The following is a 55220-nucleotide window of genomic DNA, read 5'->3' as shown; positions in this document are numbered from 1 at the left end:
GTGCCTCCGCCTCGACGTGCGCGAACATGCGCTGCGTGACCCGCTGCCCGCGATGAGTGGCCAACACCACGACGTCGTGGACGTTCACGAGCGGCTGACACGCAAAGGTAGAAAAGCCCTCGATGCAGTTGATGAGGCCCACAGCCTGCTCACCGTCATAGGCCAGCACGCTGAAGGCTTGCGGGCGTGCTGCCAAGGCTTCGGGCAAGCCGGCCAGCACGCTGGGGGCAAGCGGAGTTCCACCGCCAGCAGGATCCCGCGCATAGGTGTCAAGCAAGTCGACCAGTGCGCGTGCATGCGCGGGATTGCGGTAGTCCGCCGTCAAGACGTTGATCATGGCCGCCCCACTTCAACCCGCTTCGACTGCTGCGACCAACCGCCGCGCGCACGCCTCGGCTTGCGCGGCATCCTTGGCCTCGACCATCACGCGAAGAAGCGGCTCGGTGCCGCTGGCGCGAATCAGCACGCGGCCTGAGTCGCCCAGTTCAGCCTCGGCGCGCTCCGTTTCGGCCGCGAGCGCCCGGTTGGCCTTCCAATCCTGGCCCTCGCTCAACCGAATATTGATGAGTGTTTGCGGAAAGAGCGTCACGCCCGCGAGCAGTTCAGCCACGCTGCGGCCGCTTCGCACGCATGCTTGAAGCACCTGCAGCGCGCTGACGATGCCGTCGCCCGTGGTGTGGCGATCTAATGCCAGCAGGTGGCCCGAGCCTTCGCCGCCGAGCAGCCAATTGCGCTTGTCGAGTTCTTCCAGAACATAGCGGTCACCGACCCGGGCCCGCACGAATTCGATCCCGTGAGCCCTCAGGCCCATCTCGACCGCCTTGTTGGTCATCAGCGTGCCGACGACACCAGCGGGCTTTTCGCCGCGCGCGATGCGCTCCATCGCCATCAGGTACAGCAACTCATCGCCATTGAAAAGCCGCCCGCTGGCATCGACCAGTTGCAAACGATCGGCGTCGCCATCGAGCGCGATGCCGTAGTCGGCACCTTGCGTCTTCACGGCATCGATCAAGGCTTGCGGATGCGTCGCCCCGAAATCCTTGTTGATGTTGAGACCGTCCGGTGCGCATCCGATGCTCGTCACTTCCGCGCCCAACTCGTGAAAGACGGAAGGCGCCACTTGGTAGGCGGCGCCGTGCGCTGCGTCAACGACGAGCTTGTGATTTCGCAGCGTCAGGTCGGTGGCGAAGGTGCTCTTGCAGAATTCGATGTAGCGCCCGGGCGCGTCGTTCAGGCGTCGCGCCTTGCCGAGATTCTTTGAATCGACCCAGACTGGTGGCTCCTTCAACACGGCTTCGACCGCCAGCTCCCATTCGTCGCTGAGCTTGGTGCCCTGCGCGCTGAAGAACTTGATGCCGTTATCTGGGTAGGCGTTGTGACTGGCGCTAATGACGACGCCGAGACTCGCGCGTTGCGCCCGCGTCAGGTAGGCCACGCCCGGAGTGGGCAGCGGCCCGAGCAGAACGACATCGACACCCGCGGAATTGAACCCGGACTCGAGCGCCGACTCCAGCATGTACCCGGAGATGCGGGTGTCCTTGCCAATCAGCACGGTCGGCCGCGCTTCCGACTTCTTGAGCACACGGCCGACGGCGTGGGCAAGGCGCAATACAAAGTCAGGCGTGATCGGCGCTTGCCCGACCGTTCCGCGAATGCCATCGGTTCCGAAATACTGCCTTGTCATCGTTATGTTTCCTGTCCTCGTTGTTCTTGCTTCATGGCGCACCAAACGGAGAGCGCCGCCACTGTCTCACGCACATCGTGCACGCGCACGATCGATGCGCCCTGCTCCACGGCCAGCACGGCGGCCGCGACGCTGGGCACCATGCGATCCCGCGCCGATTCGATGCCTGCGACCGCGCCCAGTGAAGACTTGCGAGACCATCCTGCGAGCAACGGCCAACCCGACACGAGCAGCTCGCGTTGACGGCCCAGCAGAGCGAAATTCTGCACCACAGTCTTGCCGAAGCCGATGCCCGGATCGATCACGATCCTGTCCGGCTTGACGCCCAGAGTCGTCAGCGCCGATGCGCGCTCCACCAGGAAGGTGTGAACGGCAGGAACAACGTCGCCGATCATCGGTGCGACTTGCATGGTCTGCGGATCGCGATGCATGTGCATCAGGCAAACGCCGCAGAGCGGATGCGCCGCAATGGCTTCCAGCGCACCCGGCCGCCGTAGCGCCCACACATCATTGATGATGTCAGCGCCGAATTCCAGCACTGCACGCATGACCTCGGGTTTGTAGGTGTCGACGGAGATTGGCACTCCAAGTTTCACCGCTTCGCGAACGACAGGCACCACGCGCGCCAGTTCCGCATCGAGAAGTACGGCGGGACTTCCGGGGCGGGTCGACTCACCGCCGATGTCGAGAATGTCCGCACCCTGTATGACCAACTCGGCGCAATGACGCACAGCGGCTTCAGTGGACGCATGGGCGCCGCCGTCGGAGAACGAGTCAGGCGTGACGTTGACGATGCCCATCACCTTGGGCTGGGCCAAATCGATCGCGAAGCGCGAGGTGCGCCAGATCGCCGTCATTCCCCGGCTCCATGAAAAAACGGGGCCAGAGGCCCCGTTGATCGCCAAAGCGTCATGCTCAGGCTGCAGTCGGTGTCGGGTCGGGGTTCACCGCCGGCGTTCCGCCACTGCCGCCGCCGCTGCCCGAAGGCGGAATACGCGGCGTCCAGTCTTTTGGAGGACGCGGCGCACGGCCCGCCATGATGTCGTCGAGTTGCTCGGTGTCGATGGTTTCCCATTCGAGCAGCGCCTTGGCCATCGCATGCATCTTGTCGCTGTTTTCCTCGATCAGGCGGCGCGCCAGGGCGTACTGCTCATCGATGATGCGGCGAACTTCGGCATCCACCTTCTGCATGGTCGACTCGCTCATGTTCGTGGTCTTGGTGACCGAGCGTCCGAGGAATACTTCGCCCTCGTTTTCAGCGTACACCATTGGGCCCAGCGATTCGGTCATGCCATAGCGCATCACCATGTCGCGAGCGATCTGGGTCGCGCGTTCGAAGTCGTTGCTCGCGCCGGTCGTCATCTGGTGCATGAAGACTTCTTCAGCAATACGTCCACCAAAGAGCATGCTGATCTGGTTCAGCATGTATTCGCGGTCGTAGCTGTAGCGGTCCTGCGCAGGCAGGCTCATCGTCACGCCAAGGGCACGGCCGCGCGGAATGATGGTGACCTTGTGCACCGGGTCGCACTTGGGCAACAGTTTGCCGATGAGCGCATGGCCCGACTCGTGATAGGCAGTGTTGCGTCGCTCTTCCTCGGGCATGACCATGCTCTTGCGCTCGGGGCCCATGAAGATCTTGTCCTTGGCCTTCTCGAAGTCCTGCATTTCGACGACGCGCGCATTGCGGCGCGCGGCCATTAGCGCGGCTTCGTTGCACAGGTTGGCGAGATCCGCGCCCGACATGCCTGGAGTGCCGCGCGCAATGATGCTCGCGTTGACGTCCTGCCCCAAGGGCACCTTCCGCATGTGGACGTTGAGGATCTGTTCGCGGCCCCGAATGTCCGGCAGAGTCACATAGACCTGGCGGTCGAAGCGACCTGGACGCAGCAGCGCCGCATCGAGAATGTCCGGCCGATTGGTTGCAGCGACGACGATCACGCCAAGATTGGTCTCGAAGCCATCCATCTCGACCAGCATCTGATTGAGGGTCTGTTCCCGCTCGTCGTTGCCACCGCCGAGGCCGGCGCCGCGCTGGCGGCCGACAGCGTCGATTTCATCGATGAAGATGATGCAAGGCGCGTTCTTCTTGGCGTTCTCGAACATGTCTCGGACGCGCGCAGCACCCACACCGACGAACATTTCGACGAAATCCGAACCCGAGATCGAGAAGAACGGGACCTTGGCTTCTCCTGCGATGCTCTTGGCCAGGAGCGTCTTGCCGGTGCCTGGAGGGCCGACGAGCAACAGGCCCCGCGGGATGCGGCCACCCAATTTCTGGAACTTCGCCGGGTCCTTAAGGAAATCGACGACTTCCTTGACCTCCTCCTTCGCCTCGTCGCAACCTGCGACGTCCGCAAAAGTGACCTGGTTGTTGTTCTCGTCGAGCATCCGAGCCTTGCTCTTGCCGAAGCTGAAGGCGCCGCCTTTGCCGCCCCCCTGCATCTGTCGCATGAAGTAGACCCACACGCCGATCAGGAGCAGCATCGGCCCCCAACTTACCAGCAGCGTCATGAGGAGGGAGCCTTCTTCACGCGGCTTGACGTCGAACTTGACGTTGTTGGCGATCAGGTCGCCGACGAGGCCGCGGTCGAGATAGGTGGCCGTCGTGCGGATCTTGCGGTCGTCGTTGGTGATCGCGACGATCTCGCTGCCGCCCTGGCCTTCCTGGATCGTGGCGCTCTTGATGCGGTTACTGCGGACCTCCTCGAGGAAGTCCGAATACCCGATGTTGCCTGCGCCGGCTACGCCGCGGGTGTCGAACTGCTTGAACACAGTGAACAACACCATCGCAATGACGAGCCATACGGCAACTTTGGAAAACCACTGATTGTTCAAACGAAGCTCCAGTCGAAAGCGCGTGCCATGAAAAACTAAAAACGCGCTGTGGGGACGCAATTGGCGACCATTTTAGGCTTTTCAATCTGCGAAAAGCCCTAATTTCCCCATAGCAGCCATAGGGGGCAAACGGTTTTAAGACAGTCGTATGCCGGACGGCCGCCGTATCACTTTGTATCCGGACTCTTGATTCCGATGCCCACCATGAAGGTCTCCGAGGATTTATCGCGCGAAGCCTTCGGTTTGAAGGGCTTTACGACGCGAAAGTTGTCCTTGAAAAGCTGGGTCAGCTCGCTGTAGCCACTTCCATGAAACAGCTTGGCAACGAGGGTGCCCTCGGGCTTCATGTGATGCCGTGCGAAGTCGATTGCAAGCTCGATCAGGTGCGCAACACGGGCGGTGTCGGCAGACGCGATCCCTGAGAGGTTCGGGGCCATGTCGGAGACGACCACATCCGCCAAGCGGCCGGACATCGCCTCAGACAGGCGCCCAAGCACTTCGGCCTCACGAAAATCGCCCTGAAGGAAGGTCACCCCTTCGATCGGCTCCATGGGAAGGATGTCTAGCGCAATGATGGTTCCCGCGAGTTCTCCCGCGGCCGCTCCGCCGGGTGAGAGCCGTCGCCGCACGTACTGGCTCCAGGCACCAGGCGTGGAGCCCAGGTCGACCACCATATGCCCCGGCTTGATAAGACCGAGGCTTTCGTCGATTTCCTTCAACTTGTAGGCGGCGCGAGCCCTGTAGCCCTCTCGAGAAGCGAGTTTGACGTATGGGTCATTCACGTGGTCGTGCAGCCACGCCTTGTTGACCTTCTTGGCTTTCGGTTTGGGATTCATTGACATCGATAATACGGGGATGCCCGCCATTCAACTTACCCCTGCGCAGCGCAAGGTGCACCGCTCCGAAGCGCACCATCTGGATCCGATCGTGATGATCGGCGGTGACGGGCTGACGCCAGCCGTGAAGAAGGAAACCGACGCCGCCCTCAAGGCGCATGGCCTGATCAAGGTGCGCGTCTTCTCTGACGACCGAACCGCTCGCGAAGCCATGCTTCAGACCCTGGCCGACGAACTGGACGCAGCACCCATCCAGCACATCGGCAAGCTGCTCGTCCTCTGGCGGCCTATTCCCCCAAAGGAGAAAGCGATCGACGAAGACCGCATGCCAGGCCCGCGCGATGTCAAGGTGATCAAGTACAGCAAGCGCGCCGGCCAACGTCCTGAAATCAAGACGCTGCGCGTGCTTGGCAACCAACGCCTGACCCCCGGCGGCAACATCAAGCGAGCCAAGGCGAAGAAGCCGCTGTCGGACAAGAAGCGCCGCCAGGCGGATTGAGGATGCCGACGCAGACCGCGGGACGACCGCAGCGCCACATCCTGTGCATGAAATGGGGCACCAAGTACGGGCCCGAATACGTCAATCGCCTGTACGCCATGGTGCGGCGACATCTGACCGGCGACTTCAATTTCGTGTGCCTTACCGACAACAGCGAAGGTATCCGGAGTGAGGTCCAGTGTTTTCCGATTCCGCCGCTGAATCTCGAACTGGCGCCCGGCCAGGTCGATCGGGCCTGGAAGAAGCTCACCACCTTCGAGAAAGACCTACACGGCTTGCGCGGGACGGCGCTGTTCGTCGACCTGGACGTTGTCGTGGTTGGCAGCCTGGACGAGTTCTTTGAGTATCCGGGCGAGTTCCTGATCATTCACGACTACGAACGCCCTTGGCGCCGGCGGCGAATCACCGGCAATTCGTCCGTGTACCGCTTTGAACTGGGAGCGCATCCAGACGTCCTCGCCCACTTTCGCGAGAACATGGACGCGGTGCAGGCGGAGTTTCGCAATGAGCAGACTTACCTGTCCGACTTCATGTACCGGAAAGGCAAGCTTGCTTACTGGCCGGAAGCTTGGTGTCCGAGCTTCAAGTACCACGGGATTCCGAGCTGGCCCAGCAACTACTGGCGAGAACCTTTCGTGCCGGAGGGCGCCAAGATCATGGTGTTCCACGGCGAATGCAATCCGCCCGATGCGCTGGCGGGGAGGCGCAACCGCCGCTTTCGTTTCATCCGGCCGGCCCGCTGGATCACCCAGTTCTGGAAGGCCTGATCAACCTCGGCGCGGGCCCATTCGCCAGAGTAGCGCACCGGCGCAAGCCCACTGCCCCAGGTACATGACGCTTCCCAGTGAATGCCAAAACCTGAGGTTTTCGCGCGCCACGATGCGCGGCGCGACTGCATATTGCTGCAGTAGAGCCAGCAACAGCGCTGTGATCACGAGAAAGACGGCGGTTCGCGCAGCAGCAGTGACGCGTTCATCGGCCTGGGCGCGAAAGTAGATCAGCAGGATCAGCCCGCAAGAAAGCGCCAGCCATGTCTGGGCGGCGAACAGTTGCGCCGCGAAGTTACCCGCAACAGATGGGCTGCCCAGCCGTGCGAACAACATCGGCACGACAATAAATCCGACCGCCGACAGGCTGCCCCACCAGAGGGCGGCGAGCATGAGGGCGATGCGGTCTTTCATCCTGCGTTCAGAGGTAGCTGACGGCGACGATTTCGTACCGCTTCAGGCCGCCCGGCGCTTGCACCTCCGCGGTGTCGCCCTCTTCCTTGCCGATCAACGCGCGCGCGATTGGACTGGAGACGTTGATGAGACCGAGCTTCAGGTCGGCTTCGTCTTCGCCCACGATCTGGTACTTGACGGCTTCGCCGGTCTTTTCTTCTTCGAGTTCCACCGTTGAGCCGAAGACGACCTTGCCCCCCGCGTCGAGTTCGGACGGGTCGATGATTTGTGCTGCGGACAGCTTGCCTTCGATGTCCTGGATGCGGCCTTCGATGAAGCCCTGACGGTCTTTGGCGGCTTCGTATTCAGCGTTTTCGCTGATGTCTCCTTGCGCGCGCGCCTCCGCGATCGAGTTGATCACACCGGGGCGATCGACGGTCTTGAGCCTTTGCAGCTCTTCGCGCAGCTTCTCGGCGCCGCGCTTGGTGATGGGGATGGTTGCCATTGGGTTGCTCCAGAAAGCGAAACCGCCGAACGCTGCCGTTCGGCGGTTGAAGGGAGAGAAAAATTCAGACGAGCTTGCGTCCAGTCAGCCGGCTCAGAATGGCGAGCGGGCTCGATTCAGGATTGTATTGCCTTGCTGCGGGCAGATGCAGCGTCTGTTCAAGCATGTACTGCCCCGACATGACCGCGTGAGAAGTCTGGTCCGAGAAGCACACCCAGACCGATCCTGCCGGAAACGGCACCGTTTCCTGCTCGGCATTCTTTTGATATTGAAGGTCAGACTTCATGCCGTCGTGCAGTTGGAGCATGAGGTGGTCGTATTCGCTGCGCAGCGACTTCGTCACGCGAAGAGCCCGGAGCATCTTCGCCTCCCAACGTGAATACGGCTTTGCGCGCGGAAGGAAGCGTTCGGCAACCTTCTCGAACGGCTCGCCAACGCGCCATACACGCGGCGCGCCGTCCGGGTTGGCGTTTGTGAACACACGCAAGATTCTCTCGCCGTAGTTGGGGCGCGAAGGAAAGGCGTCGACGTGCAGCCGACGGTCATCTGCCCGCCATGACTGCACCCGCGTCTCAACCTGCGCCGGACGATAGCTGGTCGGCGCCAGCCGCAAGGCCGGCGTGTAGTGCGGCAAGAGGCCGTGAATCAATTGCTGGGCCTGTGCGCGAAAGCGTCCAATCATGGTCGACACGGCGCGCTGGCGCTCCTCGTCTCCTGCCACGCCTTTCAGGCGCCCGTTAGCATCCAGGCTGATGTTGCGCACGTCGGGCGACAAGACTGCCGGTGTCAGCAAGGCGCGCTCGTCAGGCAGTATGTCGAATCCGAGCCGAGGGAAGTACAGAACCTTTCCCGCCTCTAGCTCGGCAATCCACGCCTCGTTCGCCGTCGCTGCGTTCCAGTCGGACAGGTCAAGTTCTACGAGTTGGGTGTCCATTGGAAAAGGGCTCCTTCCACTCAGCGACGGATCAGGCAAGCTGAGCGTGCATCTCCTGGACCGAAATGACGCCGAGGTCGTCCATGTGCTGCATGCCTTCGACGGCCGCTTCGGCGCCGAAGATGGTCGTGAACGTCGTCACGCGCGCCAGGAGCGCGGACGTACGAATCTGACGCGAATCAGCGATAGCGTTGCGCCGCTCTTCCACCGTGTTGATGACCAAGGCGATCTCATTGTTCTTGATCATGTCCACGATATGCGGACGCCCTTCGGTGACCTTGTTGACTACCGCGCAACCCACACCCGCCGCATTGATTGCCGCAGCGGTTCCTTTGGTGGCGATGAGGTCGAATCCCAGCGCAGCCAGCCCGCGAGCGACTTCCACGGCGCGCGGCTTGTCGTTGTTCTTCACCGAGATGAAGACTCGGCCGGACTTCGGCAGGTGCGTGCCGGCGCCCAATTGCGATTTGACGAAGGCTTCGCCGAAGGTCTTGCCCACGCCCATCACTTCGCCGGTCGACTTCATCTCCGGGCCGAGAATGGTGTCCACGCCAGGGAACTTGACGAACGGGAACACGGCCTCCTTGACGCTGAAGTACGGCGGCGTGACCTCGCGCGTGACGCCCTGCGACGTCAGCGACTGGCCGGCCATGCAACGAGCGGCCACCTTGGCCAACTGAATCCCCGTCGCCTTGCTCACGTAAGGCACCGTGCGGGACGCGCGCGGATTCACCTCCAGCACGTAGATCACATCTTCGCCGTCCTTTTCCTGGATCGCGAACTGCACGTTCATCAGGCCCACCACGTTCAGCGCCTTCGCCATGGCGGCGCTTTGGCGCTTGAGCTCGGCAATGGTTTCCGCTTTCAGGCTGTAGGGAGGCAAAGAACAAGCGGAATCGCCGGAATGCACGCCCGCCTGCTCGATGTGTTCCATCACACCGCCGATAAGCGTGTTGCCCTCCGCATCGCGAAGGCAATCGACATCGCACTCGACCGCATCATTCAGGAAGCGATCAAGCAGCACCGGCGAATCGTTGCTTACCTTGACCGCCTCGCGCATGTAGCGCTCGAGGTCGCGCTGCTCGTGCACGATTTCCATGGCGCGACCACCGAGCACGTAGCTCGGACGCACGACAAGCGGATAACCAAGCGCAGCAGCCTTCTCGAGCGCTTCGGGTTCGGTGCGGGCGGTGGCGTTCGGCGGCTGACGTAGCTTGAGCTCATGCAGCAGCTTCTGAAAGCGCTCACGGTCTTCGGCGGCGTCGATCATGTCCGGCGAAGTGCCGATGATCGGCACACCATTGGCTTCGAGGTCGAGCGCGAGCTTGAGGGGGGTCTGACCGCCGTACTGCACGATGACACCCGTCGGCTTTTCCTTGTCGACGATTTCCAGCACGTCTTCAAGCGTGAGTGGCTCGAAATACAGTCGGTCGCTCGTGTCGTAGTCCGTCGACACCGTCTCAGGATTGCAGTTGACCATGATGGTCTCGTAGCCGTCCTCGCGCATTGCCAGTGCGGCATGCACGCAGCAGTAGTCGAATTCGATGCCCTGCCCGATGCGGTTGGGGCCTCCGCCCAGGACCATGATCTTCTCCTTGCTGGTGGGTTCGGCCTCGCACTCGTCGTCGTAGGTCGAATACATGTAGGCGGTGTTGGTGGCGAATTCGGCCGCGCAAGTGTCGACACGCTTATAGACGGGACGCACGCCCAGCGCACGACGCTTTTCGCGGATTGCGGTATCGGTGGTCTTCAGCTGGCGCGCGAGGCGGCGGTCGGAGAAGCCCTTTTTCTTGAGCGCGAGCAGAGTGTCCCGATCGATCTCGTCGAGGGACTTGGTTTCCAGTTCGAGTTCGATCTTGACGATTTCCTCGATCTGTACAAGGAACCAGGGGTCGATCTTGGTCAAGGCGAAGACTTCATCCACGCTCAAGCCCATTGCAAAGGCATCGCCGACGTACCAGATCCGGTCGGGCCCCGGCTCACCGAGTTCCTTTTCAAGCACTTCGCGGTCTTGCGTCTTCTCGTTCAGCCCATCGACGCCGACTTCGAGGCCACGCAGGGCTTTCTGGAACGATTCCTGGAAGGTGCGGCCCATCGCCATCACCTCGCCGACGGACTTCATCTGTGTCGTCAGGCGCGAATCGGCCTGCGGGAATTTCTCGAAAGCGAAACGCGGAATCTTGGTGACCACGTAGTCGATGCTCGGCTCAAAGCTCGCAGGCGTGGCGCCGCCCGTGATCTCGTTGCGCAATTCGTCGAGCGTGTAGCCTACCGCCAGCTTGGCGGCCACTTTCGCAATCGGGAAACCCGTCGCCTTGGAGGCCAGAGCGGACGAACGCGACACACGCGGATTCATCTCGATGACGACCATGCGGCCGTCCTTCGGGTTGATCGAAAACTGGACGTTGGAGCCGCCCGTGTCGACACCGATCTCGCGCAGCACGGCCAGCGAGGCGTTGCGAAGGATCTGGTATTCCTTGTCCGATAGCGTCTGTGCGGGTGCAACGGTGATCGAATCGCCGGTATGCACGCCCATGGGATCCAGGTTCTCGATTGAGCACACGATGATGCAGTTGTCGGCCTTGTCGCGGACGACTTCCATCTCGTACTCTTTCCAGCCGAGCAGCGATTCTTCGATCAGCAACTCGTTTGTCGGCGAGGCTTCGAGGCCGCGCTTGCAGATGGTTTCGAACTCTTCGGGGTTGTAGGCAATGCCGCCACCCGTGCCGCCGAGCGTAAAGCTCGGACGAATTACGACCGGGAACCCGACCGTCTTCTGCACAGCCCAGGCTTCGTCGAGCGAATGCGCGATGCCCGAGCGTGCAGAGCCCAGGCCGATCTTCGTCATTGCGTCCTTGAACTTCAGGCGGTCCTCGGCCTTGTCGATGGCTTCGGGCGTGGCGCCGATCAGCTCGACCTTGTACTTCTCGAGCACGCCGTTGCGCCAAAGGTCCAGCGCGCAATTGAGCGCAGTTTGTCCGCCCATCGTCGGGAGGATTGCGTCCGGGCGCTCCTTGGCGATGATCTTCTCGACCGTCTGCCAGGTGATCGGCTCGATGTAGGTCACGTCGGCGGTGGCCGGGTCCGTCATGATCGTCGCCGGATTGCTGTTGATGAGGATGACCTTGTAGCCCTCTTCGCGCAGCGCCTTGCAGGCTTGCACGCCGGAGTAGTCGAACTCGCAGGCTTGGCCGATGATGATCGGGCCAGCGCCGATGATGAGGATGCTCTTGAGATCTGTGCGCTTAGGCATTCTTCTGTCCTTCTTTGTGACTTTGCATGAGTGCCGTGAAGCGGTCGAACAGGTAGCCGATGTCATGTGGTCCCGGCGAAGCTTCAGGATGGCCCTGGAAGCAGAAGGCGGGCTTGTCGGTTCGTGCCAAACCTTGCAGCGTGTTGTCGAACAGGCTGACGTGCGTGGGGCGCAAGTTGGCGGGCAGCGTCTTCTCGTCGACCGCAAAGCCATGGTTCTGGCTGGTGATGCTCACCCGACCGTTGTCGAGGTCCTTCACCGGATGATTGGCGCCGTGGTGGCCGAACTTCATCTTGAAGGTCTTCGCGCCGGAAGCCAACGCCATGATCTGGTGGCCGAGGCAGATTCCGAAAACCGGGATGCCGGTTTCGATGAGTTCACGCGTCGAATCGATGGCGTAGTCGCAGGGCTCCGGGTCGCCGGGGCCGTTGGCCAGGAAAATGCCGTCCGGGCGCAGTTTGAGCACGTCGGCAGCAGGGGTCTCCGCCGGCACGACGGTGATACGCGCGCCGCGCTGGGCGATCATGCGCAGGATGTTCTTCTTGACCCCGTAGTCGAACGCGACGACGTGAAACTTGGGCGTGATCTGCACGCCATAGCCGGAACCGAGCTTCCACTCGGTCTGCGTCCATTCGTACGTTTCCTTGACCGAAACCACCTTGGCAAGATCGAGGCCTGCCATGCTCGGCGCAGCCTTGGCTGCGGCAACAGCCTTGTCGATCAATTTCTGGGAGACCGTTTCGCCCTCTGGCAACCCGAGAATGCAGCCGTTCTGGGCGCCTTGCGTGCGCAAATGGCGTGTCAGCTTTCGGGTGTCGATGTTTGCAATGGCGACTGTGTTGCCTCGCATGAGGTATTCGTTCAGCGTCGCCGATTTGCGGAAGTTCGACGCGACGAGCGGCAGGTCCTTGATGATCAGGCCCGATGCATGAATCTTGTCGGCCTCGACATCTTCCTCGTTGGTGCCATAGTTGCCGATGTGCGGGTACGTGAGCGTCACGATCTGCTGGCAGTAACTCGGATCGGTCAGGATTTCCTGGTAACCGGTCATGGCGGTGTTGAACACCACTTCGCCAGTCGTGACGCCCGTGGCGCCGATCGAATTGCCGAGAAAAATCGTGCCGTCTGCAAGCGCCAGGATGGCGGGCGGGAATTTTCCCTTGAGAGACAAAAGCACTGGGATCTCCGGATGGATGACGCCCAAAGCGAACCCAAGAACTGAATTTGGGCTGCGACTTTCGTCGAGGAGTTGGCTTGCGTGCGCTGAGGGCGGGGTGTGAGCGGGAAAGCCCTTGATTATAGCCGTGGGCGGCTCAGGAAATGGCTCCCGCCGCGCTCGCATGCAGGCAGATCGCGGCGGCCGCGGCTACGTTGAGCGACTCCTCGCCGCCCGGCTGCGCTATCCGGATATGTTGGGCAGCCCGCGCCTCCAGTGCGGCCGAAACGCCCTGCCCTTCGTGTCCCATCAGCCATGCACAGGGATGAGGCAATCGGGCCCGATGAAGCCAATCGCCACGGTGCGAACTGGTGGCAACGCACGGCACGGCCAAGGCGTCCAGCGCGTCGATTTCCGCAGACTCGATCAGTCTCAGTCCGAAGTGCGCGCCCATGCCGGCGCGGAGCACCTTTGGCGCCCAGAGCGCAGCAGTCCCCTTGAGCGCGATGATCTGGGTGAATCCGAATGCGGCGGCGCTTCGCAAGATTGAGCCGACATTGCCCGCGTCCTGCAGGCGATCGAGCACCACAGTGGGAGCGGATGCCTCGAGATCCGGCGTGAGAGGCAAATCGAGCACAAACCCCATCGGAGCGGGCGATTCAAGGCCGCTGACTCCCGCCAGCAGGGCATCGGCGACCACCACCGTTTTTTCGGCGGCGTTCGTCCATTCGCGCGCTGACGTCGGCCAAAGCGACTCCGCAATAACCGCAATCGACGCACGAACGCCACGTTCTCGAGCTGCCCGGCACAGATGATCCCCCTCCAGCCATACGCGCCCCGTCTTCCGGTAGGCGCCGGGCTCGTGCGCAAGCTTGCGGAGTTCTTTGAGCAGCGGGTTGTCTCGCGAAGTGATGTGCCCGACGTCGGATGTCATGGCGAGATCTGTATTTCGATGCTGGTGACCCGCGTCACCGTCGCGTCGCCAGCGGCGCCAACAGCCTCGAGAGACCCGGAAGTGCGCACGAGTGCGGCGGCAACCGGGCTGAACGACCTGCGGTGATGCACGCAAGCACCGTGGCGCATCAACGCCTCCAGGTGTTCGGGCGTGCCGTAGCCTTTGTGACCGGCAAAGCCATATTGGGGATATTCGGCATGCAGTTGCTCACAAAGTCGATCGCGATACACCTTCGCCAGGATCGACGCCGCCGAAATGGCTTTGACGCGGGCATCGCCCTTGATCACCGCTTCGGCAAGCACACCGAGCGTGGGGAGCCGATTGCCGTCAACCAACACCTTGCCCGGCTTCAGTCGCAAGCCCTCCACGGCGCGGCGCATAGCAAGCATAGTGGCTTGGAGGATGTTGTGCGTATCGATTTCCTCGACGCTCGCCTGCGCGACCGAGCAGCACAGAGCTTTCGCAAGGATCTGTTCGTTGAGGCGCTCGCGCTGCAGCGCCGTCAACGTCTTGGAGTCGGCGAGGCCACGGATCGGACGTTTTTCGTCCAATATGACGGCAGCGGCGACAACCGGCCCGGCCAGCGGGCCCCTGCCTGCCTCGTCGACACCGGCGAGCAAGCCCGGCGCATCCCACACCAGGGTGGCCTGTTCAGCCTTCAAGAACTTTCTGGATTGCATTGGCGCACAGTGTCGGCGTATCGCGGAGCAATTCAGTATGCAGCGCGCTAAAACGTTGTTGCAAAGCGTGAACCTTCTCGGGCGCAGCGAGCCACCCAAGAGTCGCTTCGGCGAGAGCCTGCGGGGTCGCGTTGTCCTGCAGCAGTTCAGGGACGACGAACTCGCCGGAAAGAATGTTCGGCAGTCCGACCCATGGTTGAAGCTGCTTGTGCTTCATGACCAGGTTCCACGTCAACGTATTGACCCGGTACGAGATCACCATCGGCCGCTTGAACAGGGCGGCTTCGAGCGTTGCGGTCCCGCTGGCGATCAAGGTCACATCGCAGGCAGCCAGCGCCGCGTGTGACTGACCGTCCAGGAGCTTCACACGGCCGTCCATAACGCTGTCTCGCAGCAGTTGCTCCATTTCGGCTCGCAGGTTCGGCAGTACGGGCAGGATGAACTGGAGCGCCGGACGCGACTCGCGCATGACCGCGGCAGCGGCGAAGAATAGCGGTGCAAGGCGCCGGATCTCCGAGCCTCGACTTCCGGGCAGCAGGGCGACAACGGTCGCCTCTGCATCCAGTCCAAGAGACAGGCGGGCGGCCGCTTGGTCAGGCGTCATCGGAATGACGTTTGCCAACGGGTGGCCTACATAACTCGCGGCAATTCCATGCTTTGCGAGCAGTTTCGGCTCGAAAGGGAAAATACAAAGAACGTGGTCGGCAGCGGCCCGCAGCTTTTCCACCCGCTCCGGTCGCCACGCCCAGATCGAGGGACAGACAAAATGCGCCGTCTTCATGCCCCTGTTTCGCAGCGCCACTTCCAGATCCAGATTGAAGTCAGGCGCGTCGACACCGATGAAGATGTCCGGCCGTTCGCGAAGCAGGCGAGCTCGCAATTGCCGCCGGATGCCGGCTATTTCCGGATAGTGGCGCAGGACCTCGACGTACCCGCTGACAGCGAGCTTCTCCTGAGGCCACCAGGTCTCGAATCCGCGGGCAAGCATCCGCGGGCCGCCAATGCCCACAGCCTTCACGTCCGGCCAACGCGCCTGAAGCCCATCAATGAGAAGGCTGGCCAGCAGGTCGCCAGAGGCCTCGCCCGCGACCAGCGAAAACCGCCGCCCTGCAACTTCCGCCGTCATTGCCTTCAGCGCGCGATGCCGCTTGCTGCGCTGCCGAGGAACGCGCGCATTTGCGCCACGTCCGCCGCTGCGCCGGGCATCTCAGTGGCCAACTCGGCGATGCCTTCCCGGGCTTGGTCGAGCGTCTTGCCCTGGCGATACAGCAACTTGTGCATCTCTCGGATGGCGGCGATCCGTTCAGCGGAAAAATCGCGCCGACGCAAGCCGACAAGATTGACGCCGCGGACAGCGAGCGGATTGCCGTCGACCACCATGAAAGGCGGAACGTCCTTGCCCACGTGGCTTGCAAAGCCGATCATCGAATGGGCGCCGATGCGCATCCGCTGGAGGATGCCGACGAGGCCGCCGACTGTGGCCCAGTCGCCGATTCGCACGTGCCCGGCCAACGTCACGTTATTGGCCATGGTGATCTGGCTGCCGAGTTGGCAATCGTGCGCAATGTGCACGTAAGCCATGATCCAGTTGTCGTCGCCAACTCGCGTGGTGCCGACGTCCTGTACCGTACCCAGGTTGAATGTGCAGAATTCGCGAATGGTGTTGCGATTGCCGATCACCAGTTCTGTCGGCTCTCCAGCATATTTCTTGTCTTGCGGTACCGCGCCGAGCGATGCGAACTGGAAGATGCGGTTGTCGTCGCCTATAGTGGTCCGGCCTTCGATCACGCAGTGCGCGCCGATGGTCGTGCGAGCCCCCACACGAACGTGCGGCCCGATCACGGCATAAGGCCCCACGCTCACAGTCGGATCCAGTTCAGCACCGGGATCGACGATGGCCGTCGAGTGAATCAGCGTCATGCCCACCGCAGTTTCAATTGATCTGCCGCATTGCGCACATCAGCGAGGCCTCGCATGCCAGCTCCGGCCCCACCAATGCTCGACCCTTGAACTTGGAGATGCCAGCCTTCATCCGTTCGATTTCCACTTCGAGCGTCAGTTGATCCCCAGGTTCGACGGGCCGCTTGAAACGGGCGCCATCGATGGCCGCAAAGTAGTAGACGGTGTTGTCGTCCGGAATGATGTCCAGCGAATGAAAGGAGAGCAGCGCGGCTGCCTGCGCCATGGCTTCGAGCATCAACACACCCGGCATTACCGGGCGATGCGGAAAGTGTCCGTTGAAAAAAGGCTCGTTCATGGTCACGTTCTTCAAAGCCTTGATTCGCTTGCCCTTTTCCATTTCGAGCACGCGATCCACAAGCAAAAACGGATAGCGGTGAGGTAGCAGCTTGAGGATTTGATGGATATCGAGCGTCATGATTTCTTGTCCTGCATCGTCAGTTTTTCCAGCGCCTTGAGGCGCTCGCGCAGACTGTGCAGTTGCTTGAGCGTGGCTGCATTCTTTTCCCAGGCGGCATTGTCGTCGATGGGAAACACGCCAGTGTATTGGCCCGGCTTGAGAATGGATCGCGTCACGAGCGAGTTGGACGAGATATGCACGTGATCGGCGATCGTGAGATGGCCCAGGACGCCAGCGCGGCCGCCGAACGTGCAGTACGCGCCGATGGTCGCGCTGCCGGCCACCGCCGTGCAGCCGGCCATTGCCGTGTGCTTGCCCACTCGCACGTTGTGGCCGATCTGGATCAGGTTGTCGAGCTTGACGCCGTCTTCAATCACGGTGTCTTCCAGTGCACCTCGATCGATACAGGTGTTGGCACCGATCTCGACGTCGTCGCCGATTCGCACGGCGCCAAGTTGCTCGATCTTGACCCATGCGCCTTCGTGCGGGGCAAGCCCGAATCCATCCGCGCCGATGACGACGCCCGGATGCAGAAGACACCTGTCTCCAATGACGCAATCCTCGCTCACCGTGACTCGGGACTTCAGCACGGTATCGGCACCGATGCGCACGCCCCGCTCCACGACGCACAGCGCGCCAATCCTGGCCGTGGGATGGACCGCAGCATCTGGATCGATGACGGCGCTCGGATGAATGCGCACGGTCTCCGGTCGTGCGTGTGCCTTCTTCCAGAGCTGAGTCAACCGGGCGAAGTACAGGTATGGGTCCGGTGTAGAAATGAATGCGCCGCGCTCTGCGGCGGCTTCTCGCATGGCAGGTGCGACGATGACACAGCCCGCCTTCGAGGCGGCCAGCTCTTTGCGATATTTGGGATGGCTCAGAAAGCTGATGGCATCGGGTCTTGCCACCGAAAGCGGTGCCAGCCGCTCGATGGACAATGCCGGATCGCCCTTAAGCTCGCCCCCGAGAGCATCGACGATCGCGCCTAACCGCAGTGCCACGCCGTTCTTCGGCGCTACTTGCCGCCGTTCGAGGACGACGCGTTCAGCGCCTTGATCACCTTCTCGGTGATGTCGTGCTTGGGATTGATATAGATCGCTTCCTGCAGGATCGCATCGTACTTTTCAGCTTCGGCCACCTGCTTGACCACGCGATTGGCCCGCTCGTAGACCTGCTGCAGTTCTTCGTTCTTGCGGGCGTTCAGATCTTCCTGGAACTCACGGCGGCGACGCTGGAAATCCCGGTCCTGATCGATCAAGGCACGTTGCCGTGTGATGCGCTGTGCCTCTGGAAGCGTCGGAGCCTCCTTTTCGAACTTCTCGGACGCCGCCTTGAGCGCCTCGCCCTGTGCGGTCAAATCCTTCTCGCGCTTGAGGAATTCGGCCTCCAGTTTTGCCTGAGCTGCCTTGGCGGGCAGCGCTTCGCGCAGAACGCGGTCAGGATTCACAAAACCGATGCGGAATGTTTCCTGCGCGTGGGCGGGTGTCCCCACCGCCAGAAAGGCGGGGATCAGCAGCGCACCTGCGACACGGAGCAATGGGGTCATTAGAAGGAAGTTCCGATCTGGAATTGCAGGCGTTGAATTCTATCCTCCGGGATGTTGTTCAAGACGTCCGCCTTCTGGTACACGACCGGAATGGCATACGCCAGGCGCAGCGGGCCAAGGGGGGATATCCAGCTGATTCCAAGGCCGACGGACGCGCGGATCTTGGTGATCGCATCCCACTGAGCATCGGTGGAGAACGTATTGCGCTCTGCCCAGACGTTGCCGGCATCGAAGAATCCGTAGAGACGCAGAGTCCGATCGTTGCCCGCACCCGGGAACGGAGTGCTCAACTCGGCATTGAAGATAGCCTTTTTAGTGCCACCCAGCGCCGCACCCTCGACCTGGCCATAGACTGGCACGTCCGTCGGCCCCAGGGAGTTCTGTTCGAAGCCGCGAACGGAGCCCAACCCGCCAGCATAGAAATTCTTGAAGATCGGATAAGGATTGTCACCAAAGGCCTTGGCGTACCCGAAATCGCCGTTCACTGCGAATGTGTACTGCTTGTTGAGCGGGAACCACTGCTGGTATTGGTAGCTGGTCTTGTAGTACTTCATGTCTCCGCCGGAGCCAATTTCGAGATTGGCACGCTGCAGACGACCACGCGTCGGGACTAGCGCGCTATCGCGATCGTCGCGCGCCCAGCCAACGGTCAGAGGGATGCCCCAGACCGAGTTGTTTGCACAGAATGAAACAAGGCCATCCGGTCCCGTCGTACATCCGAAGTAGTCGCGGTACGACTGCGGCGTTGCCGCGGAGATGTAAGTGCCGGGGTCGAAACGGTAACGCTCGAGGCCTGCGCCAAAATAGACCGTGTCCACCTCGCTGAACGGCACGCCGAAGCGGATGCTCCCGCCCTCGTTCACCAGTTTGTAGTCGCCATCCACGTTGTAATACGGCCGGGTCGTCGTGGTGTAGAGACTGAAAGTGCGTGAGATGCCATCCTTAGTGAAGTAAGGATCGGTGGTGGTCAACGAGATCGTGCGGTTGTACTTGCTCGTGTTGACCTGCACGCCCAGGTAGTTGCCGGAACCGAACACGTTCTCCTGCGAAATACCAAAGGTCAACGAAACTTTGTCCGCGGTGGAGAAGCCGGCGCCCAACTGCAATGAGCCAGTGGGCTTTTCAACCACGTTGATAGTCAGGTCCACCTGGTCGGGCGAGCCCGGCACTTCCTGGGTGTCGACGTTGACGTCGGTGAAGAATCCCAGACGGTCCACACGATCGCGCGACAGCTTGATCTTGTCGCCGTCATACCAGGAGGCCTCGTACTGCCGGAATTCGCGTCGGATGACTTCGTCGCGCGTGCGATTGTTACCGCCGATCGACACACGGCGCACATACACGCGCCGACCTGGATCGGCGTTCAGGGTCAATGCGACACGATTGTTGGTGCGGTCGATCTCGGGCTCGGCCTGCACTCGCGCGAACGCATAGCCGAAAGAGCCGAAATAATCGGTAAACGCCCTGATTGTCTCGTTGAGTTGTTCGCCGTTGTAGGGCTCGCCGGGTCGAATGGTCACCAGCGACTTGAATGCGTCTTCGCGTCCCAGGAAATTGCCAGACAGCTTGACGCCGGAGACGATGAATTTTTCGCCTTCGCTGATGTTGACGGTAACTGCCAGATCCTGACGATCCGGAGAAATTGCAACCTGGGTCGAGTCGATGTGAAACTCCAGGTAGCCGCGTGACAGATAGTAGGAGCGCAGCGTCTCCAGGTCGGCATTGAGCTTGGTGCGAGAGTACTGGTTGGACTTGGTGTACCAGCTCAACCAGCCACCACTGTCCTGGTCGAAGAGGCTGAGCAGCGTGGATTCGCTGAAATCCTTGTTGCCGACGATGTGGACTTCGCGAATGCGTGCGGGCTCGCCTTCGGTCACGGTAAAGGTGAGATTGACGCGATTGCGCTCGATCGGAGTCACAGTCGTGACGACCTGGGCGTTGTACAGGCTCCGGCTCACGTATTGGCGCTTCAGCTCCTGCTCCGCACGATCGGCCAGTGCCTTGTCGTAAGGGCGTCCGTCGGCCAGACCCACTTCGCGCAACGATTTCACGAGTGCGGCCTTGTCGAATTCCTTGGTGCCGACGAAGTCGACCTCGGCAATGGTCGGCCGCTCTTCGACGACGACGACGAGCACATTGCCATTGACGTCGATTCGCACGTCCTTGAACAAGCCCAGATCGAACAAAGCACGGATCGCTGCCGAGCCACGTTCGTCGTTGTACGTGTCGCCTACGCGAAAGGGCAGCGAGGCGAAAATCGTACCCGGCTCCACACGCTGGAGGCCTTCGACGCGGATGTCGCGAACCGTGAATGGTTCGACCGCCCAGGCCGCAGTGGCGGCAATTGCGCTGGCCACCATTACGGCGACGCTGCGCAGGCGAAAGCGACTGAATGTTTTGTTCATCTGTGAATTTGCGCCGGCGCGGAATGGGCCGGCAGATAGTTAACCAAAGAGCCGCGTGACGTCGTTGAAAAGTGCGATCGACATCATGACAAGCAACAACGCAACACCGCCGCGCTGAAGCCGTTCCATCCATGCGTCTGAGACACTCCTGCCGGTCAGGCCCTCCCAAAGATAATACATCAGGTGTCCTCCATCGAGGACCGGCAACGGCATGAGGTTCAGCACGCCGAGACTGACGCTGATGAGTGCGAGGAACACCAGGTATTGGGTAATGCCAAGGCTTGCGGACTTGCCCGCATAGTCGGCGATCGTCAGGGGGCCGCTCAGATTCTTGAGCGATGCTTCGCCGACGACCATCTTGGCCATCATGCGCACCGTGAGGGCGGACACTTCCCATGTCCGAACGAACCCATGCAAGAGCCCGTCAATGGCCCCTTGCCTCACGAGAACCATCTCAGGAGGAGCCCCGACGTAAGCACCGACGCGGCCGATCTTGACGCCTGCCTCATCGCGAACGTCGGGGGCCACATCGAGCTTCAGCACCTGGCCGGCACGTTCGACTCTCCATGGCTGGACCCTCGGCTGGTCGCCGTCGATCGAAGCGCGGATCACCTCACGCAGTTGTTGGCCATCGACGATCGTGGTCGCTCCCACCTCCCGAACGACGTCGCCCGCGTGCAGACCGGCCCGCTCCGCAGCACTGTTCGCCATCACCTCGCCAATCTCCGGACGCGTCAATGGAGCAACGATGCCGATCTTTCGGAACATCTGCGCATCGGCGTCCTTGGCCTCTATACGGCTCAACGGCAATATGAGTTCGCGCGATGGGCGCCCGCCCTCACCTGCAATCTCAAGCGTAAGGTCGCGCCCGTCAAGGGCGCCACGAGTCATGCGCCAGCGCAGATCTTCGAAAGACTGCACCGGCTCCAGCGCACCGTCGAAGCCCGCCCGCGTGATGTGCTCTCCGCCGCGCAGCCCCGCGCCTTCGGCCAACGACGCCGCCACGGGGCGCGCAAGCTTCGCGGAAGGCTCCTCGACGCCAACCCAACTCACGACGCTATAGAGCAGCACCGCCAAGAGCAGATTTGCAATGGGCCCCGCAGCGACTATCGCAGCGCGCGACCGCAAGGGTTGTGTGTTGAATGCGCGATGCCGCTCTTCAGGGAGCACCGGGCCTTCGCGCTCGTCCAGCATCTTCACGTATCCGCCGATCGGAAACATGCCGATCACGAACTCGGTGGTCTGCCCAGGATGCTGGCGCTTCGGCTGCCAGCGATAGAGCGCCGCCCCAAATCCGACCGAGAAGCGCAGGACCTTCACGCCACAGGCCACCGCCACTCGGTAGTGACCGTACTCGTGAACTGCGATCAGCAAGCCGAGCGCGACGATGAAGGCAACGACTGTGAGCATCGGATTTCCGATCGTGGGTGGTTAGGCAGCGAAGCGCAATGCGGCTGCGTTGGCTGCGGCACGGGCGCTGGCATCGAGTGCGAGCAAGTCGCCAAGCGACTCCGGCTTGGAGGGAAGCACCGCCTCCAAAGTTTCCATGTTGACTGCGTGAATGCGGTCGAAGCGAAGTCGCCGGTCCAGGAAGGCTTCAACGGCCACTTCGTTGGCAGCGTTCAGAATCGCCGTCGTCCCCGGAGCGGCGCGAAGTGCATGCCAGGCCAGTTCGAGGCCGGGAAAGAGCGCCGCGTCGGGTGGATCGAAGGTCAAGGCCGACATTTGACGAAAATCAAGTCTGCCCGCGCCGCTTTCGATCCGCTCAGGCCAGGCAAGCCCCACGGCGATGGGTACACGCATATCAGGCGTTCCGAGTTGGGCAATCACAGATGAATCCGCAAACTGAACCATCGAGTGCACCACGCTCTGAGGATGAATGACGACCTCGATTTGATCCGGCCGCACTCCGAACAAGTGACGTGCCTCGATCACTTCGAGCGCCTTGTTCATCATGGTCGCGGAGTCCACCGAAATCTTGCGGCCCATCACCCAGTTCGGATGAGCGCAAGCCTCTTCTGGCGTGACGTTGATCAGCGATGCGGGTTCACGCGTTCGAAACGGCCCGCCGGAAGCAGTCAAGATGATCTTGTCGATCCGCCGCGCCCACGTCGACGGGTCTTCCGGAAGCGACTGGAAAATCGCCGAGTGTTCGCTGTCTATCGGCAGCAGGGTCGCTCCGCCCTGCCGCACAGTGCTCATGAACAGTTCGCCGCCAACGACCAAGGCTTCCTTGTTTGCCAGCAATAGCCGTTTGCCTGCTTGAGCGGCGGCCAGGCAAGGCCCCAGTCCTGCGGCGCCGACGATGGCCGCCATGACGACATCCGCTTCGTCGTGGGACGCAATCGTCTCGATCGAATTCCTACCCTGCAATACGCGTGTAGGTATTCCGTTTTGCCTTAGTTTTTCAGCAAGAAGATCCGCGTGCGCCGCGCTGGCCATGGCGGCGAACTTCGGTGAGAAGCGCGCGCATTGCGCCAGCATCTCGTCGACCTTCGTTGCCGCGGACAAGGCAAAGACTTCAAACCGGTCGGGATGTCGAGCGATCACGTCCAAGGTGCTCACGCCGACGGACCCCGTCGAGCCGAGCACAGTGACGCGCTGTCTGATTGAGTTCACAGGGAGGCCAACATCATTGCGATAGGCAGCGTCGGAAGCAAAGCATCAACCCGATCAAGAACGCCGCCATGCCCCGGCAGCAGGGAACTGCTGTCCTTCGCACCCGCACTTCGCTTGATCAAGGATTCGACCAGATCACCCACCACGCTCATTGCCGCGAGGAATATTACGCCTATCAACAGGAGCCACCAGCCACGATCAGCCAGCCGCGTATAGAGGCTGACGACCGTGGCCTGCAGCGCCGCGTCGCTCCAGGTCCAGGCGATGGCCAAAATGATCACGCCAGCCATGCCTCCCCATACGCCCTCCCAGCTCTTGCCGGGGCTGATGCTGGGCGCAAGCTTGTTATGAGTAAATTTGAGCCCGAACGCCCTGCCCGCGAAATAGGCAAACACGTCGGCGACCCACACCAATACAAGGATCGACAACAGGAAGTTGATCCCGATCATCCGCGCTTGCACTGCGGCAAGCCACGCGACCCACAGTGCCAACAAGCCTCCTACCAACCGCAATCCCTTGGGGACTCGCGGCCATCCTGGCACTGCAACCCGGAGCAGTGCGGCGCCACCCAATACCCAGGCAGCACTGGCGACGATCCAGACGAGAAGCAGGGGCGCATCGAGCAGTCCCAGCCACCAGGACAGCGAGCAAAGCAAGACGATTTCGACCCCGAGGAACAGCGATACGGCTTGACCGTAGCCATTGAGGCGGCCCCATTCCCAGCCAGCGGCGCCGATCAAGGCGAGCATGACGCAGCCGAAGGGAACGTAGGACGGATAGAAAAGCGCTGGGAGAAGGATCGCCAGCAAGACGGCCGCTGTGATGATGCGTTGTTTGAGCATGCGCTCAGGCTACTTGCTGATCAGGCCGAGCCGGCAACCGGACCTGCGCCGACGTTTTTCCGTATCGACGCTCGCGAAGCTGGTACGCATCAATAGCCTCGTCCAGTGCGGCTTCATCGAAATCGGGCCAAAGCCTGTCACTGAAGAACAACTCGGAATAGGCGCTCTGCCAGAGAAGAAAATTGGAAAGCCGTTGTTCGCCACCGGTGCGGATGAATAGATCGGGGTCCGGTACGTGCGAGAGCGCCATGGCGGCATCGAGATTGGCTTCCGTCAGCGCTTCGCCTCGAGCCACCAGTTGCGCCGCGGCCCTGGCAATGTCCCAGCGGCCGCCGTAGTTAAAACAAACGTTGAGAACTAGTCGACTATTGTGAGCCGTCGCAGTTTCCGCCTGGATCAGCCCGGCCGCGATCTTCTCGGACAGCCCCCCCCGCTCACCCACGAAATGAAGGCGGACGCCATCGTGGCTCAACTTCGGAACCTCACGAGCAAGCGCACCAACCATCAAGTCCATTAGTCCGGACACTTCCTCGATGGGTCGATTCCAGTTCTCCGACGAGAAGGCGAAGACCGTCAGCACAGCGACACTACGCGCCACGCAAGCCTTGACGCATCGCCTCAAGGATTCGACGCCCTGCTTGTGCCCCGCCACCCGCGGCAGGAAACGACGCGTTGCCCAGCGCCCATTCCCGTCCATGACGATGGCAATGTGATGAGGAATCGCGCGCGGACTCTTCATGTCAGACCGCCATGATCTCGGCTTCCTTGGCTGTCACCAGCCGGTCGATCTCAGCAATGTGTCGGTCGGTGACCTTTTGGATTTCAGCCTCTGCGCGCTTCTGATCGTCTTCGGATGCCAGCTTGTCCTTGACCAGTTTCTTGATTGCGTCGTTTGCATCGCGCCGCAGATTCCGCGTGGCGACCTTCGCGCTTTCGCCTTCGTTGCGGACCAGCTTGGTCATTTCCTTGCGCCGCTCCTCGCTCATGGGAGGCATCGGAACGCGGATCAAGTCCCCCATCGAAGCGGGGTTGAGGCCGAGGTCGCTTTCGCGAATCGCCTTTTCAATCTTGGCGCCCATACCCTTTTCCCAAGGCTGAACGCTGATGGTCCGCGAATCGAGCAGTGCAACGTTGGCAACTTGGGACAGCGGCACCGACGAACCGTAGTACTCGACGTGGATGGAGTCCAGCAGAGCGGGACTTGCCCGACCTGTCCGAATCTTGGTGAGGTTGTTTTGGAACGCCGCCAGCGATTGGTTCATCTTGGCGTCTGTTGCGTTTCGAATGTCTGCAATGGTCATAGATACTTTCTCCGCTCAGGCATGCACCAGCGTGCCTTCGTCCTCGCCCATAACGACGCGCTTCAACGCGCCATTCTTGAAAATCGAGAACACCTTGATCGGCAGATTCTGGTCCCGGCACAGCGCAAAAGCCGTGGCATCCATAATGCCGAGGTTTTGAGCGATAGCTTGGTCGAAGCTCAACATCGAATAGCGGGTTGCGCTCAGGTCTTTCTTGGGATCGGCGGTATACACGCCATCGACCTTGGTCGCCTTGAGGACCAGCTCGGCCCCGATTTCGGCGCCGCGCAGCGCCGCGGCAGTGTCCGTCGTGAAGAACGGGTTGCCGGTGCCGGCAGCAAAAATCACCACTTTGCCTTCTTCCAGATACTGGAGGGCCTTGGGGCGCACATAAGGCTCGACGACCTGCTCGATGGCGATGGCGGACATCACGCGCGCAATGAGGCCTTGCTTGTTCATAGCGTCGGCCAAGGCAAGTGCGTTCATGACAGTCGCCAGCATGCCCATGTAGTCGGCCGTGGCGCGGTCCATTCCGACGGAACCGCCGGCAACGCCACGAAAGATGTTTCCGCCGCCGATCACAACTGCGACTTCGACGCCCATGTTCACCACCTCTGCCACCTCGCCAACCATACGGACGATCGTTGCGCGATTGATGCCAAAGGCGTCGTCGCCCATCAATGCCTCTCCCGACAGCTTCAACAAGATTCGCTTGTGGGCTGGGCGGGCTTCAGGCATGGAGGATTTCCTTTGAGGTTGGCGGGTGCGAGTGTAAGACGTGGTAGCGAGCAGGCAATGGAGCAATGCGCACCATTGCCTGATATCGGCTTAAGCCGCAGCCTTGGCCGCTGCGACTTGGGCGGCGACCTCGGCTGCGAAATCGTCGACCTTCTTTTCGATGCCTTCGCCCACCACATAGAGCGTGAAGGCCTTGATCGACGTGCCAGCTGCCTTGAGCATCTGCTCGACGGTCTGCTTGTCGTTCTTGACGAACGCTTGGTTGTGCAGCGAAACCTCCTTGAGGTACTTCTGCACGCCACCTTCGATGCGCTTGGCAACGATATCCGCAGGCTGAGGTTGCTTGCCGGCGGCTTCAGCTGCCTTGCGATCTTCCTCGGCCTTGCCGGCAGCGACGGCACGTTCCTTTTCGATCAGTTCGCCCGGAACGTCAGCTGCCGAAATTGCGACCGGCTTCATGGCCGCCACGTGCATTGCCACGTCCTTGGCGGCAGTGTCATCGCCTTCGAACTCGACCATGACGCCTATGCGCGTGCCATGCAGGTATGACGCCACCTTGCCATTGCCAGCAAAGCGCTTGAACCGACGGAAGCTCATGTTCTCGCCGATCTTGCCGACGAGACCCTTGCGCACGTCTTCAAGCGTGGGGCCGAAACCGTCTTGCTCGTACGGCAGAGCGCCGAGGGCCGCCAGATCAGCAGGGTTGTGCTTGGCGACCAGCATTGCGGCAGCATTGGCCATCGCGAGGAAGCTGTCGTTCTTCGTCACGAAGTCGGTTTCGCAGTTAATTTCGATCATCGCGCCAGCGTCGCCTTCGACGAATGCCGTGACCACGCCTTCGGCAGTGATTCGACCGGATGCCTTGCCGGCCTTGTTGCCCAGCTTGATGCGCAGAAGCTCTTCTGCCTTTTCCATATTGCCTTCAGCCTCGGTCAAGGCCTTCTTGCATTCCATCATGGGTGCGTCAGTCTTCGCGCGCAGTTCGCCGACCATGCTTGCGGTGATTGTTGCCATGTGTACTCTCCGTTCGGTTTGTCATTGCAGCCGCCCACACCGGGCGCCGCGAAAATCAGATTAAAAAAAAGGGGCTTCGAGGCCCCTTCTTCAGGCTCGAACGAGCTTGAATCAGGCGGAAGCGCCCTCTTCGACCTCGACGAACTCGTCGGAGTTGCCTTCGGACACAGCCTTGACAACGTCGCTGACCGCGCTCGAACGCCCTTCGATGATCGCATCCGCGATGCCGCGGGCGTACAGCGTGACAGCCTTCGACGAGTCGTCGTTGCCAGGGATCACGTAGTCGATGCCTTCAGGCGAATGGTTCGAGTCAACCACACCGATCAGCGGGATGCCGAGCTTCTTGGCTTCGGCAACTGCAATCTTGTGGAAGCCGACGTCGATCACGAAGATAGCGTCCGGCAAAGCGGTCATGTCCTGGATGCCGCCGATGTCTTTTTCGAGCTTTTCAATTTCGCGCGTGAAGGTGAGCTGCTCTTTCTTGCTCAGGCTATCGAGGCCGGCTTCGAGTTGAGCCTTCATGTCCTTCAGACGCTTGATCGAGGTCTTCACGGTCTTGAAGTTGGTCAGCATGCCGCCGAGCCAGCGGGTTTCGACGTAAGGCACGCCGGCGCGGCGCGCCTCGGCGGAGACAATTTCACGAGCTTGGCGCTTGGTGCCCACCATCAGGATGGTGCCGCGATTGGCCGTGAGCTGCTTGGCGTACTTCATCGCGTCCTGGAACATCGGAAGCGACTTTTCCAGGTTGATGATGTGAATCTTGTTGCGATGGCCGAAGATGTACGGGGCCATCTTGGGGTTCCAGAAGCGCGTTTGGTGACCGAAATGGACACCGGCTTCGAGCATTTCGCGCATGGTCGTCGACATAGCAATAACTCCAAAGGTTGGGTCTAAAATCCAGCCCGTTTTGTGCGCCTTCTTTCGATGAAATTCGAAGACTCACAACACCTTGAGTGGGCTGGTTTGCGGATGTGCTTCGCCCTGGAAAAATACCCGGGAAAGTGAGTAAAAGTACCCGGAGCGAAACCCAAAGAGTATAGCACCCACCTCTCCCCTTTTTCGGCCCCAAATCACCATGCGACCTGACTTGCACGCCACCCGCATCACCCTGATGACGGGCGCCTCCGACGCGCGCACTGAAATGGAGCATTCCGTGGCTGCCGCGGAGTCACCCGCCTGCAAGAACGCGTTCACACGCACATTCTTCGCCGAGGCACGCAGGGAAGCCACCAATGCGGCCGCGCATACGCCTTTAGCCGGCCTGGCCTTTTCCATCAAAGACCTGTTCGACGTCGCTGACCAGCCGACCCCCGCGGGGTCCGTTGTACTTTCCCACGCGCCACCAGCCAAGGCTGACGCCGTCGCTGTCGCACGCCTCCGGCACGCCGGGGGCGCATTGTTGGCGCGCACAAACATGACCGAATTCGCCTTCTCGGGTGTCGGTGTCAATCCGCATTTAGGAACCCCGGTGAACCCGAGCGACCCGACAACGCCGCGGATCCCTGGAGGATCGTCCTCCGGCGCGGCGATCTCCGTGTCCACGGGCGCGGCCTTCGTGGGGCTCGGCTCAGATACAGGCGGATCGATCCGGATTCCAGCGGCCCTGAACGGAATCGTCGGCTTCAAGAGCACGGCGCGGCTCGTCCCGGCCGATGGCGCGCTGCCGCTTTCGACCACCCTCGACACCGTCTGCGCGATGACAAGGTCGGTGCGCGATGCTGTCACCGTCCACGAAATCCTGGCGGCCCGTCGAGCCACGCCCGGAAATGCACCGCTGGCGAACTACCGCTTCGCCGTCGCCAAGGAGCTGTTTCAGGACGATCTCGAGCCAGTTGTAGCTGGCGCCTTCGAACGAACGCTCCGAATATTGCGGCAAGCCGGCGCGCACATCGAAGAAGTCAGCCTGCCAGCGCTGGCAGACCTCCCTGCGATCAACGCAACCGGCGGGTTTTCAGCGGCCGAATCCTATGCGTGGCATCGGCTGCTGCTGGAGCGCAGCGGAGCTGGCTATGACCCTCGCGTGGCGCAGCGCATCCTGAAGGGTGCGACGATGAAGGCGTACGAGTACATCGAGTTGGTCAACGCCCGCCGCTCGTGGATCTCTCGCATGGAAACCGCTCTCGCGCCCTTCGACGCGGTCCTTTCACCCACGGTCCCGATGGTGGCCCCTCCCATCGCGAGCGTCGCCCCGGGAGAGGAGCGCGATGCGGCATTTTTCAAGATCAACGCGTTGCTGCTGCGCAATCCTTCGGTCGTCAACATGCTCGACGGCTGCGCGATTTCCATTCCCTGTCATGCGGCGGGGGAACTGCCCGTGGGCCTCATGCTCTGGCACGCCGCCCTGCGCGACGACACGGTGCTGGCGGCCGCGCTGCAGGCCGAGCGTGCCTTCTCAACAAAAAATCAATGACGCAAAGTACCGAATGAAAGTAGCGATCGTGGGAGCCGGCATCATCGGCGTCACCACTGCATGGGAGTTGGCCTGCGACGGCCATGACGTCGTTGTCTTTGAGCGCCGCGGCGCCGCCGCCGAGGAGTCTAGTTTCGCAAATGCCGGTGTCGTGGCGCCAGGATACGTGACGCCATGGGCCGGTCCGGGGATGCGCGGAAAGGTCCTCCGGTCGCTTTTTTCGACGCACGGCGCCATCAAGCTGCGTTGGCCTCTTTCGGCTCGAGATGTGCGCTGGATGGGGCATTGGCAGCGAGCTTGCAAGCTCGAAACCTACTTGGCCAATCGCGCACGCATGCAGCGCCTGGCGTTCTACAGCCGCACGCGCCTGCACGCCATCACCGCCGCGTGCGAACTGGAATACGAACGCAGCGACGGCTATCTGGTGCTCTTGCGCTCAAAGCGCGAGAAGAAACTGGTTCAGGCGGGTCTTGAGGTGCTGCGCGATGCCGGAGCTGCGTTCCGCGAAATCGATGCCGACGAAGCACGCAAGATCGAACCCGCGCTCAGCCATGAGACCGCTCTCGCCGGCGCCATCCACCTGCCTGACGACGAAGTGGCCAATTGCAGGCAGTTCGCGCTGCTTCTCAAGTGGGAAGCCGAGGCCTTGGGCGTTCAGTTTCATTTCAATTGCGACCTCGCGCCCATGAAGCGCTCGGCTCCCACCGAACTCGCGCTGGCGAGCGGCTCCGAGGGCCACCGCTTCGATGCGGTGGTGGTGTGCGCCGGCGTTGCCTCGGCCAACCTGCTGAGGCCGCTGGGCTTGCGTGTTCCGCTCGCACCGGTCTACGGGCACTCCATCAGCGCCAGCATCCGCGAGTCGCTCAATGCGCCGCGTAGTGCAGTCATGGACGAGCGCTACAAAGTTGCCATTTCAAGATTGGGCCAGCGCGTGCGAGTGGCGGGGAGCGCCGAGCTGGGCGGCTCGCTCGACACCCTCAATCCTGCGTCCCTGCAGACGCTCTACAAGGTGCTGCAGGACTGGTTCCCCGGCGCGGTAACGCTCCGCTCAGGCGTCCAGCAATGGAAAGGTGCACGGCCGATGCTGCCAGACGGACCTCCCGTGATCGGCCCGAGCGGGGTACCCGGCGTTTGGCTGAATCTGGGCCACGGATCAAGCGGCTGGGCTCTCTCCTGCGGCAGCGCGCGCGTGCTTGCAGATCTCATGTCAGGCCGGGATCCTGGCATCGATCTCGAGGGGTTGGGAGTCGAGCGCCTGCTGCAACGTTGACGTTCGAGGCATCCAGACGTGCATCGCATTGCTTCCTCCACCTCAGCCGACCTCTTCAACATTGCGGCGGTGCGCCGGATCGAAGAGGCTGCTGCTGCCGCGTTGCCGCCTCATGAGTTGATGCAGCGCGCAGGACTCGCGGTCGCCCGCCTGGCGATGGCCATCGCGCCGCACGCTCGGCACATTTGGATTGCTTGCGGCCCCGGCAACAACGGCGGCGACGGCTTCGAGGCTGCCTGCCATTTGCAGACACGCGGCTTCGCCACCATCGTCACGCGCATCGGCCACGACCACCGGCTAACCGCGGACGCCAAGGCCTCCCTTGAGCGCGCGCAGAAGGCCGGCGTGCTTTTTTCAGAAGCTCCGCCGTCGAACTATGACCTGGCCATTGACGCACTGCTGGGGATCGGCGCTGCAAGACCACCCGGCGGTTTGATGCTGGACTGGCTGCGACTCATGGGCGGCAGTCATGCACCGGTGCTGAGCATCGACACACCTTCGGGCCTGGATGCGGACACCGGCACCCTCTCTTTGAACTACCTTGCTCCTCCGCGGCCCGGCAGAAGCGCCTCGCGCCGTGCATGCCTGAGCCTTCTGACACTCAAGCCGGGCCTTTTCACTGCGCAGGGTCGCGATGCAGCAGGGGATGTTTGGTTTGACGACCTCGGTGTCTCTGGAGCTTCCGAAAAGCCCGTCGCCCGCCTTCCTGGCATTCCGGTACACCTGCCCCGTGTGCAGGCATCCCATAAGGGAAGTTACGGCGACCTCGCAGTGATTGGTGGCGCCCCGGGCATGGCGGGAGCCGCACTCCTGGCGGCCTCCGCCGCGGTCAACGCCGGCGTGGGGCGCGTATTCGTCGCGCCACTTGACGCGGGCATCGTTCCACTGGACGTCCTGCGACCGGAGCTGATGTTCCGCCGCCCCGATACCCTGGACCTTGCAGGGATGACTGTCGTCTGCGGATGCGGCGGGGGGGCGCTCGTGGCCGACGTGTTGCCGCACGTTCTGGAGACTGCTGCGGGACTCGTGGTCGACGCGGATGCGCTCAACGCGATCGCTGGCGATAGCGCCCTGCAGGGTCTGCTGATTGCGCGTACACGCTCCAGACGGCCGACGATCCTCACACCGCATCCACTCGAAGCGGCTCGCTTGCTCGGAGCGGTCACCGCCGACATCCAGAACAACCGTATCGCAGCCGCCACTCGGCTTGCAGCGCAATTCGGCGCCACTGTTGTGCTCAAGGGCTCAGGTACTGTGATCGCCGCGCCCGATGAAGTGCCAGTGATCAATCCCAGCGGCAACGCGCGGCTGGCGACCGCCGGGACCGGCGACGTACTTGCAGGGATGACCGGCGCTGCGCTGGCGGCCGGCCGATCCGCGTTTGCCGCAGCCCTGGAAGCCGTCTGGCACCACGGCGATCTGGCCGATCGCTGGCCAGCCGACATTCCGCTCACAGCGGGGGCTCTCGCCTCCGGCAGCGTCCCTGCCGGCGCCCGTTGATCTGACTTTCAGCCGCGCCCGACAAAGGGCATCTTGGTCGCCATTACCGTGTGGAAAAGCACGTTTGCTTCCAGCGGCAGGTTTGCCATGTAAAGCACCGACTGACCCACGATGGACACATCCATCACGGGCTCGATCGCGACTTCGCCATTCGCCTGCGGAACACCCTTCGTCATACGGGCCGCCAGTTCAGTCAGGGCGTTGCCGACGTCGATCTGACCGACTGCGATGTCGTACTTGCGGCCATCGAGCGATGCCGTCTTGGTCAACCCTTCGACCGCGTGCTTCGTCGCCGTATAGGCGATTGAGTTCGGCCGGGGGGCTGTCGCAGAAATCGACCCGTTGTTGATGATTCGCCCGCCCTTCGGCGTCTGCGATCTCATCGTCCGAAACGCCTGCTGGATGCAATAGAACATGCCGCTCAGGTTGATGTCGACCACACCCCGCCATTGTTCAGGTGTCCAATCCTCGAATGGCCCTGGCGGATTGCCGACGCCGGCATTGTTGAAAAGCAGATCCACGCGTCCAAACTGTTTGACCGTCCCGGCGAACAGCGCCTGCACCGATTCGGGATTGCCCACATCGGTCGACACCGCGAAAGCTCGCGCCCCAGCGCCCGACTCGTTCGCCACCTGCTGCAACGGTTCAAGACGGCGACCCGCCAACGCAACGCTCCAGCCGTCCGCGAGCAATGCCAACGCGGCAGAGCGGCCGATGCCGGTTCCGGCACCGGTGACGATTGCGATGCGGCTCTTGTTCTCCATGCTCATTCATGACTCCTTGGGTCAGCGGCGCGCCTTGCGCCCCTTCATCTTGTTGGTCGCCTTCTTGACGGCTGTCTTGAAAGCCTGCATCGCCGATTGTGGCGCTCGCTCGACCGCTCGGTCGTCGCGCTCCGCAAATGCTTCGGGTTTCTTGCGCGCACTTCGCTTGGCCGATGCCTTGACAGGCACGCCGCTCGGCGCGACACCCTTGTCCTTCATGGCGCGAGTGCCCAATTCTTCGCCTTCGCGCACCAGCCTGAAGTCAATCTTGCGGCCGTCCAGGTCGACCCGACTCACCTGCACGCGGACGCGCGTTCCGATGGCATAGCGGATCCCCGTGCGTTCGCCACGCAATTCTTGTCGCTGCTCATCGAACTTGAAGTACTCGCCGCCGAGTTCCGTGATGTGCACCAGCCCTTCAACGTACATCGCATCGAGCGTGACGAAGATGCCGAACGTCGTGGCCGCCGTGACGACGCCGCCGTATTCCTCCCCGAGATGCTCGCGCATGTACTTGCATTTCAGCCAGGCCTCGACATCGCGGCTGGCTTCGTCGGCCCGGCGCTCGTTGGCACTGCAATGCAGGCCAGCGGCTTCCCAGGCTTGCACCTCCTTGCTCGGTGCCACGGTGGCCTTCTGCGGCTTCGCAGTGGGCGACTTCACGCGCGAAGCCAGCCGTTTGGCGAGCTTGGCGTGTGCCTCGCCGGGTGTCGGCAGCATCGGCAACTGGTACTTGGTTTTTCCAAGGATCGCCTTGATGACGCGATGCACCAGCAAATCCGGATAGCGGCGAATCGGGCTCGTGAAATGCGTATAGGCCTCATAGGCCAGCCCGAAGTGCCCGCTGTTGATCGGCGTGTAGATCGCCTGCTGCATCGAACGCAGCAGCATCGTGTGGATCTGCTGCGCGTCGGGGCGCTCCTTAGTTGCATTGGCAATCGCCTGGAACTCGCCCGGCTTCGGATCGTCCGTGATGGAAAGCCCCACGCCCATGGCCTTGAGATAGCCGCGCAAGATCTCCTTCTTCTCGGGCGTCGGGCCTTCGTGCACACGGTAGAGACCGGGGTGCTTGCCCTCTGCGATGAAGTCGGCGCTGCAGACGTTGGCCGCGAGCATCGCCTCCTCGATCAGGCGGTGCGCTTCGTTGCGCGTGCGCGGCACGATCTTCTCGATGCGGCCAGCGTCGTCGCAAATGATCTGCGTCTCGGTGGTTTCGAAGTCGACAGCACCGCGCTTTGAACGTTGCGAGAGCAGAGCACGGTACGCGTCGTGCAGATTCAGCAGATCCTTGACTCGGTCCTTGCGCTTCTGAGCTTCCGGTCCGCGCGTGTTGCCGAGAATCGCCGCCACTTCGGTGTACGTGAACCGCGCATGACTGAACATGACCGCGGGATAGAACTGGTATGCGTAGATTTCACCATCGGCCGCAACCAACATGTCGCAGACCATGCACAGCCGTTCGACTTCGGGGTTCAGTGAGCACAGCCCGTTCGACAGTTTCTCGGGCAGCATCGGAATGACACGGCGCGGAAAGTACACGCTCGTCGCTCGGTCGTATGCATCGATGTCGATCGCAGAGCCTGTCTGCACATAGGCGCTCACGTCCGCAATGGCAACCAGCAGACGCCAACCCTTGCCTCGGCCGACCTTCGCCGGTTCGCAATACACCGCGTCGTCGAAGTCTCTCGCGTCTTCGCCGTCGATCGTGACCAACGGAATGTCCGTCAGGTCGATGCGCCCCTTCTTGTCGGTTGGGCGGACCTTGTCGGGCAAGGCTTTCGCTTCCGCAAGACAAGCCTCCGAGAACTCGTGAGGCACGCCGTATTTGCGCACGGCAATCTCGATCTCCATGCCCGGGTCGTCAATCTCGCCGAGCACTTCCTTCACGCGCCCCACAGGCTGCCCGAACAGCGCGGGCGGCTCTGTCAACTGAACGACGACGACCTGCCCGACCTTTGCCGTGCCTGTTGCGCCCTTGGGAATCAGAACATCCTGTCCGTAGCGCTTGTCTTCCGGCGCCACGAGCCAGACTCCGCCCTCATGAAGCAAGCGGCCGATGATGGGCTGCCCGGAGCGTTCGATGATCTCGACCACGCGGCCCTCGGGGCGACCGCGCCTGTCCTGCCGCACGACGCGCGCCTTGACGCGGTCCTTGTGCAACACGGCACGCATTTCGTTCGGGGGCAGATAGATGTCGGCCTCACCGTCATCGCGTTGCACGAAGCCGTGACCATCGCGATGTCCTTGGACTGTGCCTTCAACTTCATCCAGCAAGCCGCTGGGATGGCCAATATTTTTGATATGATCTCCTTCTTTCCTGAAATTCAAAACATAACTGCTTTTGCAGGTATGTGGGCCCAGATGGCGGAATTGGTAGACGCACTAGTTTCAGGTACTAGCGAGTAACATCGTGGAGGTTCGAGTCCTCTTCTGGGCACCAAACCTAACCCGTTAAAACCCCGGTAAGTCTTTGATTTACCGGGGTTTTTTCTTGTCCGTGGGGACGAAACCTGGGGACAGCGCAAACGCAAAACCCCCAAAAACTCCCAATGACACCTGCGCGCTGTGGCACCATGCCGTCCCCAGCCCTGTCCCCACGTTTGCACTGACCACGCACCCCCACCAATGGCATCCTTTGAAGACCGAGGCACGTCGACGCGCGTCGTCGTGCGCCTGCCAGGCGGCGGCAAGAAGACCGCCACGTTCGACACGAAAACCGAGGCCGAGGCCTGGGCAGAGCGCATGGAAGCGAAGAAGCGGCTGGGCAAGTTGTCACCGGCCAGAGCGGCCGGCGTCACGGTCGGCGAGCTCTTCGAGGTGTACCTCGAGGCAGTGGCCAGCAAGACGGACTCGGGCAAATGGAACGGTTTACGCCTCATGAAGTGGTGCAAGGACCCGCTCGCGAGCAAGCGGCTGGCAGACATTCTGACGCACGACATCAATGAGTGGATAGAGCGGAGTCTAGCCCAGCCGAGCGATCGGACGAAAAAGGCGGTTGCCGGCGCCACTGTGAATAGGGAATTGAACCTGATGAGCGCCGCGTTCAACTATGCCGTCAAGGACCGCAAGTGGATCGAGGTGAACCCCTGCCACGGCGCCAGGCGCCCGGAACGCGGCAAGGCCCGGAAACGGCCCCTGCTGACGCCTTCGGAGATCAAGGCGATCCGCATCGCGACGGGCTACGACGCCGACCCCCAGCTGCTCACGCTCACGGCCCGCGTGGGCGCCTGCTTCCTGCTCACGCTTGAGACAGGGATGAGATCCGGCGAGCTGCTGCGCGTGCGTCCAGCCGACTACCGCAAGGCCGAGCACCTGGTGCACGTGGCCGCCATCGAGAAAGGTGGCCGGAAGGCCTCCCGAAGCGGCCGAGCCTCCGTCGACCCCAGCCGCAACGTCCCGCTGACGAAGCGGGCCATGGAGCTGCTCGACCAGCTGCTGGCCACCATGCCCAAAGATCAACCCTACATCGTCGGCCTGGACGACAGCCAGCGAGACTCGCTCTGGCGCAAGGCCCGCGACCAGGCCGGCGTGGTGGACCTGCACTTTCACGACACGAAGCACGAAGCGGCGACCAGGCTGTCGAAGTACATCGACGTGCTGGCCCTCTCCCACGCGATCGGCACAAAGGACGTGCGCCTGCTGCGCGACACCTACTACAACCACGACGCGACCCGCGCCGCAGCGATGCTGCCGAACCAGCTCTCGCCAACGCTCAACGCTTGAAGCGCTCGGCCAGCACCGCCCCTCTCCGCTCCACGAGCTAGGATGATCCTGCGATGCAATTCTCCGAACTTCGGGTAGGCGCCCAGTTCCGCTTCTGGCGGCGCGGCAGGCTGCTGACGAAGACGAGCAAGACCACATACACAGGAGAGACCGGCGAGAAAAAAGAATCGGCGCCGGATGCTGAGGTGCGGCCTGAAGACGATGACACTCCAGCCGAGCCAGAGGCTCCTCCCCAACGCGACGACACCGCTGTGATCTCCAACGCGCTCGACGTGTTGGAGGCGAAGGCCGGGCGATCAGAAGAGTTGACCGCGGCGCGCGATGCGCTGCGCAGGCTGTCGGCCATTGCGAAGCTGAAGATCGGCCGCTGAGCTGTTCACCCAATCGGCCGTCCGCCCAATAGACGCGGCGGATAATCGGCGAGATCCATATGGGTCGCAGGTTCACACGCCCGATGGACATTCGCTGTCAGGAAAAGTAGAAGAACCGGTCACGGCCGATCTGGAGTTTTGGGTGCAGCGTCTTCAGTCTATGGCGCGGGCAGAGCCGCGCCTTCAACACGACCTGGAGACCCGCATGAAAGACGACCCGAAGAAGACTGGATTGGACCGCAAGCTCATCGCTCTGGATGAGCCGCATGAGGTGCGCAGCTGGACCGAATCGCTGGGCGTGAGCGAGCAGCAGCTCAAGGCGGCAGTTGCGGCCGTCGGCAACAGCGCGGAGAAGGTGCGCGAGTACCTTCGCAAGAAGTGACCAAGAGAAAAGCTGCCGCCGTGGGGCCCGGCAATGAGGCGTTCGACGCCCATGCGGCGCGGCTACGCGCCTCGCTGAGCAAGGAGGAGCGCAAACCGGCCAAGCGCGCGAAGAGCGACGACGTCGAGCGCCCTCGCGCCAAGCCCACTCCGAAGGCCAAGGCCACTCTTGCCGCGAATCGCAGGCGTGCAGCGTAGACGGACGCCCCTTCAGGCGGCGAGTGGGCCGGCGTCGAAGTCCTCGACCGCGGCCAACGTGAGCAGCTGCTTGGCTTGGTCGACGGTTCCGGCAAGCCAAAGGTTTACATCGCTCTTTCCGATTGGAATCACGGAGCGCTTGTCCTGCTGATCTGGCGGCAGCTTCGGATCAGGCTTGTGCATCCGCGACATGAGCGGGTGCTGATCAGCGTTAAGCGTCAGCATCGTGTACGACTCGTGCACCTCGCCCGTTTCCTTGTCGGTCCAGGTGTTCCACAGGCCGGCCAGGCCCCACGGTTCGCGATCAGCGCGCCGGAACTGCCACCACTGGTTCTTCCCGCTTTCCCAGTTCGGCTCGTCGAAGCTGGAGGCGGGGATGATGCAGCGCTGGCCGCGCTTCCAGGGGTCCTTGAAGGTCGCCTTGGACGCCAGTTCTTCCGAGCGTGCGTTGTTCGTGCTGAAGGTTAGCTTCGCCGTTTTGGCAAACCAGGGGATGAGGCCCCACTGCCCTGTCACGAGCTCGCGCTCGTAGCCAGTCTCGTCTTTGGCCCGGCGAATGAACGGGCCCTGCGCACGCGGGAATACCGCCTTCACCCATGTCGCTGGCGTGTTCGCCCGGACCTGCCAATGGGATTCGATTTCGTAGTCGTCAGGGCTGATGTAGCGATTGCAGATAAGGCCTCCTGCGGGTCTTCAAGATCAGCGCATTGTGCTAGAGCTCGGCACCTGGGCGATCGGCGCCAGCCACTCGGCCGCGGCGACCGCAGGCGGCATGGATCTCAGGTGCTCGTCTTTCCAAAGATCCGCTGCCAGTTCGTCCAGCTGGTCCGGGTCCACGGTGCGCCACTGCCGGTGCAACTGGTGGGCGCAAACGGCAATCCAGTCGTCTCTTTCCATGGGATCAGCATAGCAAAAAGCTGTATGCTTATCCAGTGTTTTAAGAAGTGCCCCTCTACCCTCCCTCGCAGCGCGCTCGATTCGATGAATGTCAAAGTAACCCTGATGCGCAACGCCGGCCGCTGGCTGACCTGGAACCAGAAGCCCAGAGAGTTCTCGGGGCAACTCTTGTCCTTCAGGGTAGCAAGGGACGAAGCGGTAGTGGAGGCGATCGGAGTCGCCGACGGGCCCGAGCTCTACGATCCAAAGATCAAGTCCATCACCGGGAATGAACTGACGATCGTGGGCCTGGAGAAGGTCGAGCGTGCCTGGGTCCTGCAGGAATGGAAGTGCGAGATCCGCCGGGTGACGGCGTGAGTGGACCGCATTCTGACGAGCTGAGCCCGTTTTACTGAACGGTCAGCGTCGGAGGCTGCTGGATGACGACAGACCGCGCAACAAAGGCCGTTCTCATCTTTAGCGCCGGCTTCTCGATCAGCAACCAAGAAGCACCGGCCATCGCAACAGTGGCTGCGGCTGCTAGCGTGAAGATTGACCACGACCCGCTCCAGCCTAGAGCAAGGAAGGTGTGGATCACCAGCATGTGATACAGGTAGATCCCGTATGACAGGTCCTGACCCTTCAGCAGTTGCGGGCGAGGAAAAGTAAAGGCCATCGACAGAACAAGCCCAGCCAAGACAGGCATCAGCAGCGCGTCCATAGGTCCAGCCTGGTAGATGGATGGGACGGTTGCCGTCTGCCATACCAGCCAAAGGTACGCCACAAGCCACAACACCCCTTTGCCCGCGAAGATGACGCTCACCCGTTCCCAGCACAGACGGCCGAGCACCCCGAACGAGAAAATCCAGAAGTGGGAGCCAATCGTCAATGAGAGATATGGGTGGTACTTGTCGGTCAGGTTGACGTGCTGTGCCATGAACCATGAAGCGATGCCACAGACAGCCACCAGAAGGATGCCGAGACGCTTTGTGCGCCGATACGCCTCCAGCACTACCGGCAGCGCCAGATAGAAAGTCAGTTCCACCGTGATGGTCCACAAGACCCCGCTGGTCGCTGCCTTGAAGAAGCCGAGCGAGTAGTAGGGGTCCAGAGAGGACAAGCGGACTCCCCAATCGCGCGCCCCGGTCAGCGCGTACACGGAAAAGTAGACCAGGTACTGAGCCGCATGCCCGATTACCGACAACCCGCCGGTTGCGAACAACGCCAACTCCATTACAGCGATGTTGACGAACAAGGCAGGGAATATCCGCAGCGAACGCTTGACGAAATAGCTCCCTGTCGATGCCGAGCGAAGGTAGGAATCGGTGACGAGAAACCCGCTGATGACGAAGAAGATAGCCACGCCAGGAAACGAAAACAGCAGCCCAAAGGCATAAGAGCTGGTGCTGGGCCCCTTGAGATTCAGCCACAGACACGCATGCGAAAACATTACCTGGCACGCCGCGAAGAGTCTCAGTAGGTCGAAGTTGTTCCGATGGTTCATGCGTCTCGCAGCGTATTGGCCCATGTGGCTCGGCCGCGGCGTACTTTAACTGCTAGTGCCCCAACGCAAAAAAGGCCCCCAGCGCTGAAGCGCTGGGGGCCTTTGTCATGGCGGTGCAGACGACTGCACCAGGTCGGCATAGCTCACTCCGGTGCCGAGGTCGATGGCGTCTCGTTGAGCTTCTCCCGCCACAGCCTGATATTCCGCTGTGCACGCAAGGAATAGTCCTCTTGCGACTTCAGCCGCTCGGCGGCTTGCCGCAAGCTCGCCGGGATAGGCGGCGGAGCTGGGCAGCCCACCACTTCGGGCGGCGGCGTCGAGCCTTGCGACATCGCGCCGCAGCCCGTCAACATCGCCACGATTGCTGCTATCAACAGCACCTGCAGCGCGCTTGCGCGTTTGATTTGCATTTTCAAGCTCCGCGGCCGAGGCTGCCTGTTGATGTTCGAACTTCCGAAAATTCGCATTCGCCGTCAGCGCTACTTGAGCGCGCGCGGCCTCCTGCTTCGCAACCTGCGCCTGCAGGCCGTGCAGCCCGTTGGTGGCGCTGTCGCGCTGGTGGCCGACCCAGCACCCATGCAGCACGCTGGCGGCCACGAGCGAGGCCCACAGCCAGCCAGGCAACAGGCCGAACAGCGCGGCGACTGCCCGCGTTGTCCTCATTGGAACCTTCCCTCTGCCGACTCGATCGCCGATCGCGCATCCATGCCAAGAAACACCAAGCGCTCGGCCTCGCGCCGCCGCTGCAGGCCCTTGAGCACCTGGCCGCCCGACCGATTCCAAGCGGGAAACTGCTCTGCAGCGCCGGCATAGTCGCCGGCATTCAACTTGCGCAGCAACGTCGACGGCGCCCCGCTGGCCAGGCGAGCGATCCCGTCCCGACCAGGCGCGCCTGGCCCGACGTTGTAGAAGATGGAAATCAGCGCGTCGAACTGGCGCTGTGTGAGTGGCACACCGACTGCGCGTCGCACCGCCGGCTCGAAGTCGTGCGCCAGGCGCTTCGCATAGCGCGCTTGGGCCTCGGCCTCGGTGATCTCCAGACCCTCGCGCACGTCGGGACCCGTGTCCCCGTAGCCGATCGTCCAGGGCGCGCCACTCAGGCCGGCGGTCGGCCGTCCCTTGCGAATTGCCAGCGCGAGTGGCGACCCCGGATCGGGATACGCTTTCAGCCGCAGCTTCTCGTAGTGATGATTGAGCTCGTGGCCATCGGCGCCGGTGTTCACAGCAGCTCCCCCTTGACCGTCTCAGGCGGCGCGCCGTTCACCCACAGGCGGCGCGTGAGCACCATGTAGAGCAGCATCCCTCCGAGGCCGGCCGCGTCATCCCAGCTGAAGGCTCGATGGCGCCAGATCCCGCAGAGCGTCCCGAGCGCATAGACCGCGAACAACAGGTAGAGCAGGAACCAACCCCACCTGTGGCGCGAGCTGCGCATCTGGTCGATGCGGCACACGCAAGCAGCCAGCACGACCAGGCTGGCCAGGCTGGCCACGACCAGGCCGGCGTACAGAAGAAAGTCATGCGTCACGGCTGCCGCCCATCTTTCCGATGCGAGCTAGGCCCGCGTTGAGAAGTCCGGCGACGATCTTCTGAGCGCCGAAGCCGCCGACAAGGCTGCACACGATCAGCAGCGCGCGCGACTCACTCGAGAAGAATGACATGGTCCCGGTGCCCACCGCCGCGCCGACCAGGGTCGACAGCGCGATGTAGATGACGGAGCGCACACGCCCCATGCGCTCCTGGTTCTGGAACAGCGCGACTTGTGCGCCGACCATGCCCCAGATCAGCGAGTAGTAGTCAACGCCGAGCAGCGCAAGCGACAGGGCTGACAAGGCCGTCGCAAAGGCATGCGCGCCGGTGATTGTGGGATCGTTCAAGCTGGCTCCGCAAAAAGAAAAGGCCCGCGAATGCGGGCCGGGATCTGATCGAGCGTCGTGCGGTCGGTGCTACAGCGACGAAGCCTCGATGAACAGCGCATCGAGAGCCGCTTCATCGAGGCCCAGGATGGGACCGAGCATGGCGACGATGTCTGAGTTGCGCTCGACGATGGAGGAATAGTTCCATTCGATCGAGGCCGCTTCCTTCTGCGGGCTGGGCAGAGCGGAAATGGCTGGGTCGACCGCTGAGAGTTTGTTGGCACCCAACAGTGCGAGGCGGGCCTGCCGCATCGTCACCGCGGTCGGCACAGTACGTGCCGGCTCGTGCGGAACCCACTGATCGTCGACCCGCCGCCACTTGCCGGACTCGAGCGCGAAATCGTCCTCGACCTCGATGCGCGTGTTGTCCCCTTCGCTCGCCATGAACCCCCAGGCGGTCAGGATGCCGTTCGCGTCAATGAATGCGTGTTTCATGTTCTCACTCTCCCCCGTTCGGATTGCTGTAACCGTCGATGGCAATGTTCACGCTGGGAGCCGTGCCGGCAGTCAGCGTGATGAAGTAGTTGATGTTCTGGCCGACGTTGGGAAGGATGGTGACCCCGCCGTAACTGAACATGTTGAGGTTGAACCCTGCCGTCCCGCCCATCCCGAACTCGTATGCTGTGAAAGCCGTTAGGACCTCAAGTGTCACTACGGATAGATACGTGCCGCTGCCGTTCGCCGTGACAGAGAAAAGCGGAATGCGACTTTTGAATTGCAGCGCGTTCGGCGGGATCGAGCTGGCCAAGGACACCGCGGTGCGGAGTACTTGCGTTCCGCCGCTCACCACCACGGACGAGGTCTTGTACGTGAACCAAGCACCACGGAAGTAACCGCCCGCCAAGACCGATCCACTGCTGAAGTAGACCGCCCCGATGTAGGCCCATGATGTGTAGCCGGCCGGCAATGTCGGCGCCGACGCACTGGCGCTCGACAGCGTGGCTGTCGTACCCGTCGTCGGGTTGTAGATGAAGTAGAAGTGCACCCACGAGCTGGCCGCGAAAGCACCTGCCTGATCACGCCCGTTGGCCGCAGAGCCAGCAGTCAGGACGTTGTTGGTGAACGTCGCAACGCTGACGATCGTCTTGGTCTCGCCGGTCGTCGGGTTTCTCACCGTCACAGCATCAGCCTTGAAGTCGAACTGAGTGTTCGGCGCTCCGGCGTTGTTGGTGCCAACCAGGCCCTGCACGCCGGGCCTGCTGGCGCTCCTGCGCTTGATCGCCTGCGCGAGCTGAGTGAGTACGGCACCATCGAGCACGATGCCTTCGCCCTCGATGAACTGCGCGACCTCCTCCTGCAGCTGGTTGAACCAGTCGGCATTCAGATCGGTTGGAGCTACTCCAAGTGACAGATTCCCGTCCTTGAATCCGTCCTTGCCGGCTCCGTATAGATTGGCTGCCTTCGTGGACGTTGTGATGCGACGCATGGTCTTCCTCTCTCAGGTTTGATACGAAAAAATCACGTTGGTGTGCGCAGGCTTGCGCTCGTTGATCGGGCACTCGATCAGGTTCGGCGTGAACATCTGCAGCGCGTCATTGCAGTCGTCGTTGCAATTCATCAGCCGGAAGTCCGCCACCCCGTGGGGTACGTTCACGCGCCAGGTGAACTCGTCAGCCTGGCTGTACAAGGCATCGTTGCAATCGTCGTTGCAGTTCATCTGCCGGAACTCGTCGATCGTCACGCCAGGCTCGCCATAGCGCTCGGCCAGAGCAATGAAGTAGGCGCGCGACTGCCCCCCTTGTTCTGCCAGCTTGGCCCATGCCAGGCGCTGGCGATCGGCGATCGACAAGCCGAGATTGCTGGTGCACTTATCAGGCAGACCGAGGACGCGCTCCCAATCAGCAAGCATCTCGTTGGCGGTGCGCGGGTCGGCCTCTTCGATCAGCACGTCGATGCGCGCATCCAGGCGCGCCAACTCATCCGCCCATGCGGCGAGCAGGTGGTGTGTCACCTGGTCATTCCAAGCCGGACCGCCGGGCATCAGCCCGCTGAGCATCGCGACATAGTCGTCGGCACTCAGAGCCATGTGATCACTCCCATGGTGGCCATCTGCGCCGTCGTGTGTGGAACGTTTGCAGCGGGCACAGTGACAATGCTGTCGGTCTCGCCGGCAGCGATGCTGATAGCTTCTCGGATGTGGCTCAGCAGAATCGTCACGCCAGGCGCCGATTCCCGATCAAGCATGTCCTGCAGTGAGGCAGTCACAGCAGCACGCGTATCGGCGGTGTCCGGCGTTAGATCGATAGTGAAGTTCAGCGGCACTGCGACGGGCGCGAACACATAGACCTGGGCTGTCACCGGCCGGACCTCCTGGATGTGGTCGTACACGACCGTCACCTCGCCGGCATCCGGGATGATCGAGACGTCGTCATCGCGCACGAAGCGCACAGTCACCGTGCCGGGTCCGGCTTCTTGCGGATAGACCCAGGCGCGGGTGACGCCGGGCACCTGGAGCGCCCATTGCACATAGTCGTTGGCCGAGCCGCCGTTCGGCGGCTCGCGAAGTCGGTCGAGGAAGCGACCGCGCAGGCCGGCGTCGTCCTCCGCATCCGAGCCATTGGTGATCGCGACCACCGGCGCCGCGGTCACCACGCCAGCGATCGGCGTCAGCAGCGAGAGCGTGCCGCTGTCCATGTTCCCCGCAGCGCCGGCGATCGAGGCCAGCACCGGCACTGCGCCTGGCACAACGCTGTCGGCGGTCACGTTGAACTCCGCCCCGTCCGAGGCACGGCGATAGATCGTTCCGGTGGGGATCAGGCCCGTGCCATCGGCCGCCACTGTGCCGCTGGCGAACTCCGCCGGCTTGCGCTCGATGCTGAACATGCCGGCCCAACGCTCGAGGAACTCGGCGTCCGCCGTGTCGTAGATCACCTGGCGCGAGATCCAGTCCAGATAGCCGTGCATCTCGTGCGAGGCGCCGGCGAGTACGCGCGCGAAGACGGTAGAGTCGGCGCGCCGCAGCTGCTCGTCGCTGGTGAGGCGCGACGCCATGTCGGCCAGCGTGCGCGAGATCAGCTGACGAAGGGTCGGTCGGTCAAACATTGAAGTAGCTCCAGGCGTTGTCGAATCGCAAGTCGAGCGGCGCCGCGTTGTCGCGCTCGATAAAGGCACGCAGAGCAACACCGTCCAGGCCTCTGCGCTCGGCGGTCACAGTGACGCGCGACGCGACGCCGTCGTCTAGCAACCACTGCAAGGCCTCCTCGGCGTACTCGCGCGCTCGATTGATGGTCGATAGCGTCACCTTCTCGCGCGCCAGGAGCCAGAGACGCGAGCCGATACGATCGTTTGTCAGCCCATCGAGGCCATCGCCCCACCATCCCCAGCGGATGCCCTCTGTCTTGTCGTCCGGCTTCGATCGGCGCCAGGTGAACAGCGAGATCACGACGGCGCGCACGAGCGGCTGCTCAACTGCGAGCAAAGACGACTCCACCCCGTCGACCTCAATCGACAGGTCTTGTGCATAGCTCGGCATGGCTAGATCGGGTTACCCGTGTTGGAGCTTCCGGACGTAACGCCCGAGTGCTTATGTGTTTTTCCGATATCGACGCCGTCGTGCGTGACAGCGCCGCCCGCCATCGTGAGCGACCCGGCGAGTTGCAGGTCGCCGGTCAGGACCGTCTGTGGCGTGTCCAGCGTCACGCTGGTGTCGGCGACGACCGTGAGAGTCGGCGTGCCCTCGATGCGGATCGGCAGGCCCGCTCCCTTGATCACGATCCCACCGCGCGTGAAGTGCATCGACTGACCCTGATCGTCGTGGATGGCTACCTCACCCTCGGCAAACCCGGTCATTCGATACCGGCGATCGGCGGCGACCAGCACCAAGCCGTGGCTGCGATCGCCGTCGACGAACAGCGCGGCCACCTCTGCGCCCGGAAGTGGCCTCGAGGTAAAGCCGTATGGCTCGAAGTGCTCGAGCGCATCGGCAGTCTCGCCGGCGAGCAGCCTCACCTGGAGTGCCTGCATCTTCGCAGCGGCGTTCGAGGCCGCCACCACGCCACGCGCGAGCATGTTCTGCAGGCGCCTGGCGAGCGGACTCGCCATCTTCTGAAACGCACGTTCATTCATCGTTTGACATCGCCCCACTCGTTCGTCGGTTTGTTGGTGATGACCTTTCGACCATCAGCTGGCTGCACGTCGGACCACTCGTCGGCAGCCTTCCCTCCGCCCTTCTTGTTCTTCGGCGGCTTGTTGACGTAGCCATCCTTCGGCCCGACCTTGATCGTGGTCAGCATGCCCTCGCGGCTCAGCTTGTAGTTGACCTCTGCGATCACAAACTCGTCGTCGAAGCCGACGAGCGGGTCGATAACGCGCACGAGCTGGTTCTGGAGCCACAGCGAGCCGTCTTCCTGGCGCCAACCCTGCACGGTGTAGGTCGTGGCCAGCGCCATGGCCTTGCGGTGCGCCCGCTCGTAGGCGACGCGATCCTTCGCGCTGGCGCCGTCGCAATGGCCGCCCTGCTTGATCACCAGGACTCGACGTCGAGAGATCGTGTCATCGGTGATCGTGGCAGTCTCGCCGGCGACGTCCTCGCCGAACTCGTCGTCGCTGCCGGGCCGCTGGCCCTTGACGGTGTACTCGGTGAACACGTCCTTGTAGTCGAGCGGCGCCTCGCACCCCTTGATGTTCTTGCCAAGCTCGAGTGCCGTCGCAGCCCGTCCTGCGGAACCGACCTCAATGAAGACCAGGCGCCCGTCGACGTCGTCCGTGGCGAGCTGCTGCCGCAGTTTCAGCATGCGCTCGATGCTCTCGAAGACCGTCTCGCCCTGCTCGATCGCATGGGACAGCGGCTCGCCGGTGTCGACCTGTGCAGACACCTGCACGCCATAGGGTGCGGCCAGGTCGGCCGCGATGCGCTCGATCTTTGCGCGGCTCCAGCGACCGGGCGAATTGATCGCTGCGCAGTCGACCAGGTCGGCAGTCTTGCTGCGGCCCCTGACACCGACCGTCACACTCTTAGCGTCGTAGGTGATCGGCGTCGCGTCGACGTATCCGGTGAGCACCTTGTCGTCGCCGATGAACAGCTCGCACAGGTCGCCGGGATGCACGCGCCTCGGGATCTCGGCATTGCCAGGCCATTTGTTCGTGATCGTCAGATCGAAGTCGCGCACCTGGCGCTCAATGCCGGCCTGGATGGAAACGGCCTTCCAGCCGCCAAACTCCAGGCCGCCTATCAGCAGGCGAACGTCGTTCATATCGAAAGCACTTTCAATGGGACCGCCGGCACGAAGCCGGGATGACGGAGGCGGTTCCGCTCGATCAGCTCGAGCTCACGCTCGGGGTTCTCGTAGCGGTCGTAGGCGATGGCCAACGCGGGCAGCACCTCGGGCGGTGTGATGGTGAGCAGCCGCGCTGATCCGACCAGCCGCGACGTCACATCGGCGTGCACCTTCGCACGCAACGTCTGCATCGCGACATAGACCGGGTCGCTCGCCGTTGCCGAGGCCTCGTCGAGCGCCACCGTGACGCTGCTGCGCACCAGCACCGCATCGTCATAGACGGGCATGGGCATTGCCGCGGTCATACCCGCCGCCTGAATCAGAGCCGCGCGTTGGAACAGCACCACCAGCGCCGCAGCGTTGCGTTGCGCCTGGGCGGTCGCGGGTGCGGTCGAGGAAGGCACAACAACGCGCGCGCCCAAGGCGATCGACATCTGCGTGAGCGCCACGACTGCGTTGCGATTGCGCCCATAGACGCCGCCACCACCGACGACGGCCTCCAGGCCGCTCGGCACGCGGAGGACACTGCCCACCCGGTCGTACATGCCGAGCACCGCGGTTGCGAGGCCCAGAGGCACATCGAGCAGGTCGCCTAAGACGCCGCTGAGCGTTTCGCTCAGCACGTCGGACAGGGCCCCCAGCGGATTCGCCAGAAGGTACGAGAAGCCGTCAAGGTAGTCCCCAACGACATCCAAACAGCCGCTGATGGTGTCGAACGCATCGGCGGTCACGAACGACGGCATGCCATCGAGCGAAAATTCGTCGACGAAATCAAGCGAGGCGACCGCGTCGAGGCCATCGGCCTCCAGGAGGGTCTGTGCACCGAGAGAGTCCTGCGCAGCAGGAAAGGACAATTCACCGGACTCAACAAAGGCCAGCGAGAACTCGCACATCCCGCCGTTGCTTCGGGAATGCGTGACGCTGACGTCCGTGACGTTGACCTCGAGCCGGCCGTAGTACGGATGCACCAGGGTGCCAGGCCCGCCCGCCTCGATCGCCTCGAGCAAAGCGTCGCGCCGCTGCAGGTAGTCGTCGCCGATGACAAACGCGCTGACGGTGAACTCACGCGTCGCGCGCCCGAGATCTTCGGCGAATGGCTTGTCGCGCTGTGGGTACTCGTGCACCTCCACGCGGCGGCCGAACTTGCCCGTGTCGTTTTCGACCTCGAAAGGCACCCCGCGGAACGAGGCCGGCTGCAGATCTTCGCGCCAAGTCATCCGATCGCTCCCATGCTGCGATAACCAACGTCAGGATTGAAACCAAGGCCCGGCACATTGGTCTGGCCGGACTCCACACGCATGCCTGCAGGCGCGTTCTCGAAGCGCACGCGCATGTCGCCCTGCACTCGAGCGGCCGGCGCCTGGAGGGCTCCGGCCTGGACGAGTGGCGTAGGCGCGTTGTTGATGCGCGGCCCAGACTGCTCTGCCTGCGTGTCGTTCGCGGGATTGATGCGCGGACCGTACTGCTCGCTGCGCGTGTTGTCCGCACCGAACTGCTGGTTCAGGGCACTTCCCACCATGTTCCCGGCGCCGCTGACGCCGCGCAGGATGGGCCCAACAATCGTGCCGATCCGGTCCCACACTCGGGTCAGGAACGTCACCACCGGGTCCCAGGCCGCGCGCACGAACTGCAGCGGCGACCAGCTCTGCAGCAGCCCTGTGATCAGCGCTACGCCGCTCGCAAACACCTGGGAGACATTCGCCCAGACACTGGAGACGAACTCGGAGATTGGCGTCCAGTTGTTCACGAGCATGCCGAGCGGCGACCAAGCAAACAGGAATTTGATAACGTTCCAGCCGACCGTCGCAGCATTCTTGATGCCATCCCAGACGCTGGACAGGAACCCAGAGATCGGCGCCCAGTTGTTGATGACCATGCCGAGCGGTGACCAGGCAAAAAGGAACTTGATGACGTTCCAGCCGACGACCGCTGCGTTCTTGATCCGCTCCCACACACCCTCGAAGAAGGGCCCGACCACGTCCCAGTTCCGGTAGATGAGGTAGCCCGCCGCCGCAACAGCCGCGATCACGAGCAGGAACGGCGCAGCGGCCAGCGCGACCTGGCCAAGCGTGAGGGACATGCCGAACAGCACCAGGCGCCCCGCAGCGAGCACCTTCCACAAGGCCGCCAGCGGCCCGAGCAGGAACGTGAAAGCCTGTACCGCGATAGGCACGAGGACCAGCGCCACGCGGCCGAGCGCCGCAGCCAGGCTGACCAGCGAAGCCGCCGGCCCGACCAGGATGAGCGCGCCGATGCCCATCAGCACGTTGCGGAAGCCGCCAACGCTGCGCACGAAGGACGTGAAGCCTTCGGTGATGTTCTGGATGCCGGTGGCCAATCTCTCGATGCCGCCCGACTCAACCCAGCCCTTGAACGCATTCGCCACGCGCTCGATGTAGCCGCCGACCTGCTGCTGCAGCATGCCCTTGTTCTTGGCGATCCACTCCTGCAGGCTCTTGGTCGCCGCCAGGATCGCCGGCGCGGCAACGCCGAAGGCCTCGGCGGTCTGCACCTTGACCTGGCGATTCAGCACGCCGAAGGCGTCGCCCAGATCGTCCAAGCGGCCGGTGGACTCGTCGGACAGCACGGCGCCCAGGCGCTGAGCTTCCTTGCGCGCCTCGGCAAGGCTTCGGCCGCCTTGCATCATGATCGCGATCAGCTTCGCGCCGGACTTGCCGAACAGCTCCATCGCCATGCGCGTGCGAACTGCCGGGTTCTCGTTCTTCTTGAACGCGTCCGACAGCTCGGGCAGCACCTCCTCCACGCCGCGGATGGCACCCTTGGCATCCCGCAGCGGAATGCGCAGCTTGGTCATGAGTGCGGCCAGGCCCTTGTCCTTGCCCACCGCGGCCTCACCAAGGCCCTTGTTCAGCTTGGTGACCGCGCCCATAAAGTCCTCGGCCGAGACGCCCCCCGCTTCGAACACCAGCTGCAGCTCCTGGAAAGGAGCGATCGCCATGCCGGTGTTATCGGTCGCGTCCTGGAGATTGCCGGCGTACTCGAGCGCGCCGCGGCCCGCGGCCAGGAAGCCGAAGCCGAGCGCGCCCAGGCCGACCGATGCCGGGAGGCCGAGGCCACCCAGCACGTTGCGCGATGAGCTTCCCACGTCGCGAAAAGTCTTCTGCAGCACACCCAACTTGCGCTGCACGCCGCCAAAGTTGACGGTGTTCAGGACGCCGAGGCCGAGCTTCGTCCGCAAGGCCTGCGCCGTGACGCCACGCAGGACGGGCGAGGTCCGGTCGACGGCGCTCAGGATCGCCTGCAGGTGTGCTTGTTTAGCCATCGTGGTCCGGTTGGAGCTGTTCGTTGATACGCAAGGCCTGCGTCTCCCACCGATCGAACTCGCTCATGGTGAGCGACTCGATGACGAGTGGAGAGACGCGCCAGAAGTAGGCGAGATCGAACACGCGACGTTCTAGGTCCCCGTCGCGCCCTCGCCGAAAAAACCCATCAGCCATCCGTGCATGGCCTGCAAGTCGGAGATGGCCAGCGACTCGACCGTCGAGAGCGGCACCTTGGCGAGCCGCATGATGTAACGGCCCGCCACCTTCGGCCGCAGCTCGATGCCCGGATCGCCGCCGCCGAGGTCGATGGCCAGGTATGGGTAGCCCAGCTCCATCACCAGCTTCGATGTCGGCTCTTCGAGCGTCAGCTCAGTGACCTCCTCGGCGTGCGCCTTGACAGGATGTGAGAGCGGAAAGGTCTGTGCGCCGCTCATTGCCAGATGCCCCGATCGCCCTCGAACTCCAGATCGATGGTGCCGTCTTCGGCCTTGGCCGAGGGCTCACCGACCAGGAAGGCGCCGCTGAGGGTATAGACCCGGCCGTTCGGATACTCCGACGTGACGGTCATGTCTGTTCCCTCGGCCACTGCATCCATCGGAAAGTCGGCGCGAAAGATCGCGGTCAGCTTCGTCGACGGTGTGCGGTTCGTTTCCTTGTAGCCGGCCGGGCCGTTGATGCCCTTGACCGTCTCGCGCGTGGTCGAGGTGATCGGGCACTCGAGGCCGCCGCTCACTTCGAGCTGCATGCCGTCGACCTTGATGTAGCAGGTGCCTGCAACGCGTTTTCCCATGATGGAACTCCTTCAGATTGAATGAACAGCTGGTCGCGAGGCGATCAGTACTGCAGGCGGAACTGCGCGAGCACCGCGAACACGCGCAGCTGATTGACCAGGTCGGGCGGCAGCAGCACGTCCAGACGGTTCGGATCGGTCGCGTTGCGCTCCACGATCAGGTTGGCTGCAAAGGCTTTCGCGTTCTCGACCAGGCCTAGCTCCTCGAGCTCGGCGTACTCGGCCGCCAGCTCGCCGCGGATCACCGCCGGCGTAACGATCGCCTGGCCGGCACCGAAGCGCGTGCCGTCGTCGGCCAGTTTGTGGCGCGGGTACTTCGTCGTGATGCGGGCACGCAGGTGCCGGATGATGTACGCCAGCGTGTGCATCGTCTCGCTGTCCAGGTACGACGGGTCGGCTTGGTTCCAGACGTTCTTCTGGTAGCTCGTGATCGCACGCTCGACCCGCACCGCCCCGCCACCCACGTAGCTGGTGGCGATGCCGCTCGACAGCAGCGTCTGCCGCTCGGTCTGGATGAACCGCGTGACTGGCGTGGCCGGCAAAATGCCGATCAGCTCGCCGGTCTGCGTGGGCCGCGCTGGGTCCACGTTGATGTAGACCGCGTTGCGCGCACCGTAGGCGGCGACGTAGTCCCATGCGTGGTTCGGCACGGTCAGCTCGAAGCCAGCGATGGTCGCGTGCTGATCGTTGCGTGCGACGCCGGCGGCCTGCAGGTTGGCGAACGAGCCGCGCATCGCCGTGTAGGCGTGGCCGTAGATCTGCCGGTTCCACGCCCAGCGCCCGGTGGCGTCGTTCATCAGCACCTTGAGCGCGTCGAGCGTCGTCGCATCGGAGTACGGCGTGATGATGAAGTCGAACTCCTGATCGCCCATGTTCGCGATGGCCGTGGTCAACACCGGCGTGCCGGTGCCGCCGTTCATCGCGACGACCACAGCGCCGACGCCCGACGGCGTCGACTCGCCGCCGGCCGTGCCGCGATAGTTGAGCTGCACCAGGATGTCATTGCCGAGCAGCCCAATGTGGCGAGCGGTCAGTGTGACGACGCCAACAGCAGGTGCCGCCGTCACCGGGAGCGTCGTGTCGGCATTGATCGCCGCAGCGACAGCAGCCGCGATGGCGGTCGCGCTATCGCCCGCAGCGACAGCGACCTGGACCTTCTGCGCGCCGATGTAGACGTTCAGGGTGCCGCCCTTGGTCGCCGGGCCGGTGAACGTGAGCGTGCCGGTAGCCGCCACGCCGGCCGGCTCTGCAACCGGCACGCACCAGACCTCGCCGAACGGATCGTTCAGGCGATAGATCTCGTGCATGCGAGCGAGCATCGAACCGATGCCGAACAGCTCGCGCGCCTGATCCTTGGTGGCCACCAGGACGGGCACGTTGGCAGCCGCGCTGCCAGCGACCAGCTTCTGGCCGATCAGCAGCGCCCGGTTCTGCTGGCTGAAGTAGCCGGCCTGCGAGGCATCGACCTCGGCATAAAACAGAGGCACGCGAACGTTCGCGGGAACGTTGTTGAACGAGATGGTCATGGTTAGCTTCCTTTGAGTTTGCGAGCGGGTGCGGGTTGTTTGCCCGCGCGCGGCGGGTCGGTCTCGGTCACGTCGCCGTCGAGACAGCGGCGCAACCAATACGGGGTGGCCTCGACGTGTCGGCCTTCGGCGGGCAGGTAGCCGCCGCGCTCGATGTCGGGCACGTGGTCGTGGGTCGGTTTCACGTACATGGGTCAAGGTCCTGTTGAAAGATTGATCGACAGGCTGACGTCGATGACGCCGTCCGGCCCGTGCTCACCAGGTGCGACCCGATTCGGGTCGAAGGGATCGATGGCGTCGACCTCGAGATCGAGGCCTTCGAAGTCGGGCAGCTCGGCATTGCGATCCGGAATCCACGTGTCCTCGGTCGACACTGCGTACTCCACGCTGAACTCGAACTGGTAGTACAGCCGCGCGCGATCGAGGCTCAGCAGCTGCCCGCCTTCAAAGACGATCACGTCGTAGTCCGCGGCCGGCTGGAAGCCAAGCAGCGCCCGGAACAACGCCTTTCGGACGTCGTCCAGATCGACCGCCGGCTTCTGCCCCCGCTCATCGGCCTTGTTGCTGAGCGCCACCACGACCGCGAAGCCCTCGCGCACGGTCTGCTGATACCCGTTCGCGCTCTCTTGGTCGGCAGGCTGCTCATCCAGAGGCAGCACATAGCCGGCCGGCATTCGCAGGTTCGCTGCCTCCGGAAGGATGCCTTCGAACTTCGCAGCACCGGCGACGCGGTTCTCAAACAAGGGCGCCCTAGCCCGCAGCTGGGCAATGATGACGTCGAGGTTCATTTGCGCGGCACCAGCGCGCTCTCCAGCGCGAGGCGGATGGCCTCGCGGGCATGCACCGCGCGAGCGGCCAAGCCGTCGACCATGTAATCCGCTCGAGGCGCGATCCTCCATGCGCCGTTGCCTCGGGCAGCCTGCGCTGCCTGCCGAGCGCCACGTGCCCGGCGATTGCTCTTGCCGATGCCCTCCCCCGCCCCCAGCCGCGCAACACGCGGGCCAGCGCGCACACCCTGCGCGAGGAACGCCGGGTAGTAGTCCTCGCCCATGCGCGCGGTCTTAGCCGGCCTGACGAACACTGCCAGGCCACTACGGGAGCTCTTCACCTTGATGGCACGCTGCAGGATGCCGGTCCGCTTGGCGGGGTATTCACCGGGCGAGGAGGCTGGTCCTCCGCCTACCAGCCGGCGGGCCACATTGCGGATCTGATTGCCCTCGAGCCGCAGCGCCTTCCGGATCGGTTTTTTGTCGTAGTCGATGCGCGAGAAGCCGGCCAGGCGGACGTTGATCTCGCCGCCGCCCACCGCGCTGTAGGTCGCCAGGAGTGCACTGGTGCTCATGGGATGACTCCAAGTTGTTCCAGGTCGAGCAGCACGAAGGCGCGCTGGCCATTGATGTCCATCGCCCTGCGGACGCGGTAGCGCAAGCCGCCCACCCCGCCGTGGTCGACCACGTGGCCGCCGCCGATCACGTCGGCGTTCAACTGGGAGGTGCGCCAAGTGGCCAGGCGGTGGGTGACGCCCGCCTCCACTTGCTGGGTGCCGTAGAACAGCGCAGCCCCTGTCGGCTCGATGCGTGCCCAGGCCTCGACGCCGGCGTCGTAGGTCTGCTCGATACCGGTGCCGCCATCGGCTTCGTCCTGCCAGGCTCGGATGCGGACGAACTTGTCGAGCTCTCCGACAGTCGGGTACTTCACAGCGGCAACCTCTCACGGTGCGGCCAGAGCATGTTCTCGAAGGCCTGGTTCCGGTAGAGCTGGACGTCGCTCTGCGCTTGCGGGTTGCGCACCAGGTCGGTGATGAGCAGGAGCATCGCCTGCTTGACGGTGGCCGGCAGCGTCTCCGATGTCCACCCGCACTTGATAGTGATGACGACCGGCGCCGTGGCCGACAGCGTCAACGTGCGGTCGTCGAGCGCCGGCAGCGGCAGCACGGGCACGCCGGCGGCCGTGACCGACACGAGCTCGGTCACGTCGCACGGCAGGACAACCCTGCCGCACCAAGTGCGGTAGGTGAACTCGAGCTCCTGCTCGCCAACCGGCAGCCCGGTATACGCCTGCGCGTAGTCGCGGGCCGCGGCAATTGCGTCGGTCAGATCCGCGTCGCGCTCGGTGCCGGTGATCTTGCACTGCAGCTTCGCGCGAGGCAGGTCGATAACCTGCGTCGCCGGCG

At 62.8% G+C, this 55220-nt stretch carries 63 protein-coding genes and 1 tRNA gene (2 of these 64 only partly in view); 11 read left to right on the top strand and 53 right to left on the bottom strand.

Features of this window, described 5'->3' with window-relative positions; translation table 11 throughout:
* The 5 genes from AC1DMA_RS00610 to AC1DMA_RS00590 form a co-directional block, all read right to left on the bottom strand.
* Positions 1 to 337: the 5' portion of a GNAT family N-acetyltransferase gene (locus AC1DMA_RS00610; RefSeq protein WP_478123396.1), read on the bottom strand. Its footprint begins 167 nt before the window's first position; 337 of the gene's 504 nt are visible here — the first part of the coding sequence; it begins with the start codon at positions 335 to 337; its stop codon lies beyond the left edge, outside the window.
* A gap of 12 nt (positions 338 to 349) precedes the next feature.
* Complete coding sequence (gene glmM, locus AC1DMA_RS00605) at positions 350 to 1684, bottom strand: phosphoglucosamine mutase (protein WP_478142931.1); 1335 nt, start codon at positions 1682 to 1684, stop codon at positions 350 to 352.
* Between the two features lie 2 nt (positions 1685 to 1686).
* Positions 1687 to 2541, bottom strand: coding sequence for a dihydropteroate synthase (gene folP, locus AC1DMA_RS00600; RefSeq protein WP_478142930.1), 855 nt, complete (start codon positions 2539 to 2541; stop codon positions 1687 to 1689).
* A 58-nt stretch (positions 2542 to 2599) separates the two neighbouring features.
* Positions 2600 to 4519 carry an ATP-dependent zinc metalloprotease FtsH gene (gene ftsH, locus AC1DMA_RS00595; protein ID WP_478123399.1) on the bottom strand — a complete coding sequence of 640 codons (1920 nt, stop codon included), beginning with the start codon at positions 4517 to 4519 and terminating at the stop codon, positions 2600 to 2602.
* 167 nt (positions 4520 to 4686) lie between these two features.
* Positions 4687 to 5355 (bottom strand): RlmE family RNA methyltransferase, encoded by a 669-nt coding sequence (locus tag AC1DMA_RS00590; RefSeq protein ID WP_478123400.1) that lies wholly within the window; start codon positions 5353 to 5355, stop codon positions 4687 to 4689.
* A 19-nt stretch (positions 5356 to 5374) separates the two neighbouring features.
* Here AC1DMA_RS00590 and AC1DMA_RS00585 point away from each other — a divergent pair, with 19 nt between their 5' ends.
* Both AC1DMA_RS00585 and AC1DMA_RS00580 read left to right on the top strand, forming a co-directional pair.
* Positions 5375 to 5854: a YhbY family RNA-binding protein gene (locus tag AC1DMA_RS00585; RefSeq protein WP_478123401.1), complete on the top strand. Its 480-nt coding sequence runs from the start codon at positions 5375 to 5377 to the stop codon at positions 5852 to 5854.
* Between the two features lie 2 nt (positions 5855 to 5856).
* The gene (locus tag AC1DMA_RS00580) at positions 5857 to 6621 is read left to right on the top strand and encodes a glycosyltransferase (protein ID WP_478142929.1); all 765 of its coding nucleotides are present in this window, start codon (positions 5857 to 5859) and stop codon (positions 6619 to 6621) included.
* On the opposite strand, the gene AC1DMA_RS00575 is transcribed toward AC1DMA_RS00580, so the two are convergent.
* From AC1DMA_RS00575 to rpsB, 21 genes are all read right to left on the bottom strand, one after another.
* Positions 6622 to 7035, bottom strand: coding sequence for a DUF4149 domain-containing protein (locus tag AC1DMA_RS00575; RefSeq protein WP_478123403.1), 414 nt, complete (start codon positions 7033 to 7035; stop codon positions 6622 to 6624).
* 7 nt (positions 7036 to 7042) lie between these two features.
* The gene (gene greA / locus AC1DMA_RS00570) at positions 7043 to 7519 is read right to left on the bottom strand and encodes a transcription elongation factor GreA (RefSeq protein ID WP_478123404.1); all 477 of its coding nucleotides are present in this window, start codon (positions 7517 to 7519) and stop codon (positions 7043 to 7045) included.
* Between the two features lie 64 nt (positions 7520 to 7583).
* Complete coding sequence (locus tag AC1DMA_RS00565) at positions 7584 to 8453, bottom strand: Kdo hydroxylase family protein (RefSeq protein ID WP_478123405.1); 870 nt, start codon at positions 8451 to 8453, stop codon at positions 7584 to 7586.
* A gap of 31 nt (positions 8454 to 8484) precedes the next feature.
* A complete protein-coding gene (carB, locus tag AC1DMA_RS00560; protein WP_478142928.1) occupies positions 8485 to 11706 on the bottom strand; it encodes a carbamoyl-phosphate synthase large subunit in 3222 nt (1073 codons plus the stop codon).
* The gene (gene carA / locus AC1DMA_RS00555) at positions 11699 to 12883 is read right to left on the bottom strand and encodes a glutamine-hydrolyzing carbamoyl-phosphate synthase small subunit (protein WP_478142927.1); all 1185 of its coding nucleotides are present in this window, start codon (positions 12881 to 12883) and stop codon (positions 11699 to 11701) included. The genes carB and carA overlap by 8 nt, the downstream gene beginning before the upstream one ends.
* A 136-nt stretch (positions 12884 to 13019) precedes the next feature.
* Positions 13020 to 13796, bottom strand: a complete 777-nt coding sequence (locus tag AC1DMA_RS00550; protein WP_478123408.1) for a TrmH family RNA methyltransferase — start codon at positions 13794 to 13796, stop codon at positions 13020 to 13022.
* On the bottom strand, positions 13793 to 14497 hold the full coding sequence (rnhB, locus tag AC1DMA_RS00545) for a ribonuclease HII (RefSeq protein WP_478123409.1): 705 nt from the start codon (positions 14495 to 14497) through the stop codon (positions 13793 to 13795). Before rnhB ends, AC1DMA_RS00550 begins: the two co-directional genes overlap by 4 nt.
* Positions 14469 to 15623 (bottom strand): lipid-A-disaccharide synthase, encoded by a 1155-nt coding sequence (gene lpxB / locus AC1DMA_RS00540; protein ID WP_478123410.1) that lies wholly within the window; start codon positions 15621 to 15623, stop codon positions 14469 to 14471. The genes rnhB and lpxB overlap by 29 nt, the downstream gene beginning before the upstream one ends.
* A 5-nt stretch (positions 15624 to 15628) precedes the next feature.
* Entirely contained in the window at positions 15629 to 16417 is a 789-nt protein-coding gene (gene lpxA, locus AC1DMA_RS00535; protein WP_478142926.1) for an acyl-ACP--UDP-N-acetylglucosamine O-acyltransferase, read from the bottom strand.
* A 13-nt stretch (positions 16418 to 16430) separates the two neighbouring features.
* The gene (gene fabZ, locus AC1DMA_RS00530; RefSeq protein WP_478142925.1) at positions 16431 to 16874 is read right to left on the bottom strand and encodes a 3-hydroxyacyl-ACP dehydratase FabZ; all 444 of its coding nucleotides are present in this window, start codon (positions 16872 to 16874) and stop codon (positions 16431 to 16433) included.
* Complete coding sequence (lpxD, locus tag AC1DMA_RS00525; RefSeq protein WP_478123413.1) at positions 16871 to 17857, bottom strand: UDP-3-O-(3-hydroxymyristoyl)glucosamine N-acyltransferase; 987 nt, start codon at positions 17855 to 17857, stop codon at positions 16871 to 16873. The genes fabZ and lpxD overlap by 4 nt, the downstream gene beginning before the upstream one ends.
* A 14-nt stretch (positions 17858 to 17871) precedes the next feature.
* Positions 17872 to 18402 (bottom strand): OmpH/Skp family outer membrane protein, encoded by a 531-nt coding sequence (locus AC1DMA_RS00520; RefSeq protein ID WP_478123414.1) that lies wholly within the window; start codon positions 18400 to 18402, stop codon positions 17872 to 17874.
* The gene (gene bamA / locus AC1DMA_RS00515; RefSeq protein WP_478123415.1) at positions 18402 to 20807 is read right to left on the bottom strand and encodes an outer membrane protein assembly factor BamA; all 2406 of its coding nucleotides are present in this window, start codon (positions 20805 to 20807) and stop codon (positions 18402 to 18404) included. Before bamA ends, AC1DMA_RS00520 begins: the two co-directional genes overlap by 1 nt.
* Positions 20808 to 20846: 39 nt before the next feature.
* Positions 20847 to 22217 (bottom strand): RIP metalloprotease RseP, encoded by a 1371-nt coding sequence (rseP, locus tag AC1DMA_RS00510; RefSeq protein ID WP_478142924.1) that lies wholly within the window; start codon positions 22215 to 22217, stop codon positions 20847 to 20849.
* 21 nt (positions 22218 to 22238) lie between these two features.
* Positions 22239 to 23417: a 1-deoxy-D-xylulose-5-phosphate reductoisomerase gene (gene ispC / locus AC1DMA_RS00505; protein ID WP_478123969.1), complete on the bottom strand. Its 1179-nt coding sequence runs from the start codon at positions 23415 to 23417 to the stop codon at positions 22239 to 22241.
* A gap of 5 nt (positions 23418 to 23422) precedes the next feature.
* Positions 23423 to 24268, bottom strand: coding sequence for a phosphatidate cytidylyltransferase (locus AC1DMA_RS00500; RefSeq protein WP_478123417.1), 846 nt, complete (start codon positions 24266 to 24268; stop codon positions 23423 to 23425).
* Positions 24269 to 24272: 4 nt separating this feature from the next.
* Positions 24273 to 25007: a polyprenyl diphosphate synthase gene (gene uppS, locus AC1DMA_RS00495; protein ID WP_478123418.1), complete on the bottom strand. Its 735-nt coding sequence runs from the start codon at positions 25005 to 25007 to the stop codon at positions 24273 to 24275.
* 1 nt (position 25008) lies between these two features.
* A complete protein-coding gene (frr, locus tag AC1DMA_RS00490; RefSeq protein ID WP_478123419.1) occupies positions 25009 to 25569 on the bottom strand; it encodes a ribosome recycling factor in 561 nt (186 codons plus the stop codon).
* Between the two features lie 15 nt (positions 25570 to 25584).
* The gene (gene pyrH / locus AC1DMA_RS00485) at positions 25585 to 26307 is read right to left on the bottom strand and encodes a UMP kinase (protein WP_478123970.1); all 723 of its coding nucleotides are present in this window, start codon (positions 26305 to 26307) and stop codon (positions 25585 to 25587) included.
* Positions 26308 to 26397: 90 nt separating this feature from the next.
* Positions 26398 to 27321 (bottom strand): translation elongation factor Ts, encoded by a 924-nt coding sequence (gene tsf / locus AC1DMA_RS00480; protein ID WP_478123420.1) that lies wholly within the window; start codon positions 27319 to 27321, stop codon positions 26398 to 26400.
* A gap of 111 nt (positions 27322 to 27432) precedes the next feature.
* Entirely contained in the window at positions 27433 to 28188 is a 756-nt protein-coding gene (gene rpsB / locus AC1DMA_RS00475; RefSeq protein WP_478123421.1) for a 30S ribosomal protein S2, read from the bottom strand.
* 208 nt (positions 28189 to 28396) lie between these two features.
* On the opposite strand from rpsB, the gene AC1DMA_RS00470 reads away from it, so the two are divergent.
* From AC1DMA_RS00470 to AC1DMA_RS00460, 3 genes are read left to right on the top strand one after another with little or no spacing between them, the layout of a single operon-like run.
* Positions 28397 to 29731, top strand: coding sequence for an amidase (locus AC1DMA_RS00470; RefSeq protein ID WP_478142923.1), 1335 nt, complete (start codon positions 28397 to 28399; stop codon positions 29729 to 29731).
* 13 nt (positions 29732 to 29744) lie between these two features.
* Positions 29745 to 31001: a D-amino acid dehydrogenase gene (locus AC1DMA_RS00465; RefSeq protein WP_478123423.1), complete on the top strand. Its 1257-nt coding sequence runs from the start codon at positions 29745 to 29747 to the stop codon at positions 30999 to 31001.
* Between the two features lie 18 nt (positions 31002 to 31019).
* Complete coding sequence (locus AC1DMA_RS00460; protein ID WP_478142922.1) at positions 31020 to 32501, top strand: NAD(P)H-hydrate dehydratase; 1482 nt, start codon at positions 31020 to 31022, stop codon at positions 32499 to 32501.
* 8 nt (positions 32502 to 32509) lie between these two features.
* Here AC1DMA_RS00460 and AC1DMA_RS00455 read toward each other — a convergent pair whose 3' ends face one another.
* On the bottom strand, positions 32510 to 33271 hold the full coding sequence (locus tag AC1DMA_RS00455; RefSeq protein WP_478123425.1) for an SDR family oxidoreductase: 762 nt from the start codon (positions 33269 to 33271) through the stop codon (positions 32510 to 32512).
* A gap of 15 nt (positions 33272 to 33286) precedes the next feature.
* Positions 33287 to 35539, bottom strand: coding sequence for a ribonuclease R (gene rnr, locus AC1DMA_RS00450; protein WP_478123426.1), 2253 nt, complete (start codon positions 35537 to 35539; stop codon positions 33287 to 33289).
* Positions 35540 to 35620: 81 nt separating this feature from the next.
* Here rnr and AC1DMA_RS00445 point away from each other — a divergent pair.
* The 5 genes from AC1DMA_RS00445 (at position 35621) to AC1DMA_RS00425 (ending at position 37938) form a co-directional block, all read left to right on the top strand.
* Positions 35621 to 35705, top strand: a tRNA-Leu gene (locus AC1DMA_RS00445).
* 227 nt (positions 35706 to 35932) lie between these two features.
* Positions 35933 to 36988, top strand: a complete 1056-nt coding sequence (locus AC1DMA_RS00440) for a tyrosine-type recombinase/integrase (RefSeq protein ID WP_478142921.1) — start codon at positions 35933 to 35935, stop codon at positions 36986 to 36988.
* Positions 36989 to 37041: 53 nt separating this feature from the next.
* On the top strand, positions 37042 to 37359 hold the full coding sequence (locus AC1DMA_RS00435) for a hypothetical protein (protein WP_478142920.1): 318 nt from the start codon (positions 37042 to 37044) through the stop codon (positions 37357 to 37359).
* Between the two features lie 205 nt (positions 37360 to 37564).
* On the top strand, positions 37565 to 37741 hold the full coding sequence (locus AC1DMA_RS00430) for a DUF3606 domain-containing protein (protein ID WP_478142919.1): 177 nt from the start codon (positions 37565 to 37567) through the stop codon (positions 37739 to 37741).
* Positions 37738 to 37938, top strand: coding sequence for a hypothetical protein (locus tag AC1DMA_RS00425; RefSeq protein WP_478142918.1), 201 nt, complete (start codon positions 37738 to 37740; stop codon positions 37936 to 37938). The genes AC1DMA_RS00430 and AC1DMA_RS00425 overlap by 4 nt, the downstream gene beginning before the upstream one ends.
* A 12-nt stretch (positions 37939 to 37950) precedes the next feature.
* Here the strand turns inward: AC1DMA_RS00425 and AC1DMA_RS00420 are convergent, their stop codons facing one another.
* Together AC1DMA_RS00420 and AC1DMA_RS00415 are read right to left on the bottom strand one after the other, a co-directional pair.
* Complete coding sequence (locus AC1DMA_RS00420; RefSeq protein WP_478143336.1) at positions 37951 to 38613, bottom strand: SOS response-associated peptidase; 663 nt, start codon at positions 38611 to 38613, stop codon at positions 37951 to 37953.
* A 24-nt stretch (positions 38614 to 38637) separates the two neighbouring features.
* Positions 38638 to 38835, bottom strand: a complete 198-nt coding sequence (locus AC1DMA_RS00415) for a hypothetical protein (protein WP_478142917.1) — start codon at positions 38833 to 38835, stop codon at positions 38638 to 38640.
* Between the two features lie 84 nt (positions 38836 to 38919).
* Here AC1DMA_RS00415 and AC1DMA_RS00410 point away from each other — a divergent pair, with 84 nt between their 5' ends.
* Positions 38920 to 39192: a hypothetical protein gene (locus AC1DMA_RS00410; RefSeq protein ID WP_478142916.1), complete on the top strand. Its 273-nt coding sequence runs from the start codon at positions 38920 to 38922 to the stop codon at positions 39190 to 39192.
* Positions 39193 to 39223: 31 nt separating this feature from the next.
* Here AC1DMA_RS00410 and AC1DMA_RS00405 read toward each other — a convergent pair whose 3' ends face one another.
* The 23 genes from AC1DMA_RS00405 to AC1DMA_RS00295 all read right to left on the bottom strand — a co-directional run.
* Positions 39224 to 40318 carry an acyltransferase family protein gene (locus tag AC1DMA_RS00405; protein WP_478142915.1) on the bottom strand — a complete coding sequence of 365 codons (1095 nt, stop codon included), beginning with the start codon at positions 40316 to 40318 and terminating at the stop codon, positions 39224 to 39226.
* A 105-nt stretch (positions 40319 to 40423) separates the two neighbouring features.
* Positions 40424 to 40981, bottom strand: coding sequence for a hypothetical protein (locus tag AC1DMA_RS00400; protein ID WP_478142914.1), 558 nt, complete (start codon positions 40979 to 40981; stop codon positions 40424 to 40426).
* Positions 40978 to 41541 (bottom strand): lysozyme, encoded by a 564-nt coding sequence (locus AC1DMA_RS00395; protein WP_478142913.1) that lies wholly within the window; start codon positions 41539 to 41541, stop codon positions 40978 to 40980. Before AC1DMA_RS00395 ends, AC1DMA_RS00400 begins: the two co-directional genes overlap by 4 nt.
* Entirely contained in the window at positions 41538 to 41843 is a 306-nt protein-coding gene (locus AC1DMA_RS00390) for a hypothetical protein (RefSeq protein ID WP_478142912.1), read from the bottom strand. Before AC1DMA_RS00390 ends, AC1DMA_RS00395 begins: the two co-directional genes overlap by 4 nt.
* Positions 41833 to 42192: a hypothetical protein gene (locus tag AC1DMA_RS00385; RefSeq protein ID WP_478142911.1), complete on the bottom strand. Its 360-nt coding sequence runs from the start codon at positions 42190 to 42192 to the stop codon at positions 41833 to 41835. Before AC1DMA_RS00385 ends, AC1DMA_RS00390 begins: the two co-directional genes overlap by 11 nt.
* 69 nt (positions 42193 to 42261) lie before the next feature.
* Positions 42262 to 42666, bottom strand: a complete 405-nt coding sequence (locus AC1DMA_RS00380) for a hypothetical protein (RefSeq protein ID WP_478142910.1) — start codon at positions 42664 to 42666, stop codon at positions 42262 to 42264.
* A gap of 4 nt (positions 42667 to 42670) precedes the next feature.
* The gene (locus AC1DMA_RS00375) at positions 42671 to 43657 is read right to left on the bottom strand and encodes a hypothetical protein (protein WP_478142909.1); all 987 of its coding nucleotides are present in this window, start codon (positions 43655 to 43657) and stop codon (positions 42671 to 42673) included.
* 12 nt (positions 43658 to 43669) lie between these two features.
* The gene (locus AC1DMA_RS00370; protein WP_478142908.1) at positions 43670 to 44257 is read right to left on the bottom strand and encodes a YmfQ family protein; all 588 of its coding nucleotides are present in this window, start codon (positions 44255 to 44257) and stop codon (positions 43670 to 43672) included.
* Positions 44248 to 45273, bottom strand: a complete 1026-nt coding sequence (locus AC1DMA_RS00365) for a baseplate J/gp47 family protein (protein ID WP_478142907.1) — start codon at positions 45271 to 45273, stop codon at positions 44248 to 44250. The genes AC1DMA_RS00370 and AC1DMA_RS00365 overlap by 10 nt, the downstream gene beginning before the upstream one ends.
* Positions 45266 to 45703, bottom strand: coding sequence for a phage GP46 family protein (locus tag AC1DMA_RS00360; RefSeq protein WP_478142906.1), 438 nt, complete (start codon positions 45701 to 45703; stop codon positions 45266 to 45268). The genes AC1DMA_RS00365 and AC1DMA_RS00360 overlap by 8 nt, the downstream gene beginning before the upstream one ends.
* Before the next feature lie 2 nt (positions 45704 to 45705).
* Positions 45706 to 46296 carry a phage baseplate assembly protein V gene (locus AC1DMA_RS00355; protein WP_478142905.1) on the bottom strand — a complete coding sequence of 197 codons (591 nt, stop codon included), beginning with the start codon at positions 46294 to 46296 and terminating at the stop codon, positions 45706 to 45708.
* Positions 46293 to 47423: a phage baseplate assembly protein gene (locus AC1DMA_RS00350; protein ID WP_478142904.1), complete on the bottom strand. Its 1131-nt coding sequence runs from the start codon at positions 47421 to 47423 to the stop codon at positions 46293 to 46295. Before AC1DMA_RS00350 ends, AC1DMA_RS00355 begins: the two co-directional genes overlap by 4 nt.
* Positions 47420 to 48664 (bottom strand): DNA circularization protein, encoded by a 1245-nt coding sequence (locus tag AC1DMA_RS00345; RefSeq protein ID WP_478142903.1) that lies wholly within the window; start codon positions 48662 to 48664, stop codon positions 47420 to 47422. The genes AC1DMA_RS00350 and AC1DMA_RS00345 overlap by 4 nt, the downstream gene beginning before the upstream one ends.
* A complete protein-coding gene (locus AC1DMA_RS00340; protein ID WP_478142902.1) occupies positions 48661 to 50730 on the bottom strand; it encodes a phage tail tape measure protein in 2070 nt (689 codons plus the stop codon). Before AC1DMA_RS00340 ends, AC1DMA_RS00345 begins: the two co-directional genes overlap by 4 nt.
* Positions 50723 to 50854, bottom strand: a complete 132-nt coding sequence (locus AC1DMA_RS00335) for a hypothetical protein (RefSeq protein WP_478142901.1) — start codon at positions 50852 to 50854, stop codon at positions 50723 to 50725. The genes AC1DMA_RS00340 and AC1DMA_RS00335 overlap by 8 nt, the downstream gene beginning before the upstream one ends.
* Before the next feature lie 8 nt (positions 50855 to 50862).
* Positions 50863 to 51165, bottom strand: a complete 303-nt coding sequence (locus AC1DMA_RS00330) for a phage tail assembly protein (protein WP_478142900.1) — start codon at positions 51163 to 51165, stop codon at positions 50863 to 50865.
* Positions 51162 to 51521, bottom strand: a complete 360-nt coding sequence (locus AC1DMA_RS00325; RefSeq protein WP_478142899.1) for a phage tail tube protein — start codon at positions 51519 to 51521, stop codon at positions 51162 to 51164. Before AC1DMA_RS00325 ends, AC1DMA_RS00330 begins: the two co-directional genes overlap by 4 nt.
* A 44-nt stretch (positions 51522 to 51565) precedes the next feature.
* Positions 51566 to 53047: a phage tail sheath subtilisin-like domain-containing protein gene (locus AC1DMA_RS00320; protein ID WP_478142898.1), complete on the bottom strand. Its 1482-nt coding sequence runs from the start codon at positions 53045 to 53047 to the stop codon at positions 51566 to 51568.
* A gap of 2 nt (positions 53048 to 53049) precedes the next feature.
* On the bottom strand, positions 53050 to 53238 hold the full coding sequence (locus AC1DMA_RS00315; protein WP_478142897.1) for a DUF2635 domain-containing protein: 189 nt from the start codon (positions 53236 to 53238) through the stop codon (positions 53050 to 53052).
* Between the two features lie 3 nt (positions 53239 to 53241).
* The gene (locus tag AC1DMA_RS00310; protein ID WP_478142896.1) at positions 53242 to 53835 is read right to left on the bottom strand and encodes a phage tail terminator protein; all 594 of its coding nucleotides are present in this window, start codon (positions 53833 to 53835) and stop codon (positions 53242 to 53244) included.
* Positions 53832 to 54389, bottom strand: a complete 558-nt coding sequence (locus tag AC1DMA_RS00305) for a hypothetical protein (protein WP_478142895.1) — start codon at positions 54387 to 54389, stop codon at positions 53832 to 53834. The genes AC1DMA_RS00310 and AC1DMA_RS00305 overlap by 4 nt, the downstream gene beginning before the upstream one ends.
* Positions 54386 to 54745, bottom strand: a complete 360-nt coding sequence (locus AC1DMA_RS00300; RefSeq protein ID WP_478142894.1) for a phage head completion protein — start codon at positions 54743 to 54745, stop codon at positions 54386 to 54388. Before AC1DMA_RS00300 ends, AC1DMA_RS00305 begins: the two co-directional genes overlap by 4 nt.
* Positions 54742 to 55220 carry the 3' portion of a head-tail connector protein gene (locus AC1DMA_RS00295; protein WP_478142893.1) on the bottom strand. It continues 19 nt past the right edge of the window, so only the last 479 of its 498 coding nucleotides appear in the window; its start codon lies off the right edge, out of view — the gene reads right to left on this strand; the stop codon is at positions 54742 to 54744. The genes AC1DMA_RS00300 and AC1DMA_RS00295 overlap by 4 nt, the downstream gene beginning before the upstream one ends.

This window comes from Variovorax sp. 05N34 (genome assembly GCF_056397405.1).
Note: the sequence above shows the minus strand (reverse complement) of the source record. Positions and strands in the feature narration are given on the sequence as shown.

Coding starts and splice junctions, on each gene's coding strand:
- lpxA (WP_478142926.1), bottom strand. CDS start 16,417: ATGACGCTGATTCACTCGACGGCCATCGTCGATCCCGGTGCTGAACTG.
- AC1DMA_RS00455 (WP_478123425.1), bottom strand. CDS start 33,271: ATGAGCATGGAGAACAAGAGCCGCATCGCAATCGTCACCGGTGCCGGA.
- AC1DMA_RS00550 (WP_478123408.1), bottom strand. CDS start 13,796: ATGACATCCGACGTCGGGCACATCACTTCGCGAGACAACCCGCTGCTC.
- tsf (WP_478123420.1), bottom strand. CDS start 27,321: ATGGCAACAATCACCGCAAGCATGGTCGGCGAACTGCGCGCGAAGACT.
- AC1DMA_RS00370 (WP_478142908.1), bottom strand. CDS start 44,257: ATGGCTCTGAGTGCCGACGACTATGTCGCGATGCTCAGCGGGCTGATG.
- AC1DMA_RS00330 (WP_478142900.1), bottom strand. CDS start 51,165: ATGAGCGGCGCACAGACCTTTCCGCTCTCACATCCTGTCAAGGCGCAC.
- uppS (WP_478123418.1), bottom strand. CDS start 25,007: ATGAAGAGTCCGCGCGCGATTCCTCATCACATTGCCATCGTCATGGAC.
- AC1DMA_RS00575 (WP_478123403.1), bottom strand. CDS start 7,035: ATGAAAGACCGCATCGCCCTCATGCTCGCCGCCCTCTGGTGGGGCAGC.
- AC1DMA_RS00585 (WP_478123401.1), top strand. CDS start 5,375: ATGCCCGCCATTCAACTTACCCCTGCGCAGCGCAAGGTGCACCGCTCC.
- rnhB (WP_478123409.1), bottom strand. CDS start 14,497: ATGCAATCCAGAAAGTTCTTGAAGGCTGAACAGGCCACCCTGGTGTGG.
- AC1DMA_RS00520 (WP_478123414.1), bottom strand. CDS start 18,402: ATGACCCCATTGCTCCGTGTCGCAGGTGCGCTGCTGATCCCCGCCTTT.
- bamA (WP_478123415.1), bottom strand. CDS start 20,807: ATGAACAAAACATTCAGTCGCTTTCGCCTGCGCAGCGTCGCCGTAATG.
- AC1DMA_RS00355 (WP_478142905.1), bottom strand. CDS start 46,296: ATGAATGAACGTGCGTTTCAGAAGATGGCGAGTCCGCTCGCCAGGCGC.
- rseP (WP_478142924.1), bottom strand. CDS start 22,217: ATGCTCACAGTCGTTGCCTTCATCGTCGCGCTCGGCTTGCTGATCGCA.
- carB (WP_478142928.1), bottom strand. CDS start 11,706: ATGCCTAAGCGCACAGATCTCAAGAGCATCCTCATCATCGGCGCTGGC.
- AC1DMA_RS00430 (WP_478142919.1), top strand. CDS start 37,565: ATGAAAGACGACCCGAAGAAGACTGGATTGGACCGCAAGCTCATCGCT.
- AC1DMA_RS00400 (WP_478142914.1), bottom strand. CDS start 40,981: ATGAGGACAACGCGGGCAGTCGCCGCGCTGTTCGGCCTGTTGCCTGGC.
- AC1DMA_RS00325 (WP_478142899.1), bottom strand. CDS start 51,521: ATGGGAAAACGCGTTGCAGGCACCTGCTACATCAAGGTCGACGGCATG.
- pyrH (WP_478123970.1), bottom strand. CDS start 26,307: ATGCCTGAAGCCCGCCCAGCCCACAAGCGAATCTTGTTGAAGCTGTCG.
- AC1DMA_RS00410 (WP_478142916.1), top strand. CDS start 38,920: ATGAATGTCAAAGTAACCCTGATGCGCAACGCCGGCCGCTGGCTGACC.
- AC1DMA_RS00305 (WP_478142895.1), bottom strand. CDS start 54,389: ATGAGCACCAGTGCACTCCTGGCGACCTACAGCGCGGTGGGCGGCGGC.
- AC1DMA_RS00315 (WP_478142897.1), bottom strand. CDS start 53,238: ATGTACGTGAAACCGACCCACGACCACGTGCCCGACATCGAGCGCGGC.
- AC1DMA_RS00435 (WP_478142920.1), top strand. CDS start 37,042: ATGCAATTCTCCGAACTTCGGGTAGGCGCCCAGTTCCGCTTCTGGCGG.
- frr (WP_478123419.1), bottom strand. CDS start 25,569: ATGACCATTGCAGACATTCGAAACGCAACAGACGCCAAGATGAACCAA.
- fabZ (WP_478142925.1), bottom strand. CDS start 16,874: ATGACGCTCGATATCCATCAAATCCTCAAGCTGCTACCTCACCGCTAT.
- AC1DMA_RS00465 (WP_478123423.1), top strand. CDS start 29,745: ATGAAAGTAGCGATCGTGGGAGCCGGCATCATCGGCGTCACCACTGCA.
- AC1DMA_RS00350 (WP_478142904.1), bottom strand. CDS start 47,423: ATGAACGACGTTCGCCTGCTGATAGGCGGCCTGGAGTTTGGCGGCTGG.
- AC1DMA_RS00375 (WP_478142909.1), bottom strand. CDS start 43,657: ATGCGTCGCATCACAACGTCCACGAAGGCAGCCAATCTATACGGAGCC.
- AC1DMA_RS00580 (WP_478142929.1), top strand. CDS start 5,857: ATGCCGACGCAGACCGCGGGACGACCGCAGCGCCACATCCTGTGCATG.
- AC1DMA_RS00345 (WP_478142903.1), bottom strand. CDS start 48,664: ATGACTTGGCGCGAAGATCTGCAGCCGGCCTCGTTCCGCGGGGTGCCT.
- rpsB (WP_478123421.1), bottom strand. CDS start 28,188: ATGTCGACGACCATGCGCGAAATGCTCGAAGCCGGTGTCCATTTCGGT.
- greA (WP_478123404.1), bottom strand. CDS start 7,519: ATGGCAACCATCCCCATCACCAAGCGCGGCGCCGAGAAGCTGCGCGAA.
- AC1DMA_RS00365 (WP_478142907.1), bottom strand. CDS start 45,273: ATGTTTGACCGACCGACCCTTCGTCAGCTGATCTCGCGCACGCTGGCC.
- lpxB (WP_478123410.1), bottom strand. CDS start 15,623: ATGACGGCGGAAGTTGCAGGGCGGCGGTTTTCGCTGGTCGCGGGCGAG.
- AC1DMA_RS00565 (WP_478123405.1), bottom strand. CDS start 8,453: ATGGACACCCAACTCGTAGAACTTGACCTGTCCGACTGGAACGCAGCG.
- AC1DMA_RS00415 (WP_478142917.1), bottom strand. CDS start 38,835: ATGGAAAGAGACGACTGGATTGCCGTTTGCGCCCACCAGTTGCACCGG.
- glmM (WP_478142931.1), bottom strand. CDS start 1,684: ATGACAAGGCAGTATTTCGGAACCGATGGCATTCGCGGAACGGTCGGG.
- AC1DMA_RS00590 (WP_478123400.1), bottom strand. CDS start 5,355: ATGAATCCCAAACCGAAAGCCAAGAAGGTCAACAAGGCGTGGCTGCAC.
- AC1DMA_RS00310 (WP_478142896.1), bottom strand. CDS start 53,835: ATGAACCTCGACGTCATCATTGCCCAGCTGCGGGCTAGGGCGCCCTTG.
- AC1DMA_RS00360 (WP_478142906.1), bottom strand. CDS start 45,703: ATGCCGAGCTATGCACAAGACCTGTCGATTGAGGTCGACGGGGTGGAG.
- AC1DMA_RS00470 (WP_478142923.1), top strand. CDS start 28,397: ATGCGACCTGACTTGCACGCCACCCGCATCACCCTGATGACGGGCGCC.
- AC1DMA_RS00500 (WP_478123417.1), bottom strand. CDS start 24,268: ATGCTCAAACAACGCATCATCACAGCGGCCGTCTTGCTGGCGATCCTT.
- AC1DMA_RS00320 (WP_478142898.1), bottom strand. CDS start 53,047: ATGACCATCTCGTTCAACAACGTTCCCGCGAACGTTCGCGTGCCTCTG.
- AC1DMA_RS00340 (WP_478142902.1), bottom strand. CDS start 50,730: ATGGCTAAACAAGCACACCTGCAGGCGATCCTGAGCGCCGTCGACCGG.
- folP (WP_478142930.1), bottom strand. CDS start 2,541: ATGACGGCGATCTGGCGCACCTCGCGCTTCGCGATCGATTTGGCCCAG.
- AC1DMA_RS00380 (WP_478142910.1), bottom strand. CDS start 42,666: ATGAAACACGCATTCATTGACGCGAACGGCATCCTGACCGCCTGGGGG.
- AC1DMA_RS00405 (WP_478142915.1), bottom strand. CDS start 40,318: ATGAACCATCGGAACAACTTCGACCTACTGAGACTCTTCGCGGCGTGC.